The sequence below is a fragment of the Sulfobacillus thermotolerans genome, assembly GCF_039623705.1.
GTDB lineage: Bacteria > Bacillota > Sulfobacillia > Sulfobacillales > Sulfobacillaceae > Sulfobacillus > Sulfobacillus thermotolerans.
Genome location: NZ_CP133983.1, coordinates 1,381,983 through 1,439,653, shown reverse-complemented (window position 1 = coordinate 1,439,653; position 57,671 = coordinate 1,381,983). Strand labels below are relative to the sequence as shown.

Genomic DNA, 57,671 nt, shown 5'->3' with positions numbered 1-57,671 from the left:
ATGAAGACGATCGACATCCTGACGCGTTTGAATTCCGCTCTCACTAACCTTCACAACCGTTTTCGGCATGAGAGGCGCCATCTCGAGAGAAAATTCCAGTCGCGTCTCAAACGTATCCAAGTCCCTATTGTTAATTCCTACCACCATGGGATCAATCTTCAATGCGCGCTCAAGCTCATTGGCGGCGTGCACTTCCACCAGCATTTCAATGCCCACGGCGCGCGCGGCTTGCGCTAAGTCATGCAGCTGGGCATCATCCACAATCCGGATAATGACCAGGATTGCATCGGCTCCCATCGCCCGGCCTTCAAAAATTTGCACCGGATCGATGACAAAATCCTTGCGTAACACCGGAAGGTGCACAGCCGCTTTCACCTTTTGCAGATCGGCCAGATGTCCGGCAAAAAACTCGGGTTCCGTCAAGACTGAGACGGCATGAGCTCCCTGGCGTTCATAGCCCAGCGCTTGTGCCGCAGGCTGATAATCATGGGTCAACCACCCCTTTGACGGCGACTTTTGTTTGCACTCCGCGATCACGCCCACAGGCATACCTCGATGCTCACGCAACGCCGCCGCTAACGACCGCACAGGCGGCAGCTCAAGTGCTCGGTCAAAGAACCACCCGGATTGCCCTTGAATGTTCTGCACGCGAGTCTTCACCGACGCCAAAATCTGATCAAGAAACATCTCCTGCCTCCTGCTCAATCGACTCGGCGCTCCTTTGTATGAGCGCTTCCAACACCGCCGCTGCGCGTCCTTCTTGAATTGACCTGCGCGCCATTTCTACGCCCTCACGCGGCGACTCGGCCATTTCCGCCGCATAGAGAGCGGTACCCGCATTGGCCAGCACCATATCCAAATAGGCACCGGGTTCTCCGGCAAGAATTCCGCGACAGATGGCGGCGTTGGTCACAGGATCTCCCCCGCGAAATGCGTCTTTCGGATACGTCGGTAATCCAAAATCTTCGGGAGACCACGTGCCGAAGGAGGTGGTGCCATTTTGTGCGACGCCATACACGGTCGGCCCCGCCAACGATACTTCGTCAAGCCCTCCAGCGCCATGCACAACGACCGCACGTTTAAGACCCAAACGCCCCAACACTTCGGTAATCGGCTTGACCCACGGCTCCGCGAAAACACCTAGCAGTTGGTATTCGGGGTGCGCCGGATTGGTTAGAGGGCCTAAGAGATTAAACACCGTACGCACCCCCAGTTCCTTGCGAGTCTGGGCCGCGTAGCGCATGGAGAGATGCACTTTTTGGGCAAACAAGAAGCCAAAGCCGACTTCATCCACTAATGTTGCGACCTCTTCAGGACTCTGCGTAATGTCAATCCCTAAGGCCTCGAGCAAATCGGCGCTCCCGCTTTTGGAGGTCGCAGAACGGTTTTCGGCCAGAGATGGCACGTTCTGCACAAAATTTTGAAGAATATCAAACCCTTGGGGCGTAAGAATGGACTCGGGATGAAATTGAATCCCGTAAATGGGAAAATGCCGATGGCGAATTCCCATAATCGTGCCATCGGCACTGGTTGCGGTCACTTCAAGATCTGACACACCTTCTACAGAAACGGCGAGGGAGTGATACCGGCCGGCCCGGAAGCCTTGGGGCAGTCCCTCAAAAATCCCTTGCCCATTGTGAAACACTTCATCATCCTTCCCATGCATCAAACGTACGGCTGGTTCGACAGAACCTCCAAATGCATAGGCAATACCCTGATGCCCTAGGCACACGCCTAATATGGGCGTAGACATCCCCAACTGGCGAATCACGTCAATCATGATACCGGCATCTTCTGGACGCCCTGGACCGGGCGACAAGACAATCCGGTCAGGGTGCATAGCGGCGATATCGTCCACACCCAACGCGTCATTGCGAATCACTTGCAAATCCTGGCCCAACATGCCCAAATACTGCACCAGGTTGTAGGTAAAGGAATCGTAATTGTCCAACACGACGATCACAGCCATTCCTCCTCACTGGCATCTAGAACAGATAAGGCAGCGCCCGCTTTATTCATCGACTCCTGAAATTCCCCAGCCGATTCCGAATCTGCCACAATACCGCCCCCGGCTTGCACAAAGACTTCATCCCCAATCACATCCATCGTGCGAATCGTAATACACGCGTCCAAGTCTCCCCGGTGTGAAAGATATCCAACGACTCCACCGTAAGCACCGCGCCCTTCCGGCTCGAGCTCTTCAATAATTTCCATGGCACGAATTTTGGGCGCACCCGTCAGCGTACCGGCAGGAAAGCAAGCGGCTAATGCATCGAGGGCATCATATCCGGGCTTGAGCACCCCCTGGACTTCAGAAACAATGTGCATGACGTGTGAATAGGTCTCACGGCTCATCAACTGCGACACCGTCACCGTCTGGCTTCCCTGATAACGGAGGAAGAATCCGACCAAGCCTACTCTTGTCATTTCGGTTGGCTGCTCGTGGGCCCATTCTCCACCATCGACCTTGCCGAACTTTCACCAACGTCGGCTCGCTGAAAAGGTAAAGACGGCGATACTATTCCCAGTCATAGCATGTCAAGCGTTTAAGAATTCTTCTGTATTCTAAGACCTTATCTCCACCCTGTCAAGAACGGGTGGACATCTTGAGTCTCGCGAGGTGCCAAGCCGCTTAATGCAACACCTGCGACGGCATGGCGTCATCGAGTGCATCCCTCACCCATTGCCACAACAATTTGTGCTCAGGATAGGCAAAATGGGGATCGTCGGCCACTAACTTGACCGCCACTTGACGCGCCTCTTGCAACCAAGCCAGATCTTTGACGGGATTAGCCAGTTGAAATCCTGTTATGCCATGCTGGCGCATGCCCAGCACTTCGCCTGGTCCCCGGATGCGAAGATCTTCCTCCGCCAACTTGATGCCTTCGTGGTACTGGACCATGGCCTGTAATCGCTCCCGGGCTTGTTCGGTGCGAGGATCCGCAATCAAAAAACACTGCGCCGGCTTATTCCCGCGTCCGACCCGCCCACGCAACTGATGAAGCTGGGCCAAGCCAAACCGGTCTGCATCCTCCACCACCATGACCGTCGCATTGGGGACATCAACCCCCACCTCCACAATGGTGGTCGCCACCAATACGTCAATCTCATGGGCACGAAACCGGGCCATCACCTCGCTTTTGTCACCTGATGACATTTTTCCATGCAACAACCCAATGCGCCACCCCGGCACTTTTTCCATGCCACGCGCTAAATCCACGGCGGCTTTTGCCCCGCCATTTTCGTCATCGCCTTGCACCAACGGACACACCACATAGGCCTGCTCCCCGCGCATGACGGCTTGACGCACGGCGGTGTAGGCTTCCTTGCGCCTTTCATGCGTCACGTGCACCGTTTCGACAGGTTGCCTCCCCGGCGGCAACCCTGTAATTTCTGAAACGTCGAGGTCTCCATATACCGTGAGCGCCAACGTCCGGGGAATCGGAGTCGCCGTCATCACCAGCATATCGGGATACGTCCCCTTAAGCGATAGACGCGCTCGCTGCTTCACTCCAAATCGGTGTTGCTCATCAACGACCACGACCCCCAAACGAGAGAATCCGACGCCCTCCGCAATGAGCGCTTGCGTCCCGACCACTAACGGCAGTGTCCCTTGCTGTAACGCCTCGTGTGCCGCCGCTTTTTGCTTGTCCCGCCCCGTCAACAGCGCACACGGCACTCCCAATGGTTCTAAAAAGCGATGCAGCACCTGCCATTGCTGCTCCGCTAACAACTCTGTGGGCGCCATAAAGGCGGCTTGATGCCCCGCATCCACCGCCGCCAACATGGTTAAAATCGCCACGACGGTTTTCCCTGATCCGACGTCGCCTTGAAGCAAGCGGGCCATAGGGCGAGGCTCGCGCAAATCGCTTTGAATTGTCTCCCACGCTTTTTGTTGTCCGGGGGTTAGTTCAAAAGGCAATGATGCTAAAAAGGCTTTGACCATTGGTCCGTCGGGATTTTGCACAAGTCCTGCAACTTCGGGGTCCACATGATGCATGACCTGTACTGCCAGCGCAATGCGAAGAAACTCATCAAACACCAAGCGCTTGCGTGAAGCCTCCAACAGGGTCAAATCAGGCGGAAAATGTTGATACAACACCGCCTGTGCACGGCCAATCAACTCATAGCGCTCTTGAATAGCCACCGGCACGGGATCGGCTACTTGAGGGGCTAAACGCGGTACGACCTCTTTCATGAGCCGCTGAAGAAATCCCTGGCGAATCGATCCGGACAGCGGATAAATCGGCACGAGTCCTAACAGGGGCGGTTCTCCGGCTTTCAACGTCTGAACTTCGGGGTGGACCATGGTCATCTGGCTTGCGCGGCGTTCTACCTTGCCGGTCAATACCACTTGCTGCCCGGTAGGTAATTGCCGTTGGAGCCATGCCGCATGAAAAAACACCACACTCAAAGTGCCACGCCCGTCGCTTAATTCGATGCGCAATATTTGCCTAAATCGGTCGTATTGAGCACGCTGGACAATGCCCTGCACCGTCATGAGCTCAGCCTCGTGAACTTGGTCTAAAGGGGTCATCACACGACGATCTTCGTGCCGATGAGGCCAAAGCCCTAATAAATCTTCTAGGGTGTGCACGCCCAAGTTAGCAAATTCCTGCGCCCGCTTGGGTCCAATCCCCGGCCATTTGGTAATGGGATCGCGCGCACCATAGTGAGGAACTTGAGAACCTTCACGCATGGCTTTCATGAGGCGCTTGGCGCCTTCTCCTCTTTGACAACCTGAACCCCTTGCACTTCCACAATGACGCGCCTAGGACGCATAGAAACCGATTCCGCTAAACGGTCACTGCATTGCTGCACAATTTTTTGCCCTAGGACGGGAATCCGCTGGCCGTACGCCACGATAACAGCGACATGAATAACCAATCCTTGGTCGGTATCCTCTAGCCACACACCGCGCACGCTTTGGTCCTTCTTGACCATTTCGGTCAGCCCTTCACCCACCCGGAAGATGCCCATATCCACTACACCAGGCACGGCGAGGACCGCTGACTGGACAATGGCCGCCAACACATCATCGTGTACCGCCAGCGTGCCATATTCTGTGCGCACCTCCATAACTTCCCACTCCTTGCAGTTCATTTCCCCCTATGTTACCATAGCAACGAATGTCATGGCATCGAGGAGGTTCCACAAAATGGCGTTTCGCTGTGAGGTCTGCGGAAAGCACACCGTACATGGGAATAATGTGAGTCACTCCCATCACAAGACCCGACGCGTATGGAAGCCCAATATTCAACGGGTGCGCGCACGCGTCAACGGCAAGGTCAAGCATGTCTATGTTTGCACCCGTTGCCTACGGTCGGGCCGTGTCGATCGAGCAATTTAATCGGCGGCTTGGATTAACAATTGTTCAATTTGTTGCAAGGAGAAATGGTAGGCGCTGTGGCAATAATGGCAGACAACCTCTGCTCCTTTATTTTCAATTAACGCTTCAAGTTCAACCCGGGGTAAACTGGATAATATTTCCAAACTCCGGGTTTCACTACATTCACACCCGTAATAAATTGGTTCGGGATCGAACCAATGGACCGCGCCCCCGATTACATCCTCGGCCAATGCCTCAATCGTCTCATGATTGGCCAATCGGTGACTAATCTGAGCTAAACGCGGCAAGCGCTCAATAACCGTGTCAATCACATCTTGACTGCCCGGCAAGGCCTGAATAACTAAACCTCCCGATGCCATAATCTCCCCCGATGTGCCCACCAGCACTCCGACGGCCACAGCGCTCGGAATTTGCTCCGACAAGGTGTAATACTGGGCAAAATCTTCCCCAATTTCTCCGCTCACCAACGCCACTTGTCCCTGATATAGGGCCCCAGAGGAGTCCTCACGCGTCACCCGAAATACACCAGGCACTCCCACAGCTTGTCCCACGGCTAATTTGCCATCGGCGCGCAAGGGCAGCTCAATGTGAGGGTGGTCCGCCTTGGCGCGGACCCGCCCTCCGTCGCGCACTTCAGCCACCACGCGCCCCAAAGGGCCACTGCCCTCGACTTCCACAAGCATCAGCGCGGGATCTTTAAAATCTGAGGACAAAATCGCCGCTGCGGTCGCAAGCCGCCCCATGGCGGCGGCAGCGACCGGCGACGCGTTATGCACGCGTTGAATAGCGAGTGCCGTCTTTGTCGTATGGGCTGCAATAAGACGCAAACTGCCCTGTGCTGCCGTCGCCTTTCTGCGATAATCCGTGATAATCACCCCAACCTTATTTTTTATCCTTAGACCAAAACCCTAACACAACTTGTAAGATCTTGCCTACAATCCGCGGCACTTTGACCACTTGCACTTGCATAATGGGATCCTCTCCTTTTCGCCACGTTCTTAATAGGACTGGATTGCTTACCAACGATGCAACAAGCGCCACCCGAGCCATAACAGCGCAAGCCCCACGATCACGGGACCTAGTGCGGCCCATACCAGCCACAGGCCCACTGCCAAAGGCCAAATCCATAGCGGCAAGACTTTAATAATCAACAAGCCGCCGGCTACTGACAGTCCTGCTCCTCCTAGGCGGCGTTTGAGGACTTGCCGGGGGCCATATGCGTAATGACGAAACCGCCCCATCCCCTCACCCCCCTTTTACCGGTCCACTCCCCATGCTACGAAACCCACAGGAAATGGTGCATGGTTTTTTCGGTAAAAGGCCAAACGGGGGTGACCACCTTGGTTGGTCCCGTGCTATCCTATGCGAGAAAGCCTGTCTCTCAGTCATCATGCAGCCCCGGGAATATCAAGAAACCGCGTGGTAACTTTCGCCAGCTAATACGGCTTGACCCATTGCTCCAACATCACCTTGTAATGGGCATAACGGCCAAGGTCGAACCGCCCGGATTGTAGCCCGTCTAAAACGGCGCAACCGGGTTCATCAAGATGATAGCAACTGGCAAACCGGCATCGTGCCCCGTCCCATTCCCAAAACGCATCGCGAATGCGGGCCGCGTCTTTAACCGTGGTCTCTAAGGCTGTATAACCCGGCGTATCGGCCAACCAAAACGTCCCGGTCCGCAAGAGCCGTACCCACCGTGTCGTTTGCTGTCCACGCCCAATGCGGCTCAACTCCTGAACCTCAATGCGTTCATGTGGCAACAGAGCTTTGGCCAAAGAGGACTTGCCTGCCCCGCTTTCGCCCACCAAAACCCATACCCCTTCCCGCTTGGCACTGACCAACGCGTTGATGCCCTGCCCAGTCACGGCACTGACTGGCCACACCCGGTACCCGATATTTTGATATAGCGTAATCACATGGTGTTGGCGGCCTTCGGCATCGTTTAAATCCGTCTTGGTTACGACTATTTCCGCTGCCACCCCCATCATGTGTGCCAACACTAGGCGCTTGTCCAACAGTTCCAGACTGCCTTTGGGTTGTGACGCGCTAAACACCACAAACAAGCCGGCGACATTAGCAATCGGCGGACGCACCAGCTGATTACGCCTGGGCCACACCTTCGTCACAATCGCCTCGTGGGGATCTGTACGTTCAATCTCGACCCAGTCCCCCACCAAGATCCGCCCATGGTCCCGTTTAATTTTACCGCGCAAGTAACAAAGATAGCGCGCGCCGTCCTCCGTTTCCACGGTAGGACGATTTGCTTCAAGCAATACAACCAATCCCTGCACGTTATGCCTCCTTGCACCCTCGCCTTACGATGGGGGCGTCGTACCCACCGCGGGGCTGGTGGTACTGCCATTCGCCACTAAAGGCTGCGGGGCTTGGGCTTGCCCATTCAGAAAGACGAGCAACTGACCGGATGTGCCGTACCATGTCACCGGAATTTGAATCTGCTGACCTGGGTTGACTTGTTGATAAAAGACCTCTTCGTTGCCAGCGCTATCCGTCACCACCACTTTCAGAACCGATTTGGGCGCCGCGCTGTTAGGAATTTGCCATGTGGCCAGGGTGATATTCTTGGGCAAATGAGCACTTTGCGGACTCGGTCCTTGGGACACGGTTACATTGACCGACGTCGTGTTATTTAAACTGGAATACGGTTCCGGACTCTGATCAATAATCGTATTCACCGGTTCCGTGCTGTAGGTGGTGGTCGGCGTGCCCACCGTCACATTCATCGCGATTAGCAAGCTGGCCGCTTGCTCGACCGACAAGCCTTCCAAATTGGGCATAACGGCCACAGCTTCAGCCGGTCCCTTGGATACCCATAAGGTGACCGCTTGGCCTTCGGCTAAGCTCGCATTGGGCGCAGGGCTCTGACGCACGACTTCCCCTTGTGGACTATTGCTCTTAACGTGGTGAATAATCGCCTTAAGATTTTCTGTCTTGAGATTTTGAACGGCTTGAAAGACGTCTTGCCCTTTCAAATCCGGCACCGTTACTTGCTGTGGCCCTGTGGATACCACGACCTCCACATTTTGCCCCGCCTTGATTTGGGTACCCGCTGGGGGAATTTCATCCAGCACATAGTTTTTCGGCAAATGCGATGAAGGTGCTTTGCCCGTCACACTGACCGTTAACCCTAAGCGTCCTAGCTGGGCTTTAGCACGTCCCAGCGATTGCCCTTTAACGTTGGGCAACGTGACCACCGGCGAATAGATCCAGTGCTCGAAGGCCAATATGCCCCCACCGAGTAAGGCCACCACAATGGCTCCCGCCACCGCCCATGGCACCCACCGCCGTTTCTTTTTGGCCGGTTTGGGCGTCTGGGGCACGGGGGACGGGACAGGTTCGGGCAAATGCTCTTCAGGATGCAAGGCACGCTGAATGTCTTGGCGCATCGCTTGCGCGCTTTGATACCGTTCGGCGGGATCTTTGGACAGCGCTCTGCGCACAATTTTCGCGACCGGTTCAGGAACATCACTGCGAAATAGCGTCACATCGGGTGCGGTGTCTTGCAAATGTTTGATCGCCACCCCAATCGGGCTATCCGCCTCAAAAGGCAGCTTGCCTGTCAGCATTTCAAACAGCACAATGCCTAATGAATACAAATCCGACTGAGGTCCTACAATTTTGCCGCGGGCTTGTTCGGGGCTTAAGTATTGAACAGTCCCCAAAAGCGAACCGGTATTGACCAATGTCCCCGATGTGGCGGCATAGGCAATGCCGAAATCCGTGACTTTGACGGTACCATCTGTGGCAATCAAAATGTTTTGAGGTTTAATGTCGCGGTGCACCACTTTTTGGGCATGGGCGGCCTCTAACCCTTGTGCCACCTGATCTGCAATATCTAAGGCTTCAGCAATGGGCAATGCGCCCTCCCGGTCTAGTTTACTGCGCAAAGTCTCGCCCGCGACAAGTTCCATCACCATATAATGAATGTCTGGCTCTTCGCGCCCCACGTCATAAATTTGCACAATATGGCGGTTCACCAACGATGCCGCGGCCCGCGCCTCTTGGTCGAAGCGGTGCACCACTTCATCGTCTTCTGCCCACTGGTGTTTCAAAATCTTGACCGCCACTAAACGATTGAGGGTAATGTCCCGGGCCCGGTAGACCAAAGACATGCCCCCATTGCCAATGCGTTCCAACACCTCATATCGGCTTCCAAAAATTTTACCGACCATCGGTCTCACCCGCACCTGCATTATCCACTGCGACCACCACCGTTACATTATCCGGACCTCCTCGGCCCAGAGCGCCCCCAATCAGGTGATCAATCAGGTCTTCCCCCGAATAGGCCATACACATGCGCAAAATCTCCTCGTCGGGCACTACCGAGGTGAGCCCATCTGTACACAATAACAGCAAGTCGCCGGGCGTCCAGGGCATATCCGCCACATCCACCCGCACTTTGTCGAACGGTCCCAGCGCTCGCGTGAGGACATGCCGCTTCGGATGCTCCGAGGCTTCTTGCGCCGTTATGGTTCCCGCTCGCTCCATTTCGCCCGCCACGGAGTGATCCATGGTGAGCCGGATAATTTGGTCCTGGGCAATACGGTACGCACGCGAATCGCCCACGTGCGCTAACAAGAGCCGATCGGGATATAGCACTGCCGCCGTCAAGGTGGTGCCCATGCCTTCGAGGACGGGATTGTCTTGACCCATAGCAAAGATGGTGCGGTTGGCTAAGGAAAAAGCAGAGGTGAGCCGCGAGACGTCCGATACCAGAAGTCCTACCGCATTGTCTAAGGTGGTTAAAGCCAAATGACTGGCCCGCCGCCCAGCGGGTCCCCCTCCGATACCGTCGGCCACCGCCACTAAATAGCCGCCATTTTCTACCGGGCGGATCAAAAAGTCGTCTTGATTTTCACTCCGCACCAACCCTTGATCTGATCGGCCAAACGTCTTCACGGTGATACCTTTGCCTCCTCGCGCCGCCGTAACTGACCGCACGCCGCATCAATTTCCTGTCCCATTTCCTTTCGTATGGTACAGGAAATCCCACCTTCCTGCACGATGCGTTGAAATTGTTCGACTCGATTTTTAGATGATGGGGTAAATGGATGCTCCGGCACCGGATTCCACGGAATCAAATTCACATGACACGAAAAGCCTGACAAAATGTCGACCAACTGCCGTGCTTGCTCATCAGAGTCATTGACGCCGGCTAACAGGGCATATTCAAAACTCACCCGACGCCCGGTTTTCTCGCCGTAATAACGGCACGCGGCGATCAAGGGCGCAATCGGATACGCTTTATCCACAGGCATTAATGATTGCCGGAGGGGATCCGTCGGGGCGTGCAACGAGACCGCCAAGGTTACCGGCAGCCCTTCATCCGCCAAGCGGTAGATTCTAGGAATCAGTCCACTCGTCGACACCGTAAAGTGACGATAACTCAAGTTCAACCCGGCTGGATCATGCGCTAAACGCATGAACTTGACAATATTGTCATAGTTATCAAGCGGTTCGCCAATGCCCATTAAGTCAACGCGGCTAATCACATGGCCCCGCTCCTGAATGAGATCATTGGCTAAACGCACTTGGTCCAAAATCTCACCGGCTGTCAAGTTGCGCGACCGTTTCAAGAGGCCCGAGGCACAAAAATGACATCCCATGTTACATCCCACTTGACTCGAGACGCAGACACTATACCCATAGTCATGGGGCAACACCACCGTTTCGACTTGTTGCCCGTCAAATAGCTTGACCAAAATCTTGAGGGTCCCGTCGTGCCCTTCCTGGACCCGACTTGGCTCGACGCGTCTTAAGGGATAGGCCGTTTCCATGGACAGGCGCAGAGCTTGGGGCCATACTGTAAGCTCGCTGTAATTGGCAATTCTGTGACGCCACAGCCCTTCAAAGAGTTGTCGGCCCCGGTAACGTGGTACGCCTTGCGAAATCATGAGCTGTTCAAGTTCTTCAACCGAGGATGACAAAATATCCACCTTCTGAGACTCTGCCATTATTCTGCCTCCCTCACGTCTGCCCGTAACCGGGCAATGAAAAATCCGTCCATCCCTAGGTCCCCAGGAAGCAAGGTCAAGAAACCTTCCTGTGTGAAATCCTGAAAAGCCGACGCGGGAAGAAAATCTTGGACCGGCTCAATGTGTACAGTGGAATGACTCTCCAACACCTTGCGTACGACGTCCGTCGTTTCTTCCGGTTCAACAGAACACGTACTATAGACCAACACACCACCAGGCTTTAACAGGCGCACCGCGGCATCCAGCAAAGCCTTTTGTGTGGTAGCCAGCCCTCCTAAATCTTTTTCCTGCTTTCTCCACCGTGCATCTGAACGTCTCCGCAAAACCCCCAAATTGCTGCACGGAGCATCGAGCAACACGCGACCGAATTGCTTCGGGTGTTCTAAAGAAAAGATCCGGCTGTCTTGACCAACAATCGACACGTGATGCGCATAACCCAAGCGCATAATATTTTCGCGCAACAACGAAAGCCGGTTTTGGGCTAAATCGACCGCCGTCACTTCGGCCTCGCCCTGCGTTTTCTCTAAAATGTGTCCCGTTTTTCCTCCCAACCCCGCGGTTAGGTCCACAATGCGTTCATGCGGCTTGGGATCTAAAGCCCATGTCACCAACATGGCACTTTCGTCTTGAACCGTCACGTTTCCTTCTTGAAAGGCGGGGAGGTCCTCTAACCATAAGGGTCCTGATACCCTAATGGCTTCGGGAAGATAACGCGACGCTTCCGCCCGCACTCCTTGCGCCTGGAGTTGGGCCAAAACCGTCTCCCGAGCAATGCGCCCTAAATTGACGCGTAAGGTCAAAGGTGGTACTTGGTTGTCTACCCACAACATGTGCCGCGTCCGCTCGAGTCCATAACGCGCCTGCCAGCGCCTGACAATCCAATCCGGGTGGGAAAACTCGACGCCCAGCGATACATTTTTAGGCTTCTGACTGGGCGCCCGCCGCAAGATCGCATTCACCATGCCAGTAGCCCGGGGAGCTACCGTTTTTGTTTGTTCGACCGCCGCATTCACAACCGCATACGTCGGCACGCGATCCAAAAACCCGATTTGGAACAAGGCCATCCGTAAAATATCGCGCACACTAGGATCAAGTTCGCCTCGTAAAAACGGTTCAAGCCACGCATCCAAATACCGTTGGTTGCGCAAAACTCCGTGCACAATCTGGGTCATCAGGGCGCGGTCCGCCGGGGAGAGAGAACGCTTCCCCGCTTCACTTAGCGCCTCACTCACCCCCGCGCCGTGACGAACGCGTTCCAACACGTTCCAGGCTTCCAGGCGTGCGGGACCCGCCCCCTGTGCGGACTCTGTCATTCGCAGACCACCTCGCCTGAAATATGTTGTCCCCGGATGAAATCGCCTGGGGTCATGTCTTTACGGCCTGCGGGCCGAATTTTGGTCACCGTCAGCACACCGTTCCCCGTTCCAATCTTCCACGCATTGCCGTAAAGACGAGCCCGCCCTCGCATCTGCTCCCCCTCATCGTACGCACACTCGGTGATTTTGATACGGGTTTGGCAACATTCCGTATACGCGCCTGGGTCGGGTGTCATACTTCGCACCAGCCGGTGGATTTCTATGGCGGGGCGCGTCCAGTCAATTCGGGCATCATGTGGATCAAATTTGGGCGCGTAAGTAATACCTGCTTCCGGCTGCGGCGTCCTCACCGCCGTGTTATCCATAAGCTGGCCTAAGGATTGAACCAAAAGCTCACCAGCCGCCTTGGCCAACTCTTGGGTCAACGAGCCCGTCGTCGCATTGTCCCCTATTGTTACTTCCGACATTCCCACCACTGGCCCCGTATCCACGCCTTCATCCATGGCCATTAGCGTCACACCCGTCACCGTATCGCCTGCCCGAATAGCCCACGCAATCGGATTGGGCCCACGCCAACGCGGCAAAATTGAGGCATGCAGATTAAATGCCCCACGGCGTGGCAATTCCAACAGCCAGGGGCGAAGAATTTTTCCATAAGCCGCCGTAATAATCAGATCGGGGGCGAAGTCCTCCCACGCCTGACGAAACTCTTTCAAGACCGCGGGTTTGTCGATCTGCACCCCCGCCTCCTTTGCCGCTTGAGCAACGGGGGACGGCGTCATCTGCAAACGCCGTCCTTGAGGCACATCGGGTTTCGTCACCACGCGCACTTCCCACGTAGGGTCTTGTAAGAGACTCAATAAAATGATTCGGGCATAATGGGGCGTTCCAAAAAAGAGTATCCGTGGGCCGTTCAGTCCAACACCACCTCATCCTCCGCTACTGGCGTCTCGCGCGGCACCACTTTCAAGGCCAAATCTGTGAAGAGAATCCCATCAAGGTGGTCGATTTCGTGCTGCAAGCACCGCGCCATCAACCCGTCACACTCCACCCATACCTGCCGTCCATGCCGATCGAGTCCCGTTACCCGAATGGTCTGGGCGCGTTCCACTTCCCCCATCAAATCGGGAATGGACAAACAGCCCTCAAACCCGGTCTGCGTGCCTTCACGGTATAAAATCTCAGGATTCACGAGCTCAACCAGTCCGTCTCCAATATCGGCAACCACCACGCGGCGGGATACCCCCACTTGGGGCGCCGCGAGTCCAATGCCATCTGCTTCATACATCGTTTCGGCCATTTCCGTCAATAACTTTTGAATCTCCTTGTTCACGCGCCGCACCGGTTTGGCCTTTTGGCGCAAGACGTCGTCCCCTACGATCCGTATGTCTAACACGGCTTATCACCTCGTTCATCGTCATATCTCACTCTTTATAGCATATAATACGGGTCAACTGTAATGCGGCAGCCAAAATCTTCCCGTTCCAGTTCACGCAAGACGTGATACACGTCTTCTGATTTGGGTCCCTTCACTAAGATATGAAAGCGGTACCGCTCCCTGAGTTTCGGCAAAGGCGCTGGCGCAGGCCCTAGTATCTCACACCCGTAGGCCATGAGCGATTGCACCACGTGCGCGACGCGTTCGGCCTTGCGCCGGGCTTCTTGAACAGAGGCATCGGCCACTTCCAACAGCCATAAATTCGCAAAAGGCGGATACTGCAGCTCTTGTCGAAATTCAATCTCCTGACGATAGAAGCCGTCATAATCGTGCCGGGCGGCATGGGCAATGGCAAAATGCTCGGGATCATAGGTTTGCACGACCACCGTGCCCGGCCTATTGCCACGGCCCGTACGCCCCGACGCTTGCACCATCAATTGGAATGTGCGTTCGGCCCGTCTAAAGTCGGGCAAGTGCAAGGCCACGTCCGCTGCAATGATGCCCACCACCGAGACATTAGGGAAATCCATCCCTTTGGCAATCATCTGCGTGCCCACCAATACATCCGCTTTGTGCTCAACAAAATCAAAATACAATGCCTCATAGCCTGCACGGTTGCGTAGGGTATCGCGATCAGCGCGGGATACACGCGCGTTGGGCCATAGTTTCTGCACCTCTTCGACGACCCGTTCCGTCCCCGCCCCAAAATAACGGATTTTGGGGCTGTGGCATGACGGACACGCTCGCGGTGGCTTCGTTGTATAAAAACAATAATGGCAAATCAGTGCGTCTTCGTGCTGGTGATAGGTCATCGTCACGGCACACCGCGGACACTCTATGGCCTTTCCACATTCCCGGCACAGGACAAAACTCGCATAACCACGGCGATTTAAGAACAAAATGACTTGCTCATGCTGTTCTAAGGCTTCTGATACGGCGTCTTGCAGGACGCCGCTGAATATGGAATGGTTGCCTTCTTTTAACTCGTGCCGCATGTCGACCACGGTAACCGGCGGCAGCGCTCTATCCCCCACGCGCGAGTCTAACCGGATCCAGCCGATGAGACCTTGACGCGCATAGAACGCGGTCTCCAGTGACGGCGTAGCGCTGCCCAGAACCAACTTGACCCCGGCTTGGCGGGCCAACCACATCGCTACCTCCCGGGTATGATAGCGCGGATGCTCTTCTTGCTTATACGTGCTTTCATGTTCCTCATCCATCACAATGAGACCCAGTTTGGCAAATGGTAAAAACACCGCGGAGCGCACGCCTACCACCACGGATATGCGCTGGGTACGCACATCGTGCCACGTCTTCGTACGCTCGGCAGGACTTAAACCACTGTGCCATAGGCCCACCATATTGATAAACCGTTCGGAAAAGCGCAGGACAGTCTGTGGGGTCAGCGCAATTTCAGGCACCAAGACAAGCGCTTGTCCCCCTGCACGCAAGACGGATACAATGGCCTGCAAATACACTTCCGTCTTCCCCGAACCGGTCACGCCTTCTAATAGCCACACTGAACCGGGTGCCGAAGTGATGATACGTTCAGCCGCTTGTTGTTGTTCGGTCGTCAATGTAAAGGGCGAGGGGGCAATGGATTGTGGTAAACGTTGGGGTAGCACGTGACGAATTACGACGCTTCCTTCTTTAATCAGCCCCCGCAAAGATCCCGCAAGTTCCGGCATTTCTTCGTGAATGCGTGTTTGCAAAACTGGTCCACGTTCCCGCAAAATGGTCCATAGGCGCTGCTTTTTGGACGCACGCTTGGCCCGTTCGCCCACGGCCTCCACCAGCACTAAGGTAGGTTCCTCAGCATCCAAACCGTTCGGCAGCATGGCTTTATATGCTTGGGATGGAAAACACAAATATTCCTCAGCCATCCACTGCCCAAGGTCTACCATTAAAGGACTCAAGGCGACGTAGTTATCGGTCACCGCCTCAATACACTTAAGCCCACTAGGCACCGCGTCATTAGCCTCGCGGACGGCTAACACAATACCTTGGGCCTTGCCCTTGCCAAAAGGGACCCGCACTCGGCACCCTTTGGAGATTTCCATGCCCGCCGGTACCTCATATGTCCAAGTACGGTCCAAGCCCCGTGCAATACGGTCTAATACGACATCCGCCAGTCTCATGTCCCACGCCGCATTAACACAACCATTTCCGCCACCATATACCCTTCGTTCTCTCGATCTTCGGCCCGCACTGACACTGTCACCAAGCCCCCTTGGGGCACGGTTTTAAGCGCGGTACATTGAACTCGCGCGTGCAGGCATGTCCCAATGGTCACGGGGCGGATAAAGCGCACCCGGTTTAAGCCATAGAGCGCTAAAATTTCAGGGGCCTTCAAGGGAATCAAGCCAAAGGTTAACGACAAGACCCCAAGCCCGTGCAAGATCCGTTGGCCGTAACGTGTCTGTGCTGCAAAGGCCTCATCCGTGTGCAAAGGGTAATGGTCTCCACTCCAATTGGCAAACACAGTCAAATCTTCAGCCGTTACTGTGCGCGCAGGACTGATATATTCATCGCCAACGGCTATGCGGTCAAAAGGACGATCAAACACGGTCAGACATTCTCCTTGCTGTGTGCAAATCCGTGACCAGCTCTGCCACCTTTTCTGCTAGTCTTTCTTTGGTCATAGGTTCTAAGGTGCCGTCCACGTCGCCACCTCTTAAAATGGCCGCCTGGTATTCCCCTTCGCCAAACCCCAGCCCTTTTCCCACTGCGTTCGCAACAATCGCATGAAGCCTTTTGCGCTCTGCCTTCGCGAGTGCCGACGCCACCACGTTATGCGTTTCTGCTGCAAATCCGATAAGAATCTTGGAGTCATGATACAAGCGGCCCATTTCCGCCATAATATCGGGGTTAGCCTCCATTAACCACGCCTGCTCCAATGCACTCTTGGGCATTTTTTGGCTTGCCGGATGAACCGGTCGGAAATCGGAAACCGCAGCCGCTCCTATTAACACATCGGCGGCGGGCATAAGCGCTGCGACGGCGTCTAACATATCCCGCGCCGATTCGGTCGCCACATAACGAATCCCTGGCCATTTCACGGTGGACACGCCGGGACCGTGCACCACTGTCACCTGGGCTCCACGCGCCGAAAGCTCTTTGGCCAACGCGATGCCGACGGACCCCGTCGATGGGTTCGTCAGCAACCTAACCGGATCAAAATGTTCCCATGTCGGCCCCGCCGTAATGACGACCGAAACCCCGGCCAAGTTCTTTGGCTTGGCAAGACGCCACAACGCGTCGATTATTTCTGCAGGCTCTGCCATCCGGCCTGGTCCCATATAGCCTGACGCCATGCGGCCATGATTCGGACCAACGACCACCACCTGGCGTTGATCAAGCAGGTCCTCCATCCGTTTTTGGGTCTGGGGGCTCAGCCACATTTCCGGCTCCATGGCAGGCGCGACAATAATAGGGCCTTGAAATCCTTGAAAGACTAATGACAGCATGTCCGACGACAATCCTAATGATAAACGGGCGAGCAAATTTTGGGTTAAGGGTGCTATTATCATTACTTGAGCCCAGCGGGCTAAGCGGACATGAGACAACGGCCCCATCGGTTCATCGGCTGCTGCAATGGCGACCGGCCGGCCACTAAGCGCGCGAAACGTTAAGGGGCCAACGAATTCAGAAGCGGTTTGGGTCATGACAACCGATAATTCGTGGCCCTGCTGAACCAAGCGGCTCGCTAAATCACAACTTTTATAGGCGGCGATACCGCCGCCAACCCCTAAGATTACACGCATAGAGATTATTTAATGCCAATAGGAGGGACGTCCACCGAAATGGCCCCATGCCGGATTTCTTCCAATGCAATAGTGACGGGCTTACTGGCCGTTGACTCCACCAAAGCCTGACTGCCTTCGGTGATTTGGCGCGCGCGCCGGGCCGCGGCCACGGCCAAAGCGTATTTGCTGTCATGCCGGTCCGTCAAATCTTGGACTGTGACGCCTTTTTGATTCATGACTTTTCCTCCTCCACGACCTCGTCGTCTTCATCCTCGTCCTCTTCCAATTCCACAGCAGAGGTCTCCCGGCTGGCTAATCGGTTGGCCACGGTTTCAGGCTGCACGGCGGACAAAATGACGTGATCGCTGTCCGTAATAATCACCGCACGTGTCCGGCGACCATAGGTAGCATCAATCAGCACCCCGCGGTCGCGAGCTTCCGTTATAATGCGCTTAATGGGCGCAGAATCAGGACTGACAATTGCCACGATGCGGTTTGCCGATACAATATTGCCAAATCCTATGTTGACGAGTTTTATATCCAAGCCGAGGTTCCTCCTGCCATAACGTCACCGCCACTGATCGCCGGTGCTGATATCGTGTTAAATGATATCATACAAAACCTGTCACATAGTACGCTGCAAGAGTTAATTTCACGACGAGCTGTCAAAAGCTTGTTTGGCCCATTGCGCTAAAAGACCCAAGGCGCGGTCGCCAATGACGGTAATGTTCTGGTTACCCGCGTGAAAGGCCAATGTGCTCCATAAACCGTCTGTCATCCCGGTAAAACCCGGATAGCCGCTGATATGCTCCGTAAACTGCCATGCCGGTCTCAATGGCTGGTGACTGGGAGACATAACGACGATGATTTGATTAAGGCCATGGCCATACCGCACCATGACTTGATTTCCTGCATATGCTACTTGCGTTCGCACGAGTGGTCCAAAGTGACCGGGAATACTTCTTAGGTGAGCATTTCCTTCCGCGAAAAACAAAGGACTCGTATCATAATCCGATATTCTTTCAGCATGCAGATCACGACTAAACCTTTGATACACAAAATGCCCTGTTTGTGGGATGAAAGCTCTTGTGTCTTGTGCATGGACCAACGGCTGTACCATCAGTCCAGCGGCCATACCCAAAGCTCCCACAGCACTCAACACCGTTCCCATGCGCACCCAGCTCATGATCCCCACCTCCTTTGGGTATTCTGCCCGCAAATGGGCCAGATATCCTCCGGTCATCCACGTATGCTATACTAAACGTCCAATGCTTTTCGGCACCATTCGATTCCATGAACAGGGCCTAATCACATGATTCTCGCTGGAGGGTGAACTGTGCTAAGCGCAATCCATACCGTTACGGTTTGGCTCAATGAGGTGGGGTATTTGGCTGTTTATCTCGTACTCTTTGTCGAAAGCATTGGCGTACCAAGTCCGTCCGAGATTATTTTGCTATTTTCCGGCTATGAAGTCTGGTTAGGGCATTTCTCCTATCCCATCGTGGTTCTTGTCGCTGCCGCGGGCAGCACAACCGGTGGCCGGTGGCTTCATCCCACAAGGCTTCCAAAGTCCCGCCGGGCACGGATACCGTGACCTGACGTGCAGTGCGCTGGGTTAAAACCGCCGCCACAGTAGACGCGGCGACGCCTGTACCACAAGCCAAGGTTAATCCCGCGCCCCGCTCCCAATGCCGGATTTTTAGATGCGTATAATCCTCAACTTCTACCGAATGCACATTGGTGCGCCGTGAAAATAGGGGATGGTGCTCAATGGCTGCCCCCCGTTTCGCCATGGTGTCTTCGTCCCATAAGGGTCCAAAAATTATCACGTGCGGGTTCCCCATCGAAACACACGTCATGCTATAAACTTCTCCATTGACATCCAAGGGTTCCTCAAGACAGTGCGCGTCAGGCTGCCCGGTCATTCCCATGTCTTGTCTGGTCAGCCGCGGAGGGCCCATGTCCACGCGGATAATGCGGGCACTGCCGCCTTCTTGCGATACAATTTCGGGATAGAGCAATCCCGCTCCGGTTTCAACCGCTTGCCCGCTTTGAAATTGACCTCGGTCAAAGAGCCATTTGGCTAGAGCGCGCAAACCATTGCCGCACATTTCCGACTCGGAGCCATCCGCATTGAAAATCCGCATACGCACGGGCGCCACGTTAGAGCGCGCAATCAATATAATCCCGTCTGCCCCCACGCCAAAGTGGCGGTCACTCATCAGCACCGCATAATGACTCCAAACGCTGTCTGGCTGATCGGCCATGTCCCGGATATCAATATAAAGATAATCGTTACCTAGTCCATGCATTTTGGTAAAGCGCAAAGGTTCCATGCTTAGAAATGTCCACCTCTTTGTAGGAATTTGTTAAACAGTATAGCCTCTGCCAATCCGAGAATATAGAGGTTTTTAATAATACCACGACTTTATTTGGCCTTACGTATTTCGCATTAAACCAAACAACACAATCCAACAAATTTGCAAAAAAGACTTGACCTCCAGATATTTTGCTTTTATTCTCATAGTAATCGTTTACGTGTAAACGTTTACGAGTTAGGAGGTAAGACCCGATGGCTACAATCCGCGATGTCGCTCAAAGGGCAGGGGTGTCGATTGCTACTGTCTCGCATGTCATTAACGGAACCCGCCCTGTTGCTGAGAGCACTCGCGCCACCGTATTAGAAAGCATGAGGCAATTAAATTTTGTGCCTTCAGCATTAGGGCGTGGCTTACGGACAAATAGTTTAAAAACCATTGGTTTTATCGCCGCAGACCTTACTAATCCATTTTTTGCCCAGGTATTTCGGGGCGTAGAAAGTATGGCGCGAAATGCCCATTACACGGTTATTGTCAGTCATTCTGGAGAAGATGTAGACCGCGAAGCGGAGTCAATCAGTAATCTCATCGCAAAAGGCGTTGATGGCATTTTATTGGCGCCCGTGCGGGCTTTATGGGACGAATCGTCCATTTACACCAGTATCCCGGTGCCCGTTGTCACCTATGATCGCCAACTACCTTCCGCGCAGTTACCCAGCGTCGTTACCGACAGCAAAACGGCAGTGTTTGAGGCGGTATCTTACTTTAAAGCCCGAGGACATTCCAATTTCGCACTCATCACCGGCAAGCCTGGACTCTCAACCACCCTAGCACGCCGCACCGGATTTGAAGAAGCATGCCACGACGCAAACTCCTCAATTTTTGAAGGAAATTCACGTTATGAGGGGGGAGTACAAGCCGCACACTGGCTAGCATCACAAAAGCCCCAACCCACTGTTACGATTGTCGGTAATAACCTCATGGCGATGGGGCTTGTCTCGACCTTACAACTTACTTATCCTCGAATTCTTGAGTCCACGATTTTAGTTACGCTAGACGAAGAACCGTGGAGCATCTTCGTAAGGCCCGCATTATCAGTAATTTCACAACCCACACACGATATTGGTGTCATGGCTGCAAAATTGTTGCTACAAAAAATTCACCATGAAGAGATTCCATTGCTGACAACTTTACCATGCACTTTTATTCCACGAGGCGATAATGCTCTGCATCGTGACGTCCCATTTGAAACTAAGGAGGGATAATTTATGGCAAGCCATTTGAAAATAGCACCATTAGCCCTAGCCGCAGCCGGTTCTCTATTGCTTGCTGGTTGTGGAACTTCTTCTAATTCATCTCAATCCAGTTCCATCAATTTGACCTTTGAAGAGGGAATTCAGTCCCCTCAAACCCAAGCTTATGTTCAAAAACAAATTAAGCTCTTTGAAAAAGCACACCCTAATATCCACATATCTATGCAGAATTACGGGGCTGCCGATACCGAAATTCCTAAACTTGAGAGCGCAGTTGCAGCCCACAATCCGCCTAACTTGCTGTGGATTGCCCCAGCTTACACCGGCCAATTTGCATCGTCGAACGCCATCGTAGAGTCACAAAAATATTTTAAGTCTGAACATTTTAATCCTTCTACGATATTTAGCGGATTGCTCAAAACGGGAATGTACCGTGGAAAGGTATGGACAATGCCCTTCGACGCTAACGATTTAGGAGTCTACTATAATAAGACTCTCTTTCAAAAGGCCGGGATTACCACTCCTCCTACAACATGGTCTCAATTTCTTGTGGATGCGAAAAAATTGACGCACAATGGAACCTATGGATTTGAAATGCCGATTGGCAATCAAGAGTGGACCGTATGGATTTGGGAAACGCTCTTATGGCAGGCTGGGGGCCATTTGCTTAATTCATCCCAAACACGGGTCGCCTTCGATAGTCCAGCCGGAATTAAGGCCCTCAATTATTGGGTAACCCTCATGAAGGACCACGTAGCCACATTTGGTCCGTTAAATTTGTCGTATCAGCTCGGAGACTTTGAATCAGGAAAAGTAGCTATGATGATAAATGGTCCGTGGAACTATGGCGCATTACAACAGCAACACGCGGTTAACTACGGAGCATTTCCGCTTCCAAAAGACAAAATTGCCGCTACTAATATTGGAGGAGAAAGCCTCTTTATTTTCAATACGACACCTGCGCAAAACAAAGCGGCATTCCTTTTTGCAAAATACGTAACAACGCCGGCATTCCAAATAGGATACGATACGGGCAGTGGTTACCTCCCTGTTTCTAAAACAGCGGAAGATTCCCCTCAGTTCCAAAAGTATCTTAAAGATAACCCATTCATTGAGGTATTTGCCAAGGCCATGTCAGTTGGCAGGGCGCGTCCACCTATTCCTGCATACTCTCAAATAAGTGCAGACATCGGCAACGCGATAGAAAACGCCCTGTATGGCCGCATGTCAGCCGCTCAAGCATTGCACCAGGCAGCCATTCAAGCCCAACAGGCCCTGTCGAGCTCACAATGAATAATCATAACCCCTATCGAGAATTAGGAGGAGGAACGCAATGGTAGGGCAGAAGCGTTTATGGTGGTGGGTAGGCATTTTCTTAGCTCCCGCAGTACTCCTCACAGCCGTCTTCTTTTATTACCCAATGGCGTATATCGTATGGCTCAGCTTTCATCAGTGGAATGGATTGACTGCCATTAAACCTTTTTCGGGTTTTCGCGAGTATCGCAACCTTTTTGCAGAACCAATCTTTGATATGGTTTTGCGCAACACAGTGATTTTTGTAGTCGGCACTGTAATACCGAGCATTGCTATCGGATTGGGGTTGGCCTTAATGGCCAACCGCCCCTTTCCTTTTCGCAACCTCCTCCGCGGGATTAGTTTTGCTCCATACCTCGTTTCATTTGTATCGGCTGGTCTTGCTTGGGTCTGGATGGGGAGTTCCTCGGGATTGTTTAACCACGTCTTAAATATCTTTGGCCTACATCCCGGTAATTTTGTCAATAATCCCGCATATGCCCTCCCCTATGTTATAGCGATGTATACATGGAAAATGTCGGGATACAACATGGTGTTATACTTAGCGGGCCTACAGACTATTCCACGGGAAATATACGAAGCTGGCGCTATTGATGGTCTTCAAGGAGGATGGACACAGTTTCGAACTATCACGTGGCCTCTGTTGCAGGAAACCACATTCTTTGTACTAATCATTAACCTGATTTTCAGTTTTCGAGCATTTTCGGCGATTTATGTCATGACAGACGGTGGCCCTGTCCACGCCACCACAACCCTCGTCTATTATATTTGGCGCCTAGCCTTTGTGCATAATACATGGGGCCAAGCAGCAGCTGCCTCCACCTTACTATTGCTGGTAGTTCTTATTCTCACTATCGGCATGGTTCGTTACTTTACTACAGACTCAACGCGCGCATCGTAATTCCTGACCAGACGGAGGTTCGACATGGCAACAATTATAAAGCGTTCTCAATTAAGTTCTCCTCCTAGGAAAATCACCCAACCCCACACATGGTGGTATGGACTTTTTATGATTGTCGCGATTGTGATATTTGGGTTCCCTTTTTATTGGATTATCGTCGGCTCCTTAAGCTCCAACACAGCCATTAGCACCGGTTCAGTTCCATTGTTCCCATACGATCCTCACTGGGTCAACTACAAGGACGCATGGATTTATACGAATTTTGCGCGACAAGTTTTGAACACAGCTATTATGGCAATATCGGTTACTGTGCTCCAAGTCATTACGTCATCCATGGCCGGCTTTGCCTTGGCTCGCATGCATTTCCCTGGCCGCCAAGCCATATTCGTAGGATTCATCGCCACATTGATTATCCCATTTCAGGTTATTGCCTTGCCCATATTTGTCCTTATGGCTGACCTACACTGGATAAATACTTTTGGTGCTCTCATCGTTCCCACCGCAGTCAACGCATTTGGTATCTTCCTCTATCGCCAATTCTTCTTAACAATTCCGCAGTCTTTTGAAGAAGCGGCGATGCTTGACGGGGCGAATCCTTGGCAGGTACTGTGGCGAGTTTATTGGCCTTTAGCCAAACCCGCCACAGTTACGCTTTCACTATTAACCTTCATTGCTGAGTGGAACTCTTTCTACCTGCCCTTTCTTTTTACTGAAACAAAATCGATGTACACAGTTCAATTAGGGCTCGTCGCGTTTCAAGGACAATTTGCAACTGTATATAATTTACTCATGGCCGCCACGGTATTTATCAGTATTCCCGTATTCATTCTATATCTGGCGGGACAACGAGCAATCGTCGAGGGAATTGCTACAACCGGTACAAAAGGCTAAATCACGTCTACTTTGCTTTCGGGAACACACGAAAGGGGCTTAGGGTCATCTACCGCATAGTTACGAAAAATCTCAGGATGCCCTTCCTCGGCACCCATTCGCCATCCCATTAGCATCCATCCCCTGCTATTATCAAACACAGGTCGGGATGCATACCACAAGTCGGAAGATCTATTATCCATAGGATGCAAGGTGTACGGTCCTAAAATCGTCGATGATTGGAAGCACAATGTGGTGGTACGAGCTTCAATGGGCGCATCGGCTCCATACCACTCCGCTTTCACCGAACAAAACAGAAACCAAACCCCATCTTTTTGAATAACACTAGGAACTTCCATATCTCGGATCCAACCAGGGTTAAGAACAGGAGGCAAAACCGTCCAATGATTAAGGTCTTTAGAGACAGCGGCACCAATAGCGCCTTCGCACCCTAGTTTTTGATTTTGAGCATGCGCCGAAAAGAAAAGATAATAATTGTCGGTGGTTACATCATATACCGCATAAGGGTCACGCCAAGTGTAGCGTTCAGGAGATTCTTCATTCGGCATGCGGTACCAACGGGCATCAGGCAAAAATATTGGCTTAGTTCCGATTCGTTTCCAATGAACTAAATCATTAGACCGAGCCATTCCAATATTTTGTGTGCGTGTGAGCTTGTCCCGGCCAGTATAAAACATCAACCAATCGCCACCATGCGATGGGATAATGCTTCCAGTCCACAGAGATAAATCATCCCATGCGGGTGACGCTGCAGGAGTCAACGCATCAGGCTGGGCAGCCCATTGGGACCAATCGCGTGATATGGCGTGACCAATCACTGCTTGGTCATGGCGATCTTGAGGATTGCCGATTCGCGGTGCTTTTAAATAAAATATGTGGTGAATTTCATGGTCGGTAGCGGTCCAAAAGTCCCAAATCCGTAATTTTTGACTGTATAACATCTCTATCAGTCCTCCTACCTACATGATACTAGGTTTAGGACAAAAGAGAAAAACGAAGCAAATCTTTACAGTACGCGATAGGAGATAATTTTAGATGAGCGAAAGCGTCTTGGTCATTGGTAGTATTGTTGTTGATTTGCCCATGATTTTGCCACGACATCCGTTAACAGGTGAAACTTTGAAGGTTTCTTCTCCTGGTATGAATCTAGGAGGAAAGGCTGTTAACCAGGGATTGCAAAGTCAATTGTGCGGAGCTAACGTTCAATTAGTCGGTAAAATTGGACGTGACTCGTTTGGGGAATGGGTTCTTGCTGAGCTCACGCACTATGGCCTTAGAACGGATAGCATTAGTCGGTCCAACTCGGCGGCAACCTCTTGCGCAGTCCCCATAATTGAACCCGGTAATCAATACATTTTACACGTTCCCGGAGCCAATGCAGACCTTACGGAACAAGACGTTGTGCAAAGTGTAGTAAGGAACACGTCCCGTATATTACTTCTTCAAGGTGAAATTCCCCCTTCTTCGTCACTTGCAGCGGCTCGACTAATTCACCAGCGCGGCGGCATTGTTATCTGCGATCCCGCCCCAACAACAGGGATGAGCCCCGAGTTATTATCAGAAGCTGACATTCTTACTCCCAATAGCCAAGAATTAATGATGCTCACGGGTGTGGATAATGACGTCATGGCATCTATCGATCTAGTTTGGAAACGCTATCCGAATTTACAGGCGATTATTGTGACCCAAGGTGAACATGGCGTCTTGCTCCAAGAAAGAGATGTCGTAGCGCGTTCCATACCGGCACCGCAAGTTTACGCCGTTGATCCCACTGCGGCTGGAGATGCTTTTAACGGTGCATTTGCTACTGCTCTTCTCAATGGACATTCCCTAGAATCGGCGTGTGAAATTGGATGCTGTGCAGGAGCTTTAGCTGCTACTAAGATTGGAGCAGCACAAAGCTTAGCTAGCGGTTCGGAGATCATGTCGTTATGGAAAACCGTATATTATCATTCTGCTGGCTAGTAAGCCGTCATCAGTAACCCTCCCCCACACAAATCTAGGGCATAGGCCCCTCGAAAACTGACCTATGCCCTATTGCGATTATTATTTCGGATCTCCTCTAGGAAGCTGTGCCCCTTACTACGCGGCGAATAGGGCGCAAGACGACGTCACGCACGGCGGCCAGCAACTGAATGAAGCCTGAGGCGAGGATCACCACGAGCCAATCCATCGCACTTAATGGGTCGGTCTTAAAGAGCGTGCTCAACGCGGGCACGTAGATAATGGCGACCAGCATGGCAATGGATGACGCCACAGCTAAAACGGCCCAAATATTCGAGAAGAGACCAATCTCCAAGAAACTCCGGTCTTCTGCCCGTGCATCAAAGACATGAAACAACTGGCTTAAAATTAAGGTCCCCAAGGCCATGGTCCGCGCTTCTCGCAAACCCATCCCCCAGATGCTCATCGACCATACAAACACCAGCAACGTACTCACGCCAATCAAAATCCCCCGAAAGGCAATTTTTGTCCCTAATCCCCGGGCAAAGATGCTTTCATTGGGAGAACGCGGCGGACGGTCCATGACCCCGGGGTTCGGCGGATCCACACCCAACGCCATGGCCGGCAAGCCATCGGTCACGAGATTGACAAAGAGGATTTGAATCGGCAGCAAGGGCAGTGGCAGGCCAAAGAACGCGGCCAAAAACATCACCAGCACTTCCCCGACGTTACAAGACAGCAAATAGCGGATGAACTTGCGGATATTGTCATAAATTGCACGGCCTTCTTCGATGGCTCTGACGATCGTGGCAAAATTGTCATCGGTCAGAATCATCGCCGAAGCCTCTTTGGTCACGTCCGTGCCTGTTTTGCCCATTGCCACTCCAATATCAGCCTCTTTTAAAGCCGGCGCATCATTGACGCCATCGCCCGTCATCGCAACGACGTCACCCTTTGCTTTCCACGCTCTCACCACCCGCAACTTATGCGGTGGCGACACGCGGGCGTACACACGAATGTGCTCTACGCGCTCATCCAATTCCTCATCCGTTAAGCGGTCAAGCTCCGGCCCCGTGATAATTTCATCTTGTGGCGCAAGCATGCCCATTTTTTCTCCGATGGCCCGAGCCGTTTTTGGATGGTCCCCGGTAATCATCACAGTCCTGAGTCCCGCCCGTTTCGCCTCTTTAATGGCGTGAATCGCTTCGGGGCGCGGCGGGTCAATCATGCCCACGAGACCTAACAAGACCAAGTCTTCTTCCCACTGGTCTTCTGATTCATCCCCGCGCACCGGGCGGTACGCGATGGCCAGCACGCGCAAAGCCTCGTCGGCCATGCGGTCATTGACCTCACTGGCTTGCTGCTGAAGCCGGCGGTCCATAGGGATTACTCGGTCGGCCCGTTCAACAAACCGGCACCGGGGAAGAATGACATCAGGCGCGCCCTTCACGTACACCGCCTTGTGATTTTGGCGATCCACGGCCAAGACCGCCATGCGCTGCCGTTCCGACTCAAAAGGAATCTCGCCTTGCCGCACATATTCGCGCGCAATATCTTGGGGACTTAACCCGCTATCACCAGCAGCCCAAATCAAAGCAATTTCTGTAGGATCGCCTTGGGCTTTGTCACTGTCATGCCCGCGTGATGGGGCCACCACCGCATTATTGCATAACACGGCACTAGTCAGGAGTTTGCGAACGGTCGGATCTTGAGTAGCGCTTGCACTAGGCTCAACAATCTTATCCCCTGCCCACATGGCCGTGACCGTCATTTGATTTTTGGTGAGCGTTCCCGTCTTATCCGTGCAAATGACGGTCGTGCACCCCAAGGTTTCGACGGCGGGAAGGCGGCGCACGATAGCATGTGCCCGAATCATGCGCTGAACCCCTAAAGCTAACGCGATGGTCACAATCGCCGGTAGTCCCTCAGGAATGGCTGCAACCGCCAGACTGACTCCGGTCAGAAACATTTGGTACAACGGCTCCCCGCGAAAGAGCCCCGTGACCACCACAACTAACACGATGAGCAAGGACAAATACACTAAAATCTTTCCCAAATGTTCCAAACGGCGCTGTAAAGGCGTTTGGTCCTCCACGGCCTCCCGCATAAGATGGGCAATCGTCCCCATCTCCGTTTGCATTCCCGTTTGTACGACCACGGCGCGCCCACGACCATGCGACACGGCCGTTCCCATGTAAACCATATTGCGGCGATCCGCCACCGGGACATCTGGGTCCTCCACAGGAGCTAACGTCTTGCGAACACTTTGAGATTCCCCCGTAAGTGCCGCCTCATCGGTTTTCAAGCCCCATACCTCAATCAGCCGACAGTCCGCCGGAATGCGGTCGCCCGCTTCGAGTTCAATCACGTCGCCCGGAACCAGTTCTTCCGCGCGAATGGTCTGCACGGTGCCGTCGCGCACCACATGCGCTTCAGGGGCTGTCAATTGCTTTAAGGTTTCCACCGACTTTTCCGCCCGGTATTCTTGAATAAACCCCAGCGCCGCATTCATGATCACAATGGCGACAATGGTGATAGCATCGCCGACTTCTCCCAGCAGAAACGACACAATGGTAGCGCCTATTAGAACCAGCACCATAAAGTCTTGAAACTGACTGAGGAAAATGCTCCACCATGGCGTCTTATCCGCCGCGACAATCGCATTGAGTCCGATTTCCCGAAGCCTGGCGTCCGCTTCTGCTTGATTCAGACCGCGGTCGCCAGTAGACCGCAATTGGATGAGTGTTTCTTCGCCTGTTAAGGTATGCCACAGCTCGGCCACACCTATCCCTCCTGTCCCATTCGGGTAATTCCTATGTCCCCAAGGACAAGATCAGAACAGATGGCGCCTACTTGCTGATTATCTGACAGCCGACGTATTAGGCTTCAAGCGTCTTACCGCATGGCTTAAAGCCCATGCCATAAGCACACTGACCGCGCCTAATACCCAAAAACCCGAAGCAAAATGTAACGGCTCGATGACGGCACCAAAAATCGGTGGTCCCATCACAATGCCTACATTTTCGCCAATGATGACCAAGGCCATGGCTCCTGGTACATCATGCGGCGATTGTGCAAGGCGACCGGGGGCTGCAAAAATCAAGGTCGGAATCACCCCGCCTAACGCGCCGGTTAATAAGCTGGCCGTCAAGACTACCGGCCATGAACCATAGGCAAATATCACCCATAATCCTGCTAAAATCCAAGCGGGCACCACGAAGACAAGGTACCACCGGGTTTTAGGATGGGATAGGGCCATGCCTGAAATGACGTTAAAGCCGGCATTAACAAGACTCACCACGGCTGCAATCAATCCGGCATGCACCAACGTCAAATGAAAGCGCTGGGTGTAAAATGTCGTAACCCAAGTATTAAAAGCAAAAAAATCAAAGGTGAAACAGGTAAATGCCAAAGCCACCCACAGCATCGGATTGCGAATGGCTGGCGACATCGTAGGTGCCCCGGAGTCCGTCCCATCCCACGTAATGCGACGCATCGGTACTGCAGCCAATGCCAAAGCCGCGACAATGTCACACGCCACCAAAACGTCTTCGAGCGGCGCGACCGACGCGAGGTGCCCTAGTAAAGGGGCCACGATGAACATCACCACACTCCCGACGGGGACCCATGTCGCCCAGACCCCCATCGCTGCGGCATGGTAACGATCGGGCACCTGCTGGGAGATGGCAGCGGGCGCCCCGACGGAGATGAGGCCAAAGCCCAGCCCGGAAAAAAATCGAGCCGCTAAGACAGCCAGAAAATTGCCTTGGTGATAAGCGGTCATGAGCACAACCGCGCCAATGGCCGATAAAGCCAGCCCCAGTAACTGAGTCGCTTTGGCTCCAAAACGGTGGGTGAATCGCCCCGCTGGCAACGCCGCGATGACGGTCGCCAACGCAAATAAGGACATAAGGAGGCCCGCGGATCCTGAAGAGATATGCAAGTGACGCTGAAAGACGGGGGTCACCGGCGCGACGGAAAACTCCGTCATGGTCCCTGCTAATCCCACAAAATAACAGACCGCAACGAGACGGACGACCGAACCTTTCATCCTATGCGGCCCCTTTCTCTGTGTTTTCTTAATTTCCTACACCCCAAGGACATAAAATCACTTTGCGGCGCTCTTTACCCTCAGCTATTGCTTGATAAATTTCGGGTGCACTTTCGAGAGGCACCGGATGCAATTCTGGCTGCAATAAAGCCTGATGGTCCACCGTCTGCACCAGTGCCGCGAGAATGTGCTGACTTTTTGGGGGTTCAAAGGCCAACGAGTCCACGCCCAACATGTGAGCTTGTCGGTGATAGAAATCGACCACATTAAACGATACCGTGGGTCCCCCCACCGAAGCCAGCACAATCCAGCGTCCGTTCTGACCAAGGCATTGTCCATGGTCAGCAAACGTAGATCCTCCTACGGTATCTACAATGATGTCAACGCCCTTCCCCTGGGTCATCTCCTTAACCACTTCAACTAAATTTTGTCGGCTGGTGTCCACGGTCTCGTCAAGGCCGAGAATGTCCAATGCTTCTTGGCGTCTGCCCACTCCAATCACGCGGCATTGCTGAGCTCGTGCAATGGATAAGGCGGCAAGTCCCACCGCGCCGGTTATCCCAATGATGAGCACCGTCTCGCCCCGCGAAACCTGCGCTTTAGTATGCAGTCCTTCCCATGCGGTCGTATAAGGGACCCCCAACGCCGCTAGTTGATAATCGGTAAGGTCATCGGGCGACGGCACCACGGTCTTATGTGAAATCACAAGATATTGGGCATGCGATCCCGGCTTGATAAACCCGAGCGAACTTGCCGAACCAAAAACACGTCGCCCGATCCAATCCTTGGGACCCTCTTCCACAAGACCCGCAAAATCCCTTCCCGGAATGCACGGAAATTGGGTCTGAGGAAAGACTCCTTGAACGTTTCTCACATCGCTGGGATTAATCGCGGCTGCCTTCACTTTGATCAAAAGCTCACCCTGTCCTATGGAAGGACGCGGGATTTCCTCGAGACGAACGTGGGCTTTTGGGTTAGGTTGCACGGTCTGTATCGCCTTCAGCACATATCCCTCCTATGTCTATAACAATTTAAGCATAACGCAAAAGACAGCAGCCAACGGGCTGCCGTCTTGTTAGACCGTATGTAGTCCTACATATTTTGCGCGATTTTTTCTTTAATAGCGGGATCGCTTTGCTCCAACGCTTCTTGCAACATTTTCATGTCGCGTTGGGCTAGCGGAGGTGAGAGATGTGATGCGGCCTTCATGCGCATCATTAAAAATGGCTTAAGCGCAGAGTCTGGCAAGCCGGCTGCGAGCTTCAAGTTCGTCAAGCAAAGATTGCGATATTGCTCGTCGGTTCCCTTTTCCGCCATTTGTCCGATAAGCGCCTCAAAGGCACTCATCTGTTCACTTTCCGGCATTTCCATCAACTTCTCAAACATCTTTCCCATCGCCACTTCGCGTTCATGTGCGGGCATCGATCCAATAGCTATGACATCAATTTCGTCCATCTGTGATTCCTCCTTGAATGATACTGCCCATAATTGACGCATCTGTAGTGTACTACAAAAAGCCAGTGCGTCCTTGTTATTAATGTAGCCATCCATGTAAAACCTATGCCTTCGCGCGGCTTTCTTGACGCATTTGGCATACTCTCGTTCCTTAGCCATTATTGCCTAACACTTCTCAGGCTTCCATGATGCATCTTTACCATTTTTGGGTAGATGTTCGGTAATTAAAACAGGTTCCTTGCGTTCTAGGGGCCAAGCGATGCCGTCGAAAAGGCGTTCAAGGCCCTTTATCCAAAACTTTTGTGGCGAGCCCGTGGTTGTGGTCGAACCAAACGCCTAATACGCATAGCCATCGTCTTTCCCTCAAGTCACCCCCTTCTTACAATATTGCAATTGAGCGAGAAATAACGCAAAAAGATGTAGAACAAACAGATTTTGGCATATAACCACGATTAGCCGACTCCCATTCGTGATCTTGCACCGCCATATGACTTATCAAATTATGCGCCCTGATCTATATCATATATGCAAGAATTTCTTATATCCTCAAATTCATGGAGGTGGGAGTCATGACGTGGAGAAACTGGACAATGGCCGTGATGGGGGCATGGTTTGCGCTATCCGCTTGGGTTCTAAACCCCATGCACTCTTCACCATATTTCTGGACGGCCATTATTTTGGGAGGACTTGTTCTGATTGGCAGTCTTTGGGAGTTGGTCGATAACGTGTTCCGGCCTTCGGTATATTACCTAGAAGCCTTGTTCGGACTCTACTTGGGGCTGTCTCCTTTTGTTTACAGCTTCACCCGGCATGGGTGGGCCACCGCTATCACGACGATTTTGGGTGCAGCAATCTTCGTCGGCGGCTTATGGCAGGCGCGCACGAAGAATTCTCAGGCCGAACGAACGCCCGACCACCCCAACCACCGGGTTGCATCATAACACGCGATTCGAGCCGCTAACCACGCGGCTCTTTTGCTTCATGGGACGTCTCGAATCTCACCTCGTACCATAATTGACACCGAATGATTGTTCTGCCGTCTGTTTGAGCGTTTCGGCGACCGACTGTGAGACACGTAAAGAGAGCACCTCCGTGTCGAGCCGGGCACGTTGTTGAGGCGTTAGGCTATCAACACGGCACGCGGTCGCCCCCTAGGATTTGCGACCCCAAAAGGTACGTCCATCCAGGAAAGATCCGGCTCCCGATAATACGGTCCTGCTATTTCTTGGGATAAGATGGTTCACGGGCTTCGGCTGCTTTGTTCTCACTAGGCTGGACATGGTGTATCCCGTCCCTTTAAGAGGCGGGCTTTTGTTGATTCTGTAGCATTTCTGTGCATTGGATCTGATTGCTCAAGCGGGTCATGGCCTTCCCATGAGGGGCTTGTATTGCTCTGTCCCGCCATGTCCTCTAACAATCTCCCGAATCGCGTGCGGATCGGTCTTCCGCCGCTTCCGCCAGGACTTCAGCGCCGCATAGAAACCCCGGACGACGGCATCGGGGTTATGGGCGTGCGGTGAGCCGAACGTGTAGCAGCGCATCATCGTGGCGGGCTTGAGCCACACATTCTGTTTGCGCACCGTGCGCCAGAAGCTGACCACAGTGGCGCTGTACACCAAGCGCAACAGGTCCGGAACGCCTTTCAACACCCATTCCATCGTCCTTAACCCGTTATGCAGAGAATATGTGGACATTCCATAATACAGGACCCTTTGTCTAAACGGATGGGCACCGCGCGATCCGCACGGTGTGCGGGCTGCGGCATTGGTTGACAGAATGACGGAAAGCGTAGTATAACGAAATCGTAAGCGACACCCAAGCATAACAACCGCCCGAGTCGGGTAAACTCGGACGGTACCGGTTCAGCTTTACGAATCGGGGCTTTAGATTTTCAGGCTTTTGGGTCGCGAGCCGTTAGAGCCTGAAGACCCCCAACGAATACTTTCGGGAAATAGCGTCGTGTGGCGTTATTTCTTCTTATTTTCGTTCGACTTGAGCAAACGCTTCACGCGTTTCATCATCGAGGGTGTGACCACAACAATAAGCATAGGCATCATCCTCGCGTCCTGGTTAAAAAAACCTACGATAATCTCTTTCGGCTTTTCTCGGCCCCTAACGGGACCCGCAGTCCTCACAGGATTCGTCTGCTCGGGGGTGGCTTCCGCCCCATCGCGTGGGGATGTTTTCCCCCCACGCACCGCTCAAGATCCCGGCAGGAGAAGGATGGCAGGAAACTCCCATCGGTGTCCCGTCGGTGGTGCCCTGAGCCCCAGTGTTACTGGGCCCTCATCAAGATGCCCCGTCGCTCCTTTCGCCACGTGGTGGCGACGGGGGAATGCGATATGGGTCATTCGGAGAATAACGTCTTGCGATACCCTAACCAGGCACTCAAATACTGATGGTGCGATGCCAACGTCTTCGTCATGATCCGTTTAATCCGAGCCCATGCACTCCAATCATTTTTCCGATAAGTGGGGTCGTTCCATTGATCGCGGTCTTGCATCCAGAGCCGCAAGGCTTTCGGGACGTTTTCTCGGCGGACTTTCAGTCCGCCTCGTCGTCCGATCACGAGGGCCGCGGCGTGATGCACGCTCATCCCGTATTGCGGCTGATACTTGAACCGCCCGATAATCGAGGTATAAGCCGGTTTGACTTTCCGCAAGGCGACGCCTTCCCGCGCGGCCTGTCGTTCGACCGCTGTCAGCAAGGCCCGGTAATTAAACTGGTGCGTCACGCGGTTAAACTTGGCGCTCACATCCCGATCATGGATGAACTGCAAGTCTTCCACGACCAGTCCCGCTCCACGAGCCTTAGCCCACTGAACGGTCTCGACCGCGAGACCTCCCACCAACGCGTCGCGTTGGGTCGATCGGACATCGAAGCGCCGCGTTTAACAACGGCGGCGTCTGCTTGGGATTCTGATGAATGGGGGTAAGTTTTCTACCTTTGGTCCAAGGGCACAAAGGTCCGGTGTTCAGGTCCAGTGTAATCGGCGCGGGGCCGAATAATCCGGTTATGCCGATATTGCTCAAGGATATGAGCTGTCCAACCCGCAATCCGGGACACCGCAAATACCGGGGTAAACAATTCGCTGGGAATCCCCATTAATGCATACACGGAGCCCGAGTAAAAGTCTACATTGGGATATAACGCCTTCTTCGCCTGAATATGCTGGCGCACTGCTTCTAACATGTCATAATAATGTAGATTCTGGGCCTTTTCTCCCAAATCATGAGACAGCCGGCGAAGAATAGTCGCCCGGGGGTCTTCGGTCTTATACACCCGGTGGCCAAAGCCCATAATTTTTTCGCGGTTGGCTAACGCGTGATCCAACCACGGCTTTACATTGTCAACCGTCCCGATCTTCTCAAGCATAACCATGACTTGCTCATTGGCACCGCCATGCAAGGGTCCTTTAAGCGTTCCCACAGCCGACGTCACCGCCGAATACAAGTCCGTCAACGTCGCGGCTGTCACACGCGCCGCAAAGGTTGAAGCATTGAGCTCATGGTCCGCATGAAGCACTAATGCCGTGTTGAAAACGTGCGCATCAAGTGCAGGGGGACGCTTGCCCGTCAGCATATATAAAAAGTTTTCCGCAAGACTTAATTGAGCATCAGGAGCGACCGGATCATGTCCTTGGTGATGCCGCTCAAACGCTGCGACCATGGTCGGCACTTGCGCCACGAGGCGCATAGCCTTACGGTAACTAGCCTCGTAGGAATTGTCATGCGAGTCCGGGTCATAAATGCCTGCGAGGCTCACCGCCGTCCTCAACGCGTCCATGGGATTTGTATTATCGGGCAACGACATCAACAAATCATAGACGGGTTGAGCCAGCGACCGCATTGCTGTCAGGGTCTTGGTAAAGTCTTGCAACTGGGACCGATTAGGTAATTGGCCTTCCCACAAAAGATAGACGACCTCTTCAAAACTCGTCTGTTCCGCCAGGTCTTCGACACTATATCCGCGGTATACCAGACGCCCTTCCTTGCCATCAATGAAGCAAATTTCTGAGGTGCCTGCCACTACATCTTCTAGGCCTTCTTTGAATTCTACATCAGACATGGCTGTTGGCCTCCTTATTTCCAAAATCCTGGCTCAAAAAGGTTTGCGTTCTCTAAAAAATTGACTCCGGCGGGTGCCCGTCACAGTGCGGGGCACCCATTATATCCACGAGTACCTGATTTTGCCCGATGTCTGCGCCGTTATTGCAGAAATTCCTGAGGGCGTGATATTAGTCGAGCAATTTCGCCCCGCGCTCGGTCGAAAAATTTTGGAGTTGCCGGCCGGACGCTTACGTCGCGGCGAAGATCCGGTCCAAGGGGCAAGGCGAGAGTTACAAGAAGAAACAGGTTACCAAGCCGGGGACATGCGCCTGTTATCTCGCTTTTATCCATCGGTCGGCCTGTCGCGGCACAAAGTCCATCTCTATTACACCGTAAACCCTGTACCGGGCCCTACGCACTGGGATGCGACGGAAGAAATTGAGGTCAAAATCATTCCGGTGAGCGAAGTGCCTAATCTCCTGATAGAGGGACGAGCCGCCGATGCCAAAACACATCTTGGTCTGGTGTATTTTCTTAATGCCCGGGGTTGGCTGTTACAACGAGGACGTTGGCGCCCAGCGCAGGAAATCGCCAAACCTCCGCAGTAAAGTGACTCCCCGCCAACGACCTTTTGCGTTAAAATAATAGGGTAAAAATGCGCGGCATTTTTACCCTATTTGTGGGATCTTACACTGGGTGAAAGAGGGATGGAGCAAATGACGTGCGAGCATTGCGGCAGCAATATCAGCCCTGATGGGACCAGTTGTCCTCAGTGTGGTTTTGAAATTCCCAAACCGAGCGCCTCGAAAAAGAGCGCCAAAGTGGTGCCATTTCGTCCGCGCAAAAAGGCGCGCCGTCCGGTACCATCCAAAAAGCGCCCTCCTACTCCCACGTTTTTTTGGTGGTTCATTGCCATTTTAGCGGCGGCCATCATCTTGCCCTATATTGTGCCAATGCATCCGTAACGGCGTTAAACCGCTTCATCTGTCCACTGTGTCCCGTTATGACGCGCCACATGGGGAGCCCCTTGACGGATGGTCCGGATTTGCACGGCTGCACCCCATAATCTTTGCGCGATTTGCGCGAGGGCAAATGGCAATTGGTAGAAGTCAAGTTCTCGACCATCATCGTTATGCCAAAGCGACAGTTCTCCTGTACTCTTGGTGATGTCCTCCATGACGTGGATATAGGGCACGCCCCCGTGTTCAACGTCTTGGATGAGTTGCTGGCGGATTTTTTCTACATCCGCAGCGACAGCGGCATTGCCGGCATCTTTCTCCCGGTAGACCCCGAGTTGTGCCGTTTGCGCGATTTCTGGTGTCAACGCACCTCGAATGAGTCCGACGTCATCCCAAAAATCGCGCGCTTGGAAGACTCCAGCCAATCCTTGCTCGCGGTAAATCGCTTGGTACAGAAGACTGCCCAACACATAGGGATTTAACGTCGGCGGATGCACTTCGAGCAATTTCGCATTTAAAGCGGCCACATCCCACAACCGATCTCCCGTGAGCGCCAGATGGCGCAGAATTCTTGTGTGCCAAAACGTCGCATAACCTTCATTGCTAATTTTGGAAATCTGTTGGGGCCAAAAATACTGGGCTTCGGCCCGTAACATCAAAAGGACCTCGCGCTCCCAGTCCTGCAATACCGGGCTATAACGGGCAACGAATCCAATAACGTCCGCCGGATCCGTGCCCACTACCGGGCTCGCGTTCACAGGTCCCAAAAAGTCGGCCAACACCAAGCCTGCATCAATTAAACTTTCGACGCGTTCGGTCCCATATTCCTGGCGCATGGCTGCCAAATAGCGAGCATGCCGCGCGGTTTGATGCAAAATCAAGCGATTTGTCGGCGCAAACAGGCGCGAATGCCCAAAGAAATCGACGTGGGCCATCACATGGGCTACAATTAACATCGCTTGCGCGGGCGTGCTACTGCGGTCAATAAAGGCAAAATAGGGACGACTGTTAATCACCAACTCATAGATATGCGACAGACGGTAATCATAGGCCGTCTTCAGACGGCCAAAACTTTTGCCGAAACTCCAGTGTGCGTAGCGAATGGGAAGCCCTTGATACGAGGCCAAGGCTTGAATATCTTCTCCGTCTACCAGTTCAAAATGGATGTGGTCGCAACTCAGCCCTAACAACTCCGCAACCGGCCAGACCGTATCCACCAACTCATTAAGCGTGCTGGGCGTGATCATGCGGGCCTCCATCCTTTGCAAAGTAGTACTCGAGCGCGTGGAAAATATCTTCCTTTTGCCGCAATAAGGTCACTCCGATTCCGGACGCCTCCGCGAACGCTTGATAAAGGGGCGAGGGGTTGCGATCGGTATCGTGAATCTCGCCATACCCAAAGAGATTGGTCTCTTGCGCCAACATCCCCCCAATTTCCACCGCCAAAGCATTATCCGACGTCAGATTCCCCCCATCGGTAAAATGAAAGGCATAGCGATTGTAACGGTCGGCCGGATAACGGTCGGCTAAGATATCCAACGCTAAGCGGTATACCGACGACGACACCGTTCCCCCCGAGGAGCCACGGCGGAAAAAATTCTCTTCGTCGACCTCCCGGGCGCGCACATCGTGCGCTAAAAACACAATATCAACGCGCGGGTAATTGCGGCGGAGAAATTCTACCGTCCAAAAGAAGAAGCTTTTGGCCAAATATTTTTCAAACGTCCCCATCGATCCCGATGTATCCATCATCGCCACGACCACAGCGCCGCCTTCTTCTTGCGGCAATTCATCATACCGCCAATAGCGAAAATCCTTAGCAATCAAGGGTGGCGCCGCCTCTTGACGATGGAGGGCACGGCGTTTGAGACTCTCACGCAACGTGGGCCGTCGAACCCATTGGCTTTTAGGCCCGGATGTGGCCCAACTTTGGGGACGATCTTCATATCCATTGCCTAAGGACCGCTTCTGCGGATCCAAATCGGGCAAGCCTAGGCGTTCAAAGACAATGTCGGCAGCGTCCTCGAGCGTAATCGTCGTATCTTCCACATCCATCCCGGGCTCGTGTCCGCCTTCATGGCCCGGTTCCGCATTACTGCGGCCTGGTTGGCCCCCTTGCGCGCTGTCTGCGCCCATTTGGCCGACGCTTTGGGCTTGCTGCCGGTCAAAGCAAATGCGAAATTCACGCAATAGTGGCAAGGGCACATTGATGACCTTGCGGCCATCAGACAACGTAATTTGTTCATCGGAGACCAAGTCCGCCAGATTGGCCTTGACCGCTTCCCGCACCTTTTGGTCATGGCGCCACTGATCGCGATGAACGGCATGATATTGAAAGGCTTCGCCCCACCCAATGCTATATCGACGATCGTTCACCGGTTGAGCAACCCCCCCACATGATGAATGGCTTTGGCCGCGCACCGGGGGCAAAATTGGCCTGAGGCCACCAACACTTCCGCCGCTTGTTCGACACGTTCCAAGGTCTTAGGGTCAGGATTTAAGGACTGAGTGGTAATTTTGACAACGTCACGAAGGTCATCAAAGAGTTTATTCTCTAAGGCTTGTTGGAGCCGTGGGTACTCGCGCAGAGCCAGAGTTTCCCGCCGTGCCTTGGCCAGTTCAATGCGCGCAAAAATTTCTGACCGAAACGCGGGCGCTTGCAAGGCCGAGACACTTAAATGCTCCTCGACCGACCGCATCAGGGTCTCATCGGCGGCTTTATGCTCGCTATAGCGTATCACGTGGTCCAAATAATTGCGGTACAACCGGTCCAATTCGTCGCTCCAGTCGTCGGCGAAAGCGGCCAGCACCGCGTGTTCAATCTCTTGGTCATATAAACTTTTCGCAGTTTGCAACCAGTCTGCCAAATCTGTGCGCAGTGTCCTATCGCCAAAGGGATTTTGGTCCAAGCCCGTGCGCAGCGCCTCAAACACATCGAGGGCATCAATACATTCGCGTCCAGGATCGGCACACAATGCCGCTAACCGGTTAATGACGTAACGGGGGTCGAGTCCCGTCATGCCTTCACCCAAGGCCCGCGCCTCTTGCATCATGGCCACCGTTTCGGGGTCGGACGGCGCTTTGTGATATGTCAGCATCTTGCTTAACCGGTCATGGCCGGGTTTAGGCAATTCTTTCAAGCGCGACAAAATCGCCACGTGGGCGGCGGCTTTGAGGGCGTAGCCGCTTAGGTGAATGGCGGGCTCTTTATAGGGAGCTAACATCTTGTCATAGATTTGGACCTCAGCGGCGGTATTCAAATTGTATGGTACAGGGACGATAAACATCCGCGACAACAGCGCTTCATTGCGGGGATTTTGCAAAAAGGCGCGAAACTCGTGCTCGTTGGTATGGCCAATGACCACTTCATCGGCCGAAATCAACTGGAAACGCCCGGTTTTGACATTGCCTTCCTGACTCAAAGATAACAGCTGGTAGAGAAACTTTTCATCAAGTTTGAGCATCTCTTGAAACTCGACTAGCCCTCGATTCGCAATATTTAATTCCCCATCAAAACGAAACGCCCGGGGATCAGACTCGGCGCCGAATTCCGCTAAGCCTTGAAAGTCGACGGATCCGGTTAAATCCGCAATATCTTGCGACTTCGGGTCCGATGGCGCGTAGGTTCCAATCCCAATGCGGCGCTGTTCGGACAAAACCACCCGTTCAACCGGAACTTGCCCAATATGTCCTTGATAGGTATTTTGCACACGCCATTGACACACCGGACACAAATCGCCTTCTATGGCAACGCCTAACTCCAGCTCCAATTGCGAGCGTTGGCTGGTAGGAATGAGGTGGAGCGGTTCTTCGTGCATCGGACAACCCGCGATACCGAACAAGATGCCCTCAGGGCTCTGTGTAAATGCTTCCAGCCCCCTTTTGAGCAGCGTGACTAGGGTTGATTTGCCGCCACTGACCGGTCCGACCAGCAGCACAATCCGCTTCTTCACTTCAAATCCGCGCGCTGCAGGGCGCAAATATTCCTCCACGAAACTTGTAATCGCGGTGTCAATCCCAAATAAATGGTCAGTAAAAAATGGATAGCGGTGATCGGTACTGCCCGCCCCGTACTGCATGACCATGCGCCACAGGCGCTGGTGGGCATTGTCTGCGACTTCGGGGCGCGCGCGCACAAAATCGAGATATTCACTGAAAGTACCGGACCACTCCCCAAGCGGCAATGGCGCCATGCGTTCTGAGCTTCCTGCATTTTGACCGGACAACAAGGAAATCCCCTCCTCATAGTGGGTGATGGTTCTGTCCTAGTGTCTCCCAATATCGTCCACTTTATCCGTTTGTTGCCAACTCAGCGAAACCAATGATTTTTCTTCATGTAGACCAGCAACACCGCCGTAATTAAAAACATCACGGTCAAGGAATACCAATAGCCATAGTGCCAATGCAGTTCGGGAATATAAAAGTTCATCCCGTATATCGACGCCACGGTAGTTGCCGGTAAGGCCAACACGGAGATAATGGTCAAGAACTTCATGACTTTATTAATTTCATTGGACTGCATGCCTGAATAGGCTTCCACCAAGCCCTCCAAGCCATCACGGTATGATTCAATATCGCTTAGGACTTCTTGGGCCTGGCTATACAAGTCCTCAAAATAGGGCCGGTTGCGCACCGCAACGTAACGGATGTGCTCTTTCAACAACGCATAAATTTTGAGTTCCGGGCGCACGACATTGTAGAGCCAGTACGTTTTTTTGCGCAGTGCCACAATATCCAAGGCTAAATTGCGGTAGGGTTCCTTGAGCAGTCTGGCGTGCAATTTTTCAAATTGGTCGCTGATGTGATGCGTTGCCGTGTAAAAGTGATGAAGGTGGCCGTATAAGAGCCGGTACAGAGCGAAATCAATCCCTTCATCCAGGGATTCATCATGCAAGATATGCTGCCAAGCTTCTTCGACAATCCCGTTATCCCCGTCAAAGTGCGTGGTCACTAAAAAGTTTTGGCCGAGAAATATCCCAATCGGTTTGGTGTGGTCAGGAAAGGTATCTTGCACTGGGTCAGAAATCACCATGACAACCGCGTCTTCTTCAATTAAAAAGCCCGAGCTGCGGCGTCCTCCATGTAAGACGCGCTCCACGGCTAAGGGGTGTGCCGTGTATAAGCGCCGCACCACGCCAGCTAGGTCCGATTCTTCACCTTGGGGGATATCGATCCATAAGGCTTGTGCCTGTTTAGGCCACTGGGTGGTTTCATGGCTATGCTCCTGGTGCTTTCCCACCGACATGTACCGCGGCATCATCCTGGCCTCCTTCCGTCGTCTTGTCTTGGTCAGAATCCCCGATCCCGTCACCATGTATGCCTGGCTGGGAAATGACCCACAATAAGGCCGTTCGATTGTCGGCAACAATGCTTAGACTGCAAAGGAGGATACCATGTCCAGTTCAGGTCCTATTAACTGGACCCCTATGATTGTGGGGTTCGCCGCGGGGTTTCTCTCCCGCCTCATTTCCCTCAGATCCGGCCGGACTCACTATCCCGGCTACCCTTCGGGCTATATCTCGCAAATTGCTTTGGCAGTCATTGCCGCGATGATTGGATCAAGCATCCTCACCTCGCTATTAGGCAAGGAATTCACTGCGGCGACGTTTTTAACACTGGCTGCCACCCAATTTCGCGACGTGCGCAATACCGAACGCAAAACCTTGGAGCAAGAAGAGCATTTGATTTTAGTGTCCCGGGGGGCTGGATATATCGAAGGGATTGCCATTACCTATGAAGCCCGGAACTATTTAGCCATGCTGGTCGCACTCCTAGGTTCGGCGCTCACATTGGCTGGGGGGCTCATGGTGGGCATCATTGGCAGCGTCATCGTCTTGATCATCTCGGAAATCTTCATGTCTGGTAAGCGCGTGGGTGATCTTATCGATGTGCAGCCAGCCAAGATTAGCTTTGACAAAGGGTCACTGCTGTACGCAGGGGACGTCATGATGATGGAAGTAGGACTCCCCCATTCCCGTGAACGTTACGAAAAAGAGGGGCTCGCCGTCGTCTTAACGCCTAAGGACGAACGCGGTCAAGCCATCTTGTGGAACGTCTCGCAGCGTCAAGCTATTACATATGAGGCGGCTGCAGCGGTCGGGGCACAAAAAGATATCGGGTACCCTGAACAAAGCCCGTTGTGCCGGATGGAGATGCCCGCTGGCACGGGAAAAGCCGGCCTATCGATTTTGCCGGTCGACCGCGATATGGCCAAATTGATTAAAGCCATTAAAAACACCCCCGTGCTCGAATCCGATAAATGGAGCAAAATGAGTAGCCCGGTCCTGAAACGGAAGGAGATGTAGACAATGGCTGACGCCCCAACGCCCGTCATGTTTGCGATTGTCACCACTAAAAAGGATTCGGTGACGGGAGGCATGGCTCCCATTTTCATCGCGGAAGATGACCAAGAGCGCGAACGCATCGCCATGTGGATTTCGCGCATTACCAATGCCATCGTGCATGATTTGCACAATGGCACGCTCATTTTAACCGTGAATCAATCCTCGTAGTGGCTCGTGCGGGGCATTTCTGATACCATAAAAAGGTACCCGAGAGGAGCCACGCACTGTCTCATGGAACTTATGGAAGGCCTTTTAACCCGTCGCACCATCCATCTTTTTCGGCCCGGTCCCGTGCCACAGGCCGTGATTGAAGCTATGCTCGAGGCCGCTGTGCAAGCGCCCAATCACCACATGACTCAACCCTGGCGGTTTGTTGTCCTCCAGGGTGACAGTCTTGCCCAATTAGCCCGCATTCGCTACCACGTCGCGTGGCATAAAGCCGTGTCCCAAAATCGTCCGGACCCCGAAAGACTGGCCATGAAAGCCCAAAACGACTATATGGCCGTGCCCGTGATTATCGGCGTCATTCAACAATTGGCTTCGGATCCCCACCGACAAGAAGAAGACTACGCGGCGGTGAGTTGCGCAACGTACGGGATGCTTTTGGCTGCTTGGAGTTTTGGTGTGGGTACCCATTGGGCAACCGGCGGCATTACCCAAGCCCAAGACGCCCGCGCCTTACTTCAGGTACAAGACCATGAGCGTATTACCGGATTTATTCGCGTCGGATATCCGGCGACCGTGCCCGAGGTTCCTCGTGACCCGGCCACCCACCGTACGCTTTGGTTATCATAGCGCGTTAGAAAGGAGCGGCTATGCCTAAAAGTCCCATTTACACCCGAAATGGTGACAACGGAGTTACCCGTCTTAGCACCGGTCAAAAAATCGAGAAACATTCGCAGCGTGTCACGGCGTATGGGACATTATATGAGCTCAACGCCTTTATTGGGCAAGCCCGTGCCCATTTGTCCAACGCCAGACCGGCAAATCCTCCAGCGCCATGGGAAGAACTGGAGCGCTTTTTACATGATTTGCAGCACCGTCTCTTTTTAGTGGGGGCAGACCTCTCCTCCCTTCAAGAGCGGGCCGAAACAGCGAAAACCCCCGCCAGTCTTACGAAACAGTTGGAAGCGTTAGCCGACCTTTTGCGCGACAACACCCCACCCTGGCGGCCTTTTACCATTCCAGAGGGAACGCTCGCGGCCACCAGCTTGTATGTGGCCACCACGGTGTGCCGGCGGGCCGAGCGGGAAATTTGGAGTCTCAACAAAATTGAGCCGGTGGAACACAACGTGATGACCTTTATGAACCGACTCTCCGATGTCCTATTTGCGGCTGGACGTTATGTCAACGCCCAATTAGGTGTCCATGAAGAAGCCACCCGCCAGCCCGATCTCTATTAATAGCCAAAGACGTGGGTATGCCCACGTCTTTGGTTGATTTTGTTTAGCGGTATGACGCCCCCGGTAATTGGCTATACTGCCGATGGCAGGAGGTCATACGTACTATGCTCAAAGCATCAACGACAGTCCACAAAATTATTACCGCCATGATTGTTGTCGCGATCGTATTGCTCGAGACACCAGCGCCTTACGGGCATCAAGGGATTTCTCCGCGCTATTTAAGTGTTGCCCTCGGCGCAGGCCTTATTACCGGCATCCTCGGGGCGTTGGTTGACCGGACGGTCGGCTACCGTCAGGCTTTATTCGAGCGGTTTCTCGTGTGGGGCACCATTACCATGGTGACCGTCTATTTTAGCGGCTTTTTTCTCCCCGGGCTGCACATCTCCACCATCGCCACCGCAATAGCCGCCTTGGCCACGGCCTTGCTCGAAATCTTACTCCCCGCCTCGGCGGCTTAAACCTCAAATAAGGGGAGCGTCCACCGTCCCCGTACTAAGCTAAGCCATAAGAAGGCTAAGCCCAGCCATAACAGGCCCATGAGCCACCAAGGCGCGCCAAACACCATGCCCGCTCCAAATAACACGGAATACCAAGGAATCACGCGCCCGGCCCAAAAGTGAAAACAATGAGTTTCTTTGGCCGCCATGATCGCACTGCCCGCAATCGTTAACGCCCATGCGCCCAATGACCAAAAAGGCCATAGCACTAACCCTAAGACCACCAAACTTCGTACAATCCACCGCCACTGCTTCAGCCACACCAGGAAAGTCCAGCCTGCCACAGCCAGTCCGGCACTGACCAATCCCTGAATCCAAAACATCGCACGCTCGGCCCGCATCAAGGTCGCTACGGCCGCGGCCACCATGGCCAATGCGGTCCATCCCAAACTCATCCGGTACACTTTGTCACGCTTGGCCGGATACGGGGGCATGATAATGCCTGGGGGCGGCGTCAAATGTTTAATCAGTTCCTCGCGTGATATCTTGGCCATCGGTCCACACCCTCTTTGTTTCAATCCGGCGTCCACACCCGGACACCATGGGCAACGCTCGCAGGGCCTGAAGACTCTGCCACGATCCTTGCAGGCGAATCCCGTCCACCCTAAATGCTTTGCCCTGATCATTGCCCACAATCACTGCATGCGGGCCCGGAAAATCGCGCTGCAAAGACTTCAGCTGCCGTTGCCACCATGATACATCTTCTAGGCGTCTGGTGGTACGAATATAAATAGGACCTTGTGCCACCGGCCATTCCATGCCAAATGACTGCACGGCATCCACTTGTTGCAAAGAGGCGTCTTGTTCGGTGTCGAATAAGCTCAGCTGCCCCGTCTTTAGCAATCGTCCCGGTAAACGGCCTAAGGCACCCGAAGCCGAAACTAATTCCGCGATACGAGACTGCGTCACACGGCTAATGCGTTCAAAGGCCTCGGACTTCGACTGAAAGGATTTCCGCTCGCGTTCGGCAATGATGCGCTGAGCCATCTCTGGACTCACTCCGCGAATCAGCGTGAGCCCGGCAACAATTCCTGAAGGCTCGGCCACGAAATCGACATGACTGCGCGTCACGTCCGGCGGCCAAAGCACAATCCCTTGGGATACGGCGCGTTTAGCTTCTTGAGTCAGCTTGTCGACACCAATCGTGGAGAATTCGGCCGCCCAAAATTCCAAGGGATAATGCGCCTTCAAATACGCCATGTAATAACTAAATAACCCATAGGCGGCGGCATGCGATTTGTTAAACCCATAATCCGCAAAGGCCATAATACTGCCCCAAATCTCTCGAATTTCCTGAAGGCTCCACTGTTTGCCTTGCGCTCGCGCAGTAAAGTCGCCTTCCATCTGTGAAAGGGTCGCATGATCTTTTTTGCTAATCGCTCGGCGAAACAAATCCGCCTCAGCCAAGGTATACCCCGCCATGGTCTGCACTAACTGCATTAATTGTTCCTGATAAACCATGACGCCGTACGTGTCATGGCACACGGCCCCAAAAATATCGTGGGGAACGGGTTCTTGCCCGGCCCGCCGCGCCAAGTACGTCCCAATAGCGTCCATGGGACCAGGCCGGTACAGCGCAACGACGTCGATAATCTCCTTGGCATGGCGCGGCTTCATACGCTGCAAGAGTTCGCGCACACCGTGCCCATCCAGTTGAAAGACCGCGTCGGTGTCGCCCCGAGCGAGTAATCCCAATGTCAAGGGGTCCGCCCCATCCACGGTGTTAAAGCCATGCTGGCGGCTGCCTCCTATCCGCACCGCCACACTTAATGCCCGCAAGCCCAGCACATCGAGCTTCAACAGCCCTAGCTTTTCGACCGAGACCATATCCATCTGCGTCACCAAATGGCCGTCCGGTCCTTTGACACATGGCACGAGCTGGGCTAAAGGCCTATCCGACAAGACCACGCCCGCCGCGTGAATCGAGCTATGGCGAGGCAATCCCTCCAAAGCACGGCTCACCCGCCACCAGCGTCCACTTGGTTCAATTGCCAAAGTCCTGGGCTTGAGGTCCCCGGCAATCTCCTCTAAGCGCAGCCCCGGCGTTTGGGGAACGTTTGCCATGACAGCATTCACCTGCGCGGCAGGAATCTGTAGCACCCGCGCCACATCCCTTAAGACAGCACGCGCCCCCAGCGTGCCATAGGTGCCGATTTGCTACGCGCATACTGCACCAAATCTGCCACGATAAGAAAATAGGAAGCATAGCCCATAGAGACAATGATGTTCAGTTCGTGCTGCAAACGCGCCTCATAGGGTTCTTTGGGCGTAGGGTTCCAGGCATCCAGTCCCATTTTGGCTTGATAGACCAATTGCTCTTGGTCCTGGCTTGGGGTTTCCAAGAAAACAGGCAAACGCGCCCGTTCTTGGGGCAACACAGACGGCGGCAGTTCCTGAAACAACAAGGGCCGCCACTCGACAGGATAGGGCGCTAAAACGCTCTGGGGAGAAGACGCGGAGCACGCACCGGGTTGGGGTAGATGCTCGCCCATGTGCATCAAAATCTGGTACGCATCTTCTTCTCTGGCGTGATAGCGGACGGGACACGCGGGAATCCACGGTAATCCATGAGACGCCTGCTCGGGCCGGAGTTCTTCTACTAATCCGCCAAATTTCAAGGCCGTCACCGCCGGCCATAGGCGTTGGTCTTCATAACTGGCGGCCGGCAGCACCAAGAGCAAATGGGGACTAGCCAGGCGATCTAGTTCAGTGGGCACGCCTTCTTGGACCATGGTGCACAGAAGCTGCCATCCGTCAGGGCTTTGGGCATAGAGCATCACATGCAGGTCCGGAGCCAGTGCCACGGTCATACCCAACCATGTTGCCATGTCCAAATGCGCAGCGCGGCGGCTGAACAATTCAGCCGCCGCTAGAGACTGGAAATCCGCCAGCCCCACCGTGCGGTAGCCCAACCGCTTGAGCTCCGCCAATCCTTTATCGATATCCCAACTGGACCGCAATAACGAATACGCGGACCAAATGTTCAGCAGCGGGAAAGACTCCATAGCCTACAACCGCTGAATCTTTTCACGCTTGCGTAGCGTCTTATCCAATGTGGCTTTGCGTAGTCGAACCGATTTCGGTGTAATTTCGACCAACTCATCCGACTTCACATACTCTAGCGCCACATCCAAGGTGAGGGGTCTGGGAGGACTGAGATGGACTCCTTCATCAGACGTCGAGCTCCGCATATTGGTCACGTGCTTCTTTTTGCAGACGTTGAGCTCCAAATCAGTCGGACGGCTATTCTCACCCACGACCATGCCAGCATAAACGGGAGTCCCTGGCCCCACAAACAAAATTCCGCGCTGTTGGGCATTGTCCAAGGCATACGATGTCGTCACGCCAGCCTCGATGGCAACGAGCGCTCCACGAGGCGCTTCTTCGATCGGGCCAGAATACGGCTGATAGCCTTCAAACAAATGATTCATGATCCCATAGCCGCGCGTCTGGTTGACAAAGGCCGTGCGAAACCCTAACAACCCCCGAGCTGGAATAATAAATTCTAAACGGGTCTGGCTCGGCCCGGCTTGGCCCATATGCAACATTTCCGCCTTGCGGGGCCCTAACAATTCCATCACCGGTCCTACGTACTCATCGGGCACGTCCAGATACAAATGCTCAATGGGTTCCATAAGTCCTTCAGGCGTCTGGTGCATGATGACTTCCGGTTTCGAGACTTCCATTTCATACCCTTCACGGCGCATCTGCTCCAACAAAATGCCTAAATGGAGTTCACCACGTCCAGACACCCGAAACACTTCCGCATCCTCAGTCTCTTCCACGCGCAAGGCCACATTGCGCTCTTGTTCACGCATCAAGCGGTCGCGCAGATGCCGTGACGTGACGTACTGGCCTTCTTGTCCGGCGAAGGGACTGGTATTGACGCCAATTAAGATGGTGAGAGTAGGCTCATCCACCACAATCGGCGGGAGCGGTGCTGGGTTATCCGGATCGGTAATGGTTTCTCCAATGTTGACATCAGGAATTCCAGCCAGCGTCACGATATCGCCCATCCGTGCCGATTCCAACTCTATGCGTTTGAGCCCTAAACGGCCAAATATTTTGCTGAGCCGCGCCCGCCTGACCGCGCCATCATGGTCCACCACACCGACGGTTTGATTCAGCGATACTTGCCCTTGGGTGATGCGTCCAATCGCCATCCGTCCCAAATAATCATCGTGATCTAACGTGGTGACCAAAATTTGCAAGGGGGCGGTGTCATCCCCCACGGGAAACGGAATTTCTTGCACAATCGTATCAAACAGCGGTTTAAGGGATCCATCGGGCAAAATCACCGGTTCGAGAGACGCAATTCCCTGTTTGGCTGACGCGTAGAGCACCGGGAATTCCAATTGCTCATCAGTGGCTTCCAAATCAATAAACAATTCTAAGACCTGGTCAATGACTTCATGGGGCCTAGCCCCCTCCCGGTCCATCTTATTCAACACCACAATCGGCTTAATCCCAGCTTTGAGCGCTTTTTGCAGCACATAACGGGTTTGGGGCATCGGCCCTTCATTGGCATCGACCACCAATAACGCTCCATCCACCATGCTTAGAATCCGCTCGACCTCGCCGCCAAAGTCAGCGTGCCCAGGTGTGTCGACAATGTTAATGGTGATGTCTTCATATTTAATGGCCGTCGTTTTCGACAAAATGGTAATCCCGCGTTCCCGTTCGAGGTCATTCGAATCCATCACGCGGTCGGTCATTTGACTCGGGTCCCGAAAAATTCCACTTTGCCGCAACATGGCATCGACCAAGGTCGTCTTTCCATGGTCCACGTGGGCAATAATGGCTATATTGCGTATATCTCGCCGTTCCAACTTGCTAAGCCCTCCTGATCGAATGCTTTGGACGCCTGTAGAATCTAGAGGCTTTCCACAATTTCACGAAATCGTCGTCCGCGTTCCTCAAAGTTGTTGAACATATCATAACTAGCTGACGCCGGCGACAGCAAAACCGTATCTCCTGGTTTGGCCACGCGGCGCGCTTCCCGTATCGCATCGTCAAACGTCGCGGCACGAATAACTGCTATTGTACTATAACGAGCCACAGCTTGCGCAATTTTCTCCTGCGTTTGCCCTAACACCACCACGTGATGCACGGTACTGTGCGCAATCGCCTGCCCAAGCGCATCATAATCCAGATGCTTGTCATAACCGCCCGCAATCAGCACGAGCGGACTCGATAACGCTTTTAATGCCGCCATGGTGCGGTCGGGGGCTGTGGCAATCGAGTCATTAATATACAAAATGTTATCATGTTCGCGCACTTTTTCCAAACGGTGTGGCACCCCTGAAAAACCCGCAATGGTGTCGGCCAGCGCTTGACTATCTCCGCCCGCCATTTTTACGGTGGCCACGGCGGCCAAAACATTAAGCACATTATGCGCACCGGGTAAGCGCACCTGGTCTACGGCCACAATGGGTTGCACCTGCCCATGGACATCGCGGTACATGATCGTATCATTATCAATGAAGCTTCCGGTTTGTTGGTGATCCTGGAATGCAAAGAACACCAACTGGCCCGCATATTGCGTAAGCAGCGGGGTAACGGCCGGATCGTGATAAGGAACGACCGTCCATCCATTTGGACCCTGAAAACGGAAAATGTGCGATTTAGCGGCCCCATACGCTTGCATCGACTCGTGGATATCTAAATGGTTAGGAGACAGATTTAAAAAGGCCGCGCCATGTGGACTATGCTCCACCAATTCGAGTTGAAAACTTGATAGTTCCATCACAACCCAACTCTGGGGAGTAATCTGCGCCAAATCCCCTAAAAGGGAGCGTCCAATATTGCCACCCACAAACACCGGATGACGTCCATCGGTCTTCAGCGCTTCACCTACCAGGGTCGTTGTGGTCGTCTTTCCTGCAGAACCGGTAATGCCGATAACAGGGGCGGGACACTGCGCCAAAAATAGGTCCGTTTCGCAAGTGATGCGAGCGCCTTGGGCACGCAAAGCCTCGATCGGAGCAAGCGTCTTCTTCATACCCGGTGTGAGATAGACGACATCAGGATGCTCTGCTTGAGCCAGACGGTCTAAGTAATCGGGTCCAGCATACAAGGCCTGGGGTTCGCCTAAATGACGCTCTGCAATCGTACGAGCTAGCTCCTCCGCGGGCTTTTTGTCCGCCACTACGACCTTATAGCCATGCTCCTGCAAAAATGGGAGGAGGGGCTGGTTATTGATTCCCAGCCCCACCACCGCGGCGACAGGTTGTCGGCTCATCGAGCCTCCTCCAACAATGCCGCCATACGGTCGAGCCCTGTTTCGATCCGTTCCATGGATGTGGCATAAGACATCCGGAAATAATTGGGCATACCAAACCCAGACCCTGGCACGACGGCAACATCGGCCAGTTCTAGCCAAGCCAGCGCCAAGTCGTCGGCATTTTGCACCAAACGCCCGCGAATCGTTTCGCCAACCCAGCCTTCCATGTTTACCCATACATAAAAGGCTCCTTGGGGGGTGGCTACGCTCAGCTTGGGCATCGTGTTTAGGCGTCCAACAATATAACGCCGCCGTCTGTCAAATTCCCGCTGCATCACCGTCACGGCTTCTTGCGGCCCGGTCAAGGCTTCCAATGCCGCATACTGGGAAATCGTGGAGGGATTGGAGGTAGACTGCGACTGCAACGAGGACATCGCTTTGATAATATGTTTGGGACCCGCGGCATAACCAATACGCCAGCCGGTCATGGCATACGATTTGGAGACTCCGTTAATCAAAATCGTCCGGTCTTTCATTCCATCAAATTTGGCGATTGAGGCATGCACCGCATCATCATAAATCAATCGGTTGTAGATTTCATCGGAAATCACCCACAAATCATGATCGATGACAAAACGGGCAATATCCTCCAAGACGGACGGGCGAATGACGGCTCCTGAGGGGTTGCTCGGCGAATTTAGAATCAATCCCTTAGAACGCGACGTCACAGCCGCGGCTAGGTCATCGACCCGCAATTCGCCTTCGTGCGAGGGCGCAATGGGCACATACTCGACGGTTCCTTCCGCCAACGTAATTTGTTCGGGATAGGTGACCCAATAAGGGACTGGCAGAAGCACCCCATCTTGTGGGTTGATGAGGGCCATGGTGGCGTTGTAAAGAGAATGTTTGGCGCCAACCGATACCAAGATTTCTTCATTGGTGTATTGCACGCCGGTATCAGCATAAATCCGCTCACAAATGGCCGATTTTAATGCTTCAATCCCACCGACCGCAGTATAACGCGTATGACCGTGATTAATCGCCTTGATGCCGGCATCGCGGATATTTTCTGGCGTATCGAAATCGGGTTCGCCTGCGCCGAAGTTCACCACATCCCGCCCTTGCGCTAATAACGCCTTGGCCTTGGAGTCAATGGCCATTGTCGGTGACGGTTTCAATTCCTGAACCCGCTTTGATAAAGATACTGCACTCACTATGACTGCCTCCTCCACAACGTCCCTTGAGCATTAACGCTCCTTTATAGCGTACGATCAAAAAGCTGATCATTCCATAAATCTTGCAACAGCTGCCGCAATTGATCCGTGACGAGCGAAATGATGTCGTCGCCTTTGGCGCGGGTTGCAGGCCGACCATCTCCCGTCGTCGCGTGCCGGAGACTTTTGTCAGTCAAGCCTGGACCTTTCATCCGGTAGCGAGCGCGAAAGGGATTAAACGATGCATCTTCCATGTGAACGAGGTCCGGCCGAATCGCCAACATCACGGAGGTTTCATCCTCCCCCGCATGACCTTGGCCAGTCGTGATCGTCAAGATTTGCTCACGGTAGTCCAACCACCAGTTCACCAAGATGACCGTCACTTGCTCGGCGGCAATGGCTTCCATTGCCTGTTGCAGGGCGGAGATATTCCCCCCATGGCCATTAAGTAAAATGAGGTGTTTAATGCCCCAATTTGCCGCCCCAATCCCAATCTCTTCGACATAACGGCGAAAGGTATCGGCCGATACAGAAATCGTGCCGGGCCACTCGGCTAATTCCTGCGTATGTCCGTATGGCACAGGCGGGAGAATTAACACCCGGTCCGGAAATTCGGATTCGATGCGCTCCGCAAAATGCCATGGCGCCATGTTATCTGTCCCTAGGGGACAGTGTTGTCCATGAGCCTCTACGCTGCCGGTCGGAAGGATTGCCGTCGTGATACGGCCAATGGTATCACGAAAATGTTTCGTCGTTAAATTGTCCCAATACATATCCTTCTGCCTTTCTCTGATCATGCGGACCCTGCCTGGCAATGGGAACTTGGCGGCTATTCGGTGGACGCGGCCGTCTGTGTTTTTTTCTCTACGAGACCTCTTTCACGCGCCATCTGGCTCACTACAGCGCCGATAGCCCCGGTTTCCTTGGAAGACAATCCGCCCCAGCCCAGTTCTTCCACTTTCGTGATAAGGTCCAGCTTGCGAGCCGCTTCCCACTTTAGAGCCATTCGCTCTGCGGCCCGTGGATCAATGCGAGACTCTTTTTTCAGTTTACCAGGTTGGTCGGCGCTACGGGATCCTTTTGGCATGAGATTCCCTGCCTTTCTTAATATATGTCAACGAGTCACTAGCTGAGCTTACGCTCAGGCATCCCCCTTTTGGGCGCCGTAATCCGTCGGTTTCCTCATATTTTGGCATTAGACACGTCTGGAACCCTAGGGTCGTACTGCGCTCGCTTAGGATTAGACACTCTTGCCATGGTGCTATGCTTTGTATTCGAGTCTTTAAATAAATGGAATGAAGCCTCATCCGTGCCCCTTTCCTAGCGATTCGTATATAGATGATTTTGCCAGTTTGCCCCATAAACAGCCCTATTCATACGTCAAAACTTACGACGCCTCCATGCTTCCACCTAAGAAGCCTTTAAGCATTGCGGCAGCCCATGGGCTTAGGCTGCTTAGATAGCGTAAGCTATCCTTCGTCTTGGTTCCCTCAGAAGCCCCCTCCACCGTTTAAAAGATTTTTGGTGCCATCCACAACGCGGCCACAATTAAAATTCCTCCCATGATCCCGGCTTGCACACGTTCAGGAACTTTTTGGACAAACCGTGCCATTGTATAGCCCGATATCATGGACACACCGCCTAACAGTACGGCCGGCCCCCACGCTATCTCAGAACGCCAGACGTAAGCGCCCACGCCACTGGCAGCCGAAACCGCCATAATGACAATCGCGGTCCCCACGGCCGTTCGCAGAGGCATCCCCAGTCCATAAATGAGCACGAGGAGATAGAGCACACCGCCAGAAGCGCCAATCAGACCCGTGACGGTGCCAACCGCTAAACCTGCCGCCAATACCCCCAGTGCCTGCCCACCTCGCCTCGTGGGACGCTCTTTTTGGCCTTGCGCCCCGGGTTCAGGCATCAGTGGAATGTTACGCCACCCGTGCTGCAAAAAATTGACGCCCATGAATAAGAGGGCAACCACAAAAATCGCCGTAAGCCACCAGGTGGGTAGGACATGAGAAAGCATAGCCCCAAGCTGCGGGCCCAAAATGGCCCCTCCTAAAAGCGGCCACGCATTGCCAAGATCGACCGCGCGGTTTCTCGCATAACCTACGGCTACCATGATCGATGTCAAGACATCGACTGCTAGGCTCGATCCGACAGCCATACGCACGGGCGTATGCCAAACTTGTGTCAAAAAAGGCACGACAATGACAAAGGCACTGCCGCCCGAAAATCCAGTCAGCGCCCCCGTCAAGATGCCTACCACGCTCAGCAAAAGCCATTGCGCGAACATCGTCTCACCTCGTTGCTTTGCCTTTCTCTACTATACAACGAGGATATGAACTTAACGGGCTGTCATGGCAATCACCATGCCGATATACAGGACGTAAAAGAGGCCTGCTGCAATCAGTTCGGAGACCATAAGAGGACCTTGCCGACTTCTCAACCAAATCCATAACGCCGCAAGCCATGTGACAATGCCCGTCAGCAATTCGAGCGCATCGAGGTGCCATGGTGTAAGTCCAATGCCTAACGCGGGCACAACACTGGACTGAAAGGCCATGGCCCCCGTGACATTGCCAACGGCCAACGTATCCTTATGCCGGCGAATCCAAATCACACTGTTGAGCACTTCAGGCAACTCCGTGGCCACGGGCGTCACAATTACCGCCAGCAAAAAAGCAGACAGATGAATAATTCCTGTCATCCCATCAAGGGCTGTCACAAAAAAATGCGCACCAATAATCAACCCCAATAGTGCCAAGACGACCTGCAATAGCGCTAACCAGAGCGGGGGATCAGGCCGGGTCGACAAGCGTAAACCTTGACTCGGATGAGACGCAGGGCCTTTCGCCTCACCGCCTCCTTTAACCAAGGCCACAGCATGAAAGGCGTAAAGTCCTAAAAGTCCTACGGCGAGATATGGATGCCACGGGCCAGGCAAAAGGCTGGCGACAATCGCCAGCCCGAATGCGACCAGAAAAAAGGCTAAGTCAGCCGTCATATGACTGCCATTTTCGACCGTTAACGACTGACGTCCTGCCCACAAAAGGCCCGCCCCAATCACCAAAAATCCCACCGTGGACAACATAAAAGGAGCCCCTAAAATCGCGCCCAACCCAATTGAGTTTTCGCTGGTCCCTTGTCCAAACAATATGGCGATAACAGGGACTAAGGTCTCTGGCAACGCGGTCCCCAATGCCGCCAATAATGAGCCAACGGCTCCTTCATCCAAATGAAGGCGAAACCCAACCCACTCAATGCCGTTCGTAAAATAGTCGGCGGATAAAACAATTAGGACCATGCCACTCAGCGTAATAAGCAATAACGACATCAATACGTCCCCCGTGTCCCAGCCAGTTAATCCATTATATGGGCTGGCCGTGCTCCGCTATTCATGAGCCAGCCAAAAGTTCTGCTGTCTAAGGGCTTCGTAAACGACAATCGCCACACTGTTGGCTAAGTTTAAGGAGCGTACCCGGCTGTCCATGGGAATCACATAAAAGGCGTCCGGATAGCGTTCCATTAAGTATGATGGTAAACCGGTGGATTCCCGGCCAAATACCAAGACCGCATCCGGTCCGTATTGCGGCGCCGTATATAACTTCTGGCTGTGCGAAGAGAAATAATACCAATGAGCGGGGTCGCCCAACTGATCGACCACGCTTTGCCAATCGGGGTGTACCTGCATGTCGACAAAGTCCCAGTAATCCACCCCGGCCCGTTTCAAATACCGATCACTCACCGAAAATCCTAGCGGTTCCACCAAATGCAGATGGGTACGGGTTGCTGCGCACGTGCGCGCAATATTTCCCGTATTCGGAGGAATTTCCGGCTCTACCAACACCACATGCACCGACCGGCCCTCCTATTGTTTAACATTTGCGGTCAAGAACGACCACTATAATAGTCAATTTGGCGAAATTCCATATAAAGTTCCGCCAATCGTCCGAGCAGATCTGCCTGATCCAGTTCCCGCAAAACATCTGCCAACGCCAAGAAATAGCCGCGGGCCTCATCTGCCAAAAGATCACTGTTTTGCATAATGTCACCTCTGACAGGCAGTCTGCCCCGAAAATGGCCTTATGATACGACGCCCGCGCGGCTCCATAGCGCATCCAAGAGCATGCGGGCGATGGGGCCCGCTTGGCCTGTTCCAATCAGGTGGCCATCAACCTTGGTAACCGGCAATACTTCCGTCGTGGTCCCTGTTAAAAAGACCTCATCAGCCGCTTTTAAAGCCTCCACCGAAAAAGGCTGCTGCACCACTGGAAGCTGAAGGCGCTGGGCCTCTTCGAGAAGGACTTCCCGCGTAATTCCGGGCAAGATATAGTTTGTCACCGGCGCCGTCATCAGTTGGCCATTTTGGGCAATAAACACATTGGAACTGGTGGCTTCGGTCACCATCCCATCGCGCACAAAGATGGCATCAAACAGTCCTTGACGGTGCGCTTGTTCCTTGGCTAACACATTGGGCAAAAGCCCAATGGTCTTAATCCAGACTTTGGCCCAGCGATCGTCATAAGTGGTCATCACGCTGACTCCGTCATGCCATGCGTCCATATTGCGAGCAGGCACGGGCCGTATCCACATTAACACCGTCGGCTTCGTGCCGTCGGGCGGGAACGCGTGAGCCCTAGGATAAGCCCCGCGGGTAATTTCCAGATACAAAGCCCCATCGGCTTCCGGAAATTGCTCTAACAAACGATCGGCGCCTTGGGTAATAGCCGCCAAGTCAACGCCGGGCAACGCAATACCGCGCAAAGACCGCTCAAGCCGAGCCATATGCCGTGACCATTCAAAGAATTGATGGTGATAGACGCGCACGACCTCGTACACCCCATCGCCGAATAAAAATCCACGGTCGTCAAATGAAATCCGCACGGCGCTTTCGTCGACAAGCGCTCCATTCCAATAGACTTGCACGATGTGGGTCCCTTCCTTCGTGTCTTAGGTTTGTGCCCGGCCTTTATAGATTACACCGCGCAAGGGGTCTAACGTGA

61 protein-coding genes (2 of these 61 cut by a window edge) are annotated in these 57,671 nt (G+C 53.3%); 14 read left to right on the top strand and 47 right to left on the bottom strand.

What is annotated here, in order from left to right:
- The 5 genes from trpC to ORD20_RS07280 form a co-directional block, all read right to left on the bottom strand.
- Positions 1-687: the 5' portion of an indole-3-glycerol phosphate synthase TrpC gene (trpC, locus tag ORD20_RS07300; protein WP_103376957.1), read on the bottom strand. Its footprint begins 81 nt before the window's first position; the window shows 687 of its 768 coding nt (coding positions 1-687); it begins with the start codon at positions 685-687; the stop codon falls past the left edge of the window.
- Positions 677-1,963 (bottom strand): anthranilate phosphoribosyltransferase, encoded by a 1,287-nt coding sequence (trpD, locus tag ORD20_RS07295; protein ID WP_430626644.1) that lies wholly within the window; start codon positions 1,961-1,963, stop codon positions 677-679. The genes trpC and trpD overlap by 11 nt, the downstream gene beginning before the upstream one ends.
- Positions 1,960-2,427: a chorismate-binding protein gene (locus ORD20_RS07290; protein WP_430626643.1), complete on the bottom strand. Its 468-nt coding sequence runs from the start codon at positions 2,425-2,427 to the stop codon at positions 1,960-1,962. Before ORD20_RS07290 ends, trpD begins: the two co-directional genes overlap by 4 nt.
- A 205-nt stretch (positions 2,428-2,632) precedes the next feature.
- A complete protein-coding gene (gene recG, locus ORD20_RS07285; protein WP_103376961.1) occupies positions 2,633-4,708 on the bottom strand; it encodes an ATP-dependent DNA helicase RecG in 2,076 nt (691 codons plus the stop codon).
- A complete protein-coding gene (locus ORD20_RS07280) occupies positions 4,705-5,079 on the bottom strand; it encodes an Asp23/Gls24 family envelope stress response protein (RefSeq protein WP_158246409.1) in 375 nt (124 codons plus the stop codon). The genes recG and ORD20_RS07280 overlap by 4 nt, the downstream gene beginning before the upstream one ends.
- Positions 5,080-5,158: 79 nt before the next feature.
- Between ORD20_RS07280 and rpmB the strand changes: the two genes are divergently transcribed.
- Complete coding sequence (gene rpmB, locus ORD20_RS07275; RefSeq protein WP_103376963.1) at positions 5,159-5,350, top strand: 50S ribosomal protein L28; 192 nt, start codon at positions 5,159-5,161, stop codon at positions 5,348-5,350.
- Here rpmB and hslO read toward each other — a convergent pair.
- The 16 genes from hslO to dapF all read right to left on the bottom strand — a co-directional run bounded on the left by hslO (position 5,347) and on the right by dapF (position 20,182).
- Entirely contained in the window at positions 5,347-6,225 is an 879-nt protein-coding gene (gene hslO / locus ORD20_RS07270) for an Hsp33 family molecular chaperone HslO (RefSeq protein ID WP_242968671.1), read from the bottom strand. The genes rpmB and hslO overlap by 4 nt on opposite strands.
- 141 nt (positions 6,226-6,366) lie before the next feature.
- Complete coding sequence (locus ORD20_RS07265) at positions 6,367-6,591, bottom strand: hypothetical protein (RefSeq protein ID WP_103376964.1); 225 nt, start codon at positions 6,589-6,591, stop codon at positions 6,367-6,369.
- Positions 6,592-6,786: 195 nt separating this feature from the next.
- Positions 6,787-7,644 (bottom strand): ribosome small subunit-dependent GTPase A, encoded by an 858-nt coding sequence (rsgA, locus tag ORD20_RS07260; protein WP_103376965.1) that lies wholly within the window; start codon positions 7,642-7,644, stop codon positions 6,787-6,789.
- A 24-nt stretch (positions 7,645-7,668) separates the two neighbouring features.
- On the bottom strand, positions 7,669-9,543 hold the full coding sequence (locus ORD20_RS07255; RefSeq protein WP_103376966.1) for a protein kinase domain-containing protein: 1,875 nt from the start codon (positions 9,541-9,543) through the stop codon (positions 7,669-7,671).
- Entirely contained in the window at positions 9,533-10,270 is a 738-nt protein-coding gene (locus ORD20_RS07250; RefSeq protein WP_103376967.1) for a protein phosphatase 2C domain-containing protein, read from the bottom strand. The genes ORD20_RS07255 and ORD20_RS07250 overlap by 11 nt, the downstream gene beginning before the upstream one ends.
- Positions 10,267-11,325, bottom strand: a complete 1,059-nt coding sequence (gene rlmN, locus ORD20_RS07245) for a 23S rRNA (adenine(2503)-C(2))-methyltransferase RlmN (RefSeq protein ID WP_103376968.1) — start codon at positions 11,323-11,325, stop codon at positions 10,267-10,269. Before rlmN ends, ORD20_RS07250 begins: the two co-directional genes overlap by 4 nt.
- Positions 11,325-12,659, bottom strand: coding sequence for a 16S rRNA (cytosine(967)-C(5))-methyltransferase RsmB (rsmB, locus tag ORD20_RS07240; protein WP_103376969.1), 1,335 nt, complete (start codon positions 12,657-12,659; stop codon positions 11,325-11,327). The genes rlmN and rsmB overlap by 1 nt, the downstream gene beginning before the upstream one ends.
- Positions 12,656-13,564, bottom strand: coding sequence for a methionyl-tRNA formyltransferase (fmt, locus tag ORD20_RS07235; RefSeq protein ID WP_430626691.1), 909 nt, complete (start codon positions 13,562-13,564; stop codon positions 12,656-12,658). The genes rsmB and fmt overlap by 4 nt, the downstream gene beginning before the upstream one ends.
- Before the next feature lie 11 nt (positions 13,565-13,575).
- On the bottom strand, positions 13,576-14,058 hold the full coding sequence (gene def / locus ORD20_RS07230) for a peptide deformylase (protein WP_103376971.1): 483 nt from the start codon (positions 14,056-14,058) through the stop codon (positions 13,576-13,578).
- A 35-nt stretch (positions 14,059-14,093) separates the two neighbouring features.
- The gene (gene priA, locus ORD20_RS07225) at positions 14,094-16,238 is read right to left on the bottom strand and encodes a replication restart helicase PriA (protein WP_103376972.1); all 2,145 of its coding nucleotides are present in this window, start codon (positions 16,236-16,238) and stop codon (positions 14,094-14,096) included.
- A complete protein-coding gene (locus ORD20_RS07220; RefSeq protein WP_158246410.1) occupies positions 16,235-16,666 on the bottom strand; it encodes a MaoC/PaaZ C-terminal domain-containing protein in 432 nt (143 codons plus the stop codon). The genes priA and ORD20_RS07220 overlap by 4 nt, the downstream gene beginning before the upstream one ends.
- Positions 16,659-17,864, bottom strand: a complete 1,206-nt coding sequence (gene coaBC / locus ORD20_RS07215; protein ID WP_103376974.1) for a bifunctional phosphopantothenoylcysteine decarboxylase/phosphopantothenate--cysteine ligase CoaBC — start codon at positions 17,862-17,864, stop codon at positions 16,659-16,661. The genes ORD20_RS07220 and coaBC overlap by 8 nt, the downstream gene beginning before the upstream one ends.
- A 5-nt stretch (positions 17,865-17,869) precedes the next feature.
- The gene (gene rpoZ / locus ORD20_RS07210) at positions 17,870-18,082 is read right to left on the bottom strand and encodes a DNA-directed RNA polymerase subunit omega (RefSeq protein WP_103376975.1); all 213 of its coding nucleotides are present in this window, start codon (positions 18,080-18,082) and stop codon (positions 17,870-17,872) included.
- Entirely contained in the window at positions 18,079-18,390 is a 312-nt protein-coding gene (gene remA / locus ORD20_RS07205) for an extracellular matrix/biofilm regulator RemA (RefSeq protein WP_103376976.1), read from the bottom strand. Before remA ends, rpoZ begins: the two co-directional genes overlap by 4 nt.
- 108 nt (positions 18,391-18,498) lie before the next feature.
- Positions 18,499-19,032, bottom strand: a complete 534-nt coding sequence (locus ORD20_RS07200; RefSeq protein ID WP_103376977.1) for a hypothetical protein — start codon at positions 19,030-19,032, stop codon at positions 18,499-18,501.
- A 259-nt stretch (positions 19,033-19,291) separates the two neighbouring features.
- On the bottom strand, positions 19,292-20,182 hold the full coding sequence (gene dapF / locus ORD20_RS07195) for a diaminopimelate epimerase (RefSeq protein ID WP_430626642.1): 891 nt from the start codon (positions 20,180-20,182) through the stop codon (positions 19,292-19,294).
- 236 nt (positions 20,183-20,418) lie between these two features.
- Between dapF and ORD20_RS07190 the strand changes: the two genes are divergently transcribed.
- The 4 genes from ORD20_RS07190 to ORD20_RS07175 are packed head-to-tail and all read left to right on the top strand — an operon-like array spanning position 20,419 to position 24,523.
- Entirely contained in the window at positions 20,419-21,429 is a 1,011-nt protein-coding gene (locus ORD20_RS07190; protein WP_103376980.1) for a LacI family DNA-binding transcriptional regulator, read from the top strand.
- A 3-nt stretch (positions 21,430-21,432) separates the two neighbouring features.
- Positions 21,433-22,710 carry an ABC transporter substrate-binding protein gene (locus ORD20_RS07185; RefSeq protein WP_103376981.1) on the top strand — a complete coding sequence of 426 codons (1,278 nt, stop codon included), beginning with the start codon at positions 21,433-21,435 and terminating at the stop codon, positions 22,708-22,710.
- 40 nt (positions 22,711-22,750) lie between these two features.
- The gene (locus ORD20_RS07180; RefSeq protein ID WP_103376982.1) at positions 22,751-23,632 is read left to right on the top strand and encodes a carbohydrate ABC transporter permease; all 882 of its coding nucleotides are present in this window, start codon (positions 22,751-22,753) and stop codon (positions 23,630-23,632) included.
- Between the two features lie 24 nt (positions 23,633-23,656).
- The gene (locus ORD20_RS07175; RefSeq protein ID WP_103376983.1) at positions 23,657-24,523 is read left to right on the top strand and encodes a carbohydrate ABC transporter permease; all 867 of its coding nucleotides are present in this window, start codon (positions 23,657-23,659) and stop codon (positions 24,521-24,523) included.
- Here the strand turns inward: ORD20_RS07175 and ORD20_RS07170 are convergent.
- On the bottom strand, positions 24,520-25,464 hold the full coding sequence (locus ORD20_RS07170; protein WP_103376984.1) for a glycoside hydrolase family 68 protein: 945 nt from the start codon (positions 25,462-25,464) through the stop codon (positions 24,520-24,522). The two genes, ORD20_RS07175 and ORD20_RS07170, sit on opposite strands and share 4 nt — an antisense overlap.
- Before the next feature lie 94 nt (positions 25,465-25,558).
- On the opposite strand from ORD20_RS07170, the gene ORD20_RS07165 reads away from it, so the two are divergent.
- A complete protein-coding gene (locus ORD20_RS07165) occupies positions 25,559-26,488 on the top strand; it encodes a ribokinase (protein ID WP_103376985.1) in 930 nt (309 codons plus the stop codon).
- A 97-nt stretch (positions 26,489-26,585) separates the two neighbouring features.
- On the opposite strand, the gene ORD20_RS07160 is transcribed toward ORD20_RS07165, so the two are convergent.
- The 4 genes from ORD20_RS07160 to ORD20_RS07145 all read right to left on the bottom strand — a co-directional run bounded on the left by ORD20_RS07160 (position 26,586) and on the right by ORD20_RS07145 (position 31,973).
- A complete protein-coding gene (locus tag ORD20_RS07160; RefSeq protein WP_103376986.1) occupies positions 26,586-29,249 on the bottom strand; it encodes a calcium-transporting P-type ATPase, PMR1-type in 2,664 nt (887 codons plus the stop codon).
- Positions 29,250-29,327: 78 nt separating this feature from the next.
- Complete coding sequence (locus ORD20_RS07155) at positions 29,328-30,518, bottom strand: CynX/NimT family MFS transporter (protein WP_103376987.1); 1,191 nt, start codon at positions 30,516-30,518, stop codon at positions 29,328-29,330.
- A 28-nt stretch (positions 30,519-30,546) separates the two neighbouring features.
- Positions 30,547-31,524 (bottom strand): quinone oxidoreductase family protein, encoded by a 978-nt coding sequence (locus ORD20_RS07150; protein ID WP_103376988.1) that lies wholly within the window; start codon positions 31,522-31,524, stop codon positions 30,547-30,549.
- Positions 31,525-31,610: 86 nt separating this feature from the next.
- Entirely contained in the window at positions 31,611-31,973 is a 363-nt protein-coding gene (locus tag ORD20_RS07145; protein ID WP_103376989.1) for a dehydrogenase, read from the bottom strand.
- 569 nt (positions 31,974-32,542) lie between these two features.
- Here ORD20_RS07145 and ORD20_RS07140 point away from each other — a divergent pair.
- Positions 32,543-32,914, top strand: coding sequence for an SPW repeat protein (locus ORD20_RS07140; RefSeq protein ID WP_242968673.1), 372 nt, complete (start codon positions 32,543-32,545; stop codon positions 32,912-32,914).
- Between the two features lie 420 nt (positions 32,915-33,334).
- Here ORD20_RS07140 and ORD20_RS07135 read toward each other — a convergent pair whose 3' ends face one another.
- The 3 genes from ORD20_RS07135 to ORD20_RS07125 all read right to left on the bottom strand — a co-directional run bounded on the left by ORD20_RS07135 (position 33,335) and on the right by ORD20_RS07125 (position 36,041).
- Positions 33,335-33,667: a hypothetical protein gene (locus ORD20_RS07135; protein WP_146039126.1), complete on the bottom strand. Its 333-nt coding sequence runs from the start codon at positions 33,665-33,667 to the stop codon at positions 33,335-33,337.
- Between the two features lie 653 nt (positions 33,668-34,320).
- On the bottom strand, positions 34,321-34,821 hold the full coding sequence (locus ORD20_RS07130; protein WP_430626641.1) for an IS200/IS605 family accessory protein TnpB-related protein: 501 nt from the start codon (positions 34,819-34,821) through the stop codon (positions 34,321-34,323).
- Positions 34,822-34,913: 92 nt separating this feature from the next.
- A complete protein-coding gene (locus tag ORD20_RS07125; RefSeq protein WP_103376353.1) occupies positions 34,914-36,041 on the bottom strand; it encodes a citrate synthase in 1,128 nt (375 codons plus the stop codon).
- 85 nt (positions 36,042-36,126) lie between these two features.
- Between ORD20_RS07125 and ORD20_RS07120 the strand changes: the two genes are divergently transcribed.
- Positions 36,127-36,630, top strand: a complete 504-nt coding sequence (locus ORD20_RS07120) for an NUDIX hydrolase (protein WP_430626640.1) — start codon at positions 36,127-36,129, stop codon at positions 36,628-36,630.
- A 99-nt stretch (positions 36,631-36,729) separates the two neighbouring features.
- Complete coding sequence (locus ORD20_RS07115; protein WP_146039086.1) at positions 36,730-36,987, top strand: hypothetical protein; 258 nt, start codon at positions 36,730-36,732, stop codon at positions 36,985-36,987.
- 5 nt (positions 36,988-36,992) lie between these two features.
- On the opposite strand, the gene ORD20_RS07110 is transcribed toward ORD20_RS07115, so the two are convergent.
- The 4 genes from ORD20_RS07110 to ORD20_RS07095 all read right to left on the bottom strand — a co-directional run bounded on the left by ORD20_RS07110 (position 36,993) and on the right by ORD20_RS07095 (position 42,241).
- Complete coding sequence (locus ORD20_RS07110; RefSeq protein ID WP_158246355.1) at positions 36,993-38,228, bottom strand: SpoVR family protein; 1,236 nt, start codon at positions 38,226-38,228, stop codon at positions 36,993-36,995.
- The gene (locus ORD20_RS07105; protein WP_242968613.1) at positions 38,206-39,357 is read right to left on the bottom strand and encodes a DUF444 family protein; all 1,152 of its coding nucleotides are present in this window, start codon (positions 39,355-39,357) and stop codon (positions 38,206-38,208) included. Before ORD20_RS07105 ends, ORD20_RS07110 begins: the two co-directional genes overlap by 23 nt.
- Entirely contained in the window at positions 39,354-41,210 is a 1,857-nt protein-coding gene (locus ORD20_RS07100; RefSeq protein ID WP_369825284.1) for a protein prkA, read from the bottom strand. The genes ORD20_RS07105 and ORD20_RS07100 overlap by 4 nt, the downstream gene beginning before the upstream one ends.
- 80 nt (positions 41,211-41,290) lie before the next feature.
- Positions 41,291-42,241 carry a magnesium transporter CorA family protein gene (locus tag ORD20_RS07095; RefSeq protein WP_242968614.1) on the bottom strand — a complete coding sequence of 317 codons (951 nt, stop codon included), beginning with the start codon at positions 42,239-42,241 and terminating at the stop codon, positions 41,291-41,293.
- A 133-nt stretch (positions 42,242-42,374) separates the two neighbouring features.
- On the opposite strand from ORD20_RS07095, the gene ORD20_RS07090 reads away from it, so the two are divergent.
- From ORD20_RS07090 to ORD20_RS07070, 5 genes are all read left to right on the top strand, one after another.
- Entirely contained in the window at positions 42,375-43,286 is a 912-nt protein-coding gene (locus ORD20_RS07090) for a YIEGIA family protein (RefSeq protein WP_103376360.1), read from the top strand.
- A 3-nt stretch (positions 43,287-43,289) separates the two neighbouring features.
- Entirely contained in the window at positions 43,290-43,493 is a 204-nt protein-coding gene (locus ORD20_RS07085) for a capping complex subunit for YIEGIA (protein WP_103376361.1), read from the top strand.
- 63 nt (positions 43,494-43,556) lie between these two features.
- On the top strand, positions 43,557-44,120 hold the full coding sequence (locus ORD20_RS07080) for a nitroreductase family protein (protein ID WP_103376362.1): 564 nt from the start codon (positions 43,557-43,559) through the stop codon (positions 44,118-44,120).
- A gap of 20 nt (positions 44,121-44,140) precedes the next feature.
- On the top strand, positions 44,141-44,728 hold the full coding sequence (locus tag ORD20_RS07075) for a cob(I)yrinic acid a,c-diamide adenosyltransferase (protein ID WP_103376363.1): 588 nt from the start codon (positions 44,141-44,143) through the stop codon (positions 44,726-44,728).
- 104 nt (positions 44,729-44,832) lie between these two features.
- On the top strand, positions 44,833-45,186 hold the full coding sequence (locus ORD20_RS07070) for a hypothetical protein (RefSeq protein ID WP_103376364.1): 354 nt from the start codon (positions 44,833-44,835) through the stop codon (positions 45,184-45,186).
- On the opposite strand, the gene ORD20_RS07065 is transcribed toward ORD20_RS07070, so the two are convergent.
- The 14 genes from ORD20_RS07065 to pyk form a co-directional block, all read right to left on the bottom strand.
- Positions 45,183-45,719, bottom strand: coding sequence for a hypothetical protein (locus tag ORD20_RS07065; RefSeq protein WP_103376365.1), 537 nt, complete (start codon positions 45,717-45,719; stop codon positions 45,183-45,185). The two genes, ORD20_RS07070 and ORD20_RS07065, sit on opposite strands and share 4 nt — an antisense overlap.
- Positions 45,688-47,325 (bottom strand): hypothetical protein, encoded by a 1,638-nt coding sequence (locus tag ORD20_RS07060; protein WP_430626639.1) that lies wholly within the window; start codon positions 47,323-47,325, stop codon positions 45,688-45,690. The genes ORD20_RS07065 and ORD20_RS07060 overlap by 32 nt, the downstream gene beginning before the upstream one ends.
- 14 nt (positions 47,326-47,339) lie before the next feature.
- Complete coding sequence (locus ORD20_RS07055) at positions 47,340-48,230, bottom strand: hypothetical protein (RefSeq protein WP_430626638.1); 891 nt, start codon at positions 48,228-48,230, stop codon at positions 47,340-47,342.
- A gap of 3 nt (positions 48,231-48,233) precedes the next feature.
- Positions 48,234-50,054 (bottom strand): translational GTPase TypA, encoded by a 1,821-nt coding sequence (gene typA, locus ORD20_RS07050; RefSeq protein ID WP_103376367.1) that lies wholly within the window; start codon positions 50,052-50,054, stop codon positions 48,234-48,236.
- A gap of 44 nt (positions 50,055-50,098) precedes the next feature.
- Positions 50,099-51,466 carry a UDP-N-acetylmuramoyl-L-alanine--D-glutamate ligase gene (gene murD, locus ORD20_RS07045; protein ID WP_103376368.1) on the bottom strand — a complete coding sequence of 456 codons (1,368 nt, stop codon included), beginning with the start codon at positions 51,464-51,466 and terminating at the stop codon, positions 50,099-50,101.
- Positions 51,463-52,662 carry a pyridoxal phosphate-dependent aminotransferase gene (locus ORD20_RS07040; protein WP_369825285.1) on the bottom strand — a complete coding sequence of 400 codons (1,200 nt, stop codon included), beginning with the start codon at positions 52,660-52,662 and terminating at the stop codon, positions 51,463-51,465. Before ORD20_RS07040 ends, murD begins: the two co-directional genes overlap by 4 nt.
- Before the next feature lie 44 nt (positions 52,663-52,706).
- Positions 52,707-53,435, bottom strand: coding sequence for a creatininase family protein (locus ORD20_RS07035; protein WP_103376369.1), 729 nt, complete (start codon positions 53,433-53,435; stop codon positions 52,707-52,709).
- Between the two features lie 56 nt (positions 53,436-53,491).
- Entirely contained in the window at positions 53,492-53,749 is a 258-nt protein-coding gene (locus ORD20_RS07030) for a spore protein (protein WP_103376370.1), read from the bottom strand.
- A 423-nt stretch (positions 53,750-54,172) separates the two neighbouring features.
- The gene (locus ORD20_RS07025) at positions 54,173-54,961 is read right to left on the bottom strand and encodes a sulfite exporter TauE/SafE family protein (RefSeq protein ID WP_103376371.1); all 789 of its coding nucleotides are present in this window, start codon (positions 54,959-54,961) and stop codon (positions 54,173-54,175) included.
- Positions 54,962-55,012: 51 nt separating this feature from the next.
- Positions 55,013-56,002, bottom strand: coding sequence for a sodium:calcium antiporter (locus tag ORD20_RS07020; protein WP_103376372.1), 990 nt, complete (start codon positions 56,000-56,002; stop codon positions 55,013-55,015).
- Between the two features lie 57 nt (positions 56,003-56,059).
- The gene (locus ORD20_RS07015) at positions 56,060-56,524 is read right to left on the bottom strand and encodes a tRNA (cytidine(34)-2'-O)-methyltransferase (RefSeq protein ID WP_103376373.1); all 465 of its coding nucleotides are present in this window, start codon (positions 56,522-56,524) and stop codon (positions 56,060-56,062) included.
- A 32-nt stretch (positions 56,525-56,556) separates the two neighbouring features.
- On the bottom strand, positions 56,557-56,712 hold the full coding sequence (locus ORD20_RS07010) for a hypothetical protein (RefSeq protein WP_173677114.1): 156 nt from the start codon (positions 56,710-56,712) through the stop codon (positions 56,557-56,559).
- A gap of 39 nt (positions 56,713-56,751) precedes the next feature.
- Positions 56,752-57,594: an aminotransferase class IV gene (locus ORD20_RS07005; RefSeq protein ID WP_103376374.1), complete on the bottom strand. Its 843-nt coding sequence runs from the start codon at positions 57,592-57,594 to the stop codon at positions 56,752-56,754.
- Between the two features lie 24 nt (positions 57,595-57,618).
- Positions 57,619-57,671, bottom strand: the final stretch of a protein-coding gene (gene pyk, locus ORD20_RS07000; RefSeq protein ID WP_158246356.1) for a pyruvate kinase. The gene runs 1,672 nt beyond the window's last position; 53 of the gene's 1,725 nt are visible here — the last part of the coding sequence; the start codon falls outside the window, past its right edge; its stop codon occupies positions 57,619-57,621.

Excerpts from the sequence above, each read along its gene's own strand:
- ORD20_RS07065 (WP_103376365.1), bottom strand. The coding sequence starts at position 45,719 with ATGGCCAAGATATCACGCGAGGAACTGATTAAACATTTGACGCCGCCC.
- ORD20_RS07110 (WP_158246355.1), bottom strand. The coding sequence starts at position 38,228 with ATGATCACGCCCAGCACGCTTAATGAGTTGGTGGATACGGTCTGGCCG.
- ORD20_RS07090 (WP_103376360.1), top strand. The coding sequence starts at position 42,375 with ATGTCCAGTTCAGGTCCTATTAACTGGACCCCTATGATTGTGGGGTTC.
- ORD20_RS07055 (WP_430626638.1), bottom strand. The coding sequence starts at position 48,230 with ATGGAGTCTTTCCCGCTGCTGAACATTTGGTCCGCGTATTCGTTATTG.
- ORD20_RS07145 (WP_103376989.1), bottom strand. The coding sequence starts at position 31,973 with ATGGACGAAATTGATGTCATAGCTATTGGATCGATGCCCGCACATGAA.
- ORD20_RS07265 (WP_103376964.1), bottom strand. The coding sequence starts at position 6,591 with ATGGGGCGGTTTCGTCATTACGCATATGGCCCCCGGCAAGTCCTCAAA.
- ORD20_RS07115 (WP_146039086.1), top strand. The coding sequence starts at position 36,730 with ATGGAGCAAATGACGTGCGAGCATTGCGGCAGCAATATCAGCCCTGAT.
- ORD20_RS07010 (WP_173677114.1), bottom strand. The coding sequence starts at position 56,712 with ATGCAAAACAGTGATCTTTTGGCAGATGAGGCCCGCGGCTATTTCTTG.
- ORD20_RS07155 (WP_103376987.1), bottom strand. The coding sequence starts at position 30,518 with ATGAAAGGTTCGGTCGTCCGTCTCGTTGCGGTCTGTTATTTTGTGGGA.
- priA (WP_103376972.1), bottom strand. The coding sequence starts at position 16,238 with ATGAGACTGGCGGATGTCGTATTAGACCGTATTGCACGGGGCTTGGAC.
- ORD20_RS07080 (WP_103376362.1), top strand. The coding sequence starts at position 43,557 with ATGGAACTTATGGAAGGCCTTTTAACCCGTCGCACCATCCATCTTTTT.
- ORD20_RS07180 (WP_103376982.1), top strand. The coding sequence starts at position 22,751 with ATGGTAGGGCAGAAGCGTTTATGGTGGTGGGTAGGCATTTTCTTAGCT.
- dapF (WP_430626642.1), bottom strand. The coding sequence starts at position 20,182 with ATGGAACCTTTGCGCTTTACCAAAATGCATGGACTAGGTAACGATTAT.
- ORD20_RS07085 (WP_103376361.1), top strand. The coding sequence starts at position 43,290 with ATGGCTGACGCCCCAACGCCCGTCATGTTTGCGATTGTCACCACTAAA.
- ORD20_RS07185 (WP_103376981.1), top strand. The coding sequence starts at position 21,433 with ATGGCAAGCCATTTGAAAATAGCACCATTAGCCCTAGCCGCAGCCGGT.
- ORD20_RS07075 (WP_103376363.1), top strand. The coding sequence starts at position 44,141 with ATGCCTAAAAGTCCCATTTACACCCGAAATGGTGACAACGGAGTTACC.
- ORD20_RS07175 (WP_103376983.1), top strand. The coding sequence starts at position 23,657 with ATGGCAACAATTATAAAGCGTTCTCAATTAAGTTCTCCTCCTAGGAAA.
- ORD20_RS07070 (WP_103376364.1), top strand. The coding sequence starts at position 44,833 with ATGCTCAAAGCATCAACGACAGTCCACAAAATTATTACCGCCATGATT.
- ORD20_RS07095 (WP_242968614.1), bottom strand. The coding sequence starts at position 42,241 with ATGATGCCGCGGTACATGTCGGTGGGAAAGCACCAGGAGCATAGCCAT.
- ORD20_RS07190 (WP_103376980.1), top strand. The coding sequence starts at position 20,419 with ATGGCTACAATCCGCGATGTCGCTCAAAGGGCAGGGGTGTCGATTGCT.
- rpmB (WP_103376963.1), top strand. The coding sequence starts at position 5,159 with ATGGCGTTTCGCTGTGAGGTCTGCGGAAAGCACACCGTACATGGGAAT.
- ORD20_RS07140 (WP_242968673.1), top strand. The coding sequence starts at position 32,543 with ATGACGTGGAGAAACTGGACAATGGCCGTGATGGGGGCATGGTTTGCG.
- ORD20_RS07200 (WP_103376977.1), bottom strand. The coding sequence starts at position 19,032 with ATGAGCTGGGTGCGCATGGGAACGGTGTTGAGTGCTGTGGGAGCTTTG.
- ORD20_RS07020 (WP_103376372.1), bottom strand. The coding sequence starts at position 56,002 with ATGTCGTTATTGCTTATTACGCTGAGTGGCATGGTCCTAATTGTTTTA.
- ORD20_RS07025 (WP_103376371.1), bottom strand. The coding sequence starts at position 54,961 with ATGTTCGCGCAATGGCTTTTGCTGAGCGTGGTAGGCATCTTGACGGGG.
- coaBC (WP_103376974.1), bottom strand. The coding sequence starts at position 17,864 with ATGCGTGTAATCTTAGGGGTTGGCGGCGGTATCGCCGCCTATAAAAGT.
- recG (WP_103376961.1), bottom strand. The coding sequence starts at position 4,708 with ATGAAAGCCATGCGTGAAGGTTCTCAAGTTCCTCACTATGGTGCGCGC.
- ORD20_RS07255 (WP_103376966.1), bottom strand. The coding sequence starts at position 9,543 with ATGGTCGGTAAAATTTTTGGAAGCCGATATGAGGTGTTGGAACGCATT.
- ORD20_RS07165 (WP_103376985.1), top strand. The coding sequence starts at position 25,559 with ATGAGCGAAAGCGTCTTGGTCATTGGTAGTATTGTTGTTGATTTGCCC.
- ORD20_RS07125 (WP_103376353.1), bottom strand. The coding sequence starts at position 36,041 with ATGTCTGATGTAGAATTCAAAGAAGGCCTAGAAGATGTAGTGGCAGGC.
- ORD20_RS07035 (WP_103376369.1), bottom strand. The coding sequence starts at position 53,435 with ATGTATTGGGACAATTTAACGACGAAACATTTTCGTGATACCATTGGC.
- ORD20_RS07290 (WP_430626643.1), bottom strand. The coding sequence starts at position 2,427 with ATGACAAGAGTAGGCTTGGTCGGATTCTTCCTCCGTTATCAGGGAAGC.
- rlmN (WP_103376968.1), bottom strand. The coding sequence starts at position 11,325 with ATGGCAGAGTCTCAGAAGGTGGATATTTTGTCATCCTCGGTTGAAGAA.
- rsmB (WP_103376969.1), bottom strand. The coding sequence starts at position 12,659 with ATGACAGAGTCCGCACAGGGGGCGGGTCCCGCACGCCTGGAAGCCTGG.
- ORD20_RS07030 (WP_103376370.1), bottom strand. The coding sequence starts at position 53,749 with ATGCCAAAAGGATCCCGTAGCGCCGACCAACCTGGTAAACTGAAAAAA.
- ORD20_RS07170 (WP_103376984.1), bottom strand. The coding sequence starts at position 25,464 with ATGTTATACAGTCAAAAATTACGGATTTGGGACTTTTGGACCGCTACC.
- rpoZ (WP_103376975.1), bottom strand. The coding sequence starts at position 18,082 with ATGAATCAAAAAGGCGTCACAGTCCAAGATTTGACGGACCGGCATGAC.
- murD (WP_103376368.1), bottom strand. The coding sequence starts at position 51,466 with ATGAGCCGACAACCTGTCGCCGCGGTGGTGGGGCTGGGAATCAATAAC.
- ORD20_RS07280 (WP_158246409.1), bottom strand. The coding sequence starts at position 5,079 with ATGGAGGTGCGCACAGAATATGGCACGCTGGCGGTACACGATGATGTG.
- ORD20_RS07135 (WP_146039126.1), bottom strand. The coding sequence starts at position 33,667 with ATGTCCACATATTCTCTGCATAACGGGTTAAGGACGATGGAATGGGTG.